The following is a 57,671-nucleotide window of genomic DNA, read 5'->3' as shown; positions in this document are numbered from 1 at the left end:
TGACAACCTTGAGCCGAGTGCTATTACCAAATTGCCCTATCTGACAGCGGTCTGCCAAGAAACCTTGCGGATTTACCCCATCGCAATCACTGCCTCCCCTCGCATTGTGCGATCGCCTATTGAAATTATGGGCTACAAGCTGCCAGTGGGAACGGTCATCTTCCCCAGTATTTACTTAGCGCACCATCGCCAAGAAGTCTACCCACAATCAAAGCAATTCAAACCAGAACGCTTTTTGGAGCGGCAATTTTCCCCGTACGAGTATTTGCCCTTTGGTGGCGGTAGTCATCGCTGTATTGGCATGGCATTTGCTCTGTATGAAATGAAACTGGTATTGGCGACGATTCTATCGCGCTTTCAGGTATCCCAGGCTAACAAGGGTCCCGTGCGTCCCGTGCGCCGTGGTCTTACCTTAGTACCATCAGGAGGAATGCGAATGGTTGCAACGCCTTTGTCCAAGCGTGCAAATACGAGAGTGCTTGTTTAGGCTAGTAGGGTGGGCATTGCCCACCATCCATGGACAAGACTATCTCAATGTCTTAGGTACTCTCGTTCACGAGTATGAACAGAAGCATAAACCTATACCTGATATTTCTGGTGTAGAACTACTCAAAGCTTTGATAGCTGAGTTTGGTTTGCGACAAAAAGATTGAGTTCCCATATTCAAAACTGAATCTATAGTATCTGAAGTTATGAGCGGTCAACGCAATCTAACAGTAAACCACATTCGCCAATTGGCAGAGTTTTTTCACATTTCGCCTGCTGCATTTTTTGAGTCACGATGAGAGAGAAAATTTTACAAACAATTATCGCTGCATTACAACCCAAAGATTTTGTTTTAGCTTTATGGCAGGGAGGTTCAGCAGCGCATGGGTATACAGATGAGTGGTCTGATATCGATATTGTAGTGATTGTTGAGGACAATTTTGTTCAACAAACTTTTGATACCCTTGAAGCAGCTTTGCAAACAATCTCTGAGATTAGCTTCAAGTATAGAGTTCCTGAACCAACATGGCATGGTCACTCACAATGCTTTTATCAGTTAGCAGAAGTCAGCCCCTTTTTGGCAATTGATTTTGCCGTGATGAAGCGTAGTAGCCGTAATGATTTTTTAGAGGTGGAACGACACGGAAAGGCAGCGATCGCCTTCGATAAAGCAAATCTGGTTGTACCAACGAATTTAAATCGAGAAGAGCATTTTTCCAAAATGAAACAAAGATTTCAGCAGTTACAAATGCTCTATAAGTTTAAACAAATATTTGTCACAAAACAAATAAATCGTGGGCATTTGGCGCAGGCAATTGTCAACTATCAATCCCACACTCTGTCACCCTTGGTTGAACTTTTGGGAATGATATACCGTCCCTACCGATACGATTTTATGAATCTGAAATATTTTTACCGAGATTTTCCGCCTGAAGTTGTAGCGCGTGTGGAACAACTTTATTGTGTGACGGATTTGGCTGATTTGGCAAAGAAACAGCAACTTGCACAAGAAATGTTTGCTGAAACTTTGCCGCGTGTGGAACAGGCGCTTCAGTTATTCAAACTACCCGAAGATTGCTAATGCTATCCATAACCCTCTTCTGTCACTCTCCGAAAAGAAAATTTTTCATGTAGCTTTTCTATCCATTTGGAAGAGAGGGCTTAAACTCATTCATAATGTTCACCAAATGTAAAAATGCGATGATGTAGACGGAACCTGTATACAACAGAAATTGCCGAAAAAGTATCACAGGCTACAAAACTCCCGAACGCTCGCTTTTATGGAGAAACTTTTCTATCTACTGAATGTAGGGTAATTGCCAGTCCGGAAGGTAAAATCAGGGTTTGAAGCTATGATTACACGAGTTACCTGTTTCAGTATGAACAAAAAATGGGCGGTCAAGCGAATCACCATTAACCTGGCATCAAATGAAGCCAAGAACCTTGAAAAGTATTGTGAACAGACTGGCAGACCAGCAACGGATGTGATTCGAGAACTCATTCGAGCCTTGCCAGTGACGAAGTAAAAGTAGATTTGCGAACCATTTAACCTTGGTTTATTCTCAAGATATAAGCATTAGAACTTGGTTTAATTGGAGGGTTAAACTAAGGAGTCTTGGCAATTTTTGGTGATGATTGAGAGGGATGTAACAATTCAGTGATGGCGTGCTAAGCCCACGCTAAGCGAGCGCAGCACGCCGAAAACAAGATAACGTGATAACCATGATTGGGTTGCACGATCAAGACTGAGAGAATGTTTCTCAGGTTGGGCGACTATCCTTCTTATGTCGTCACTTTCGTCAGAAAATAATCTCTAACCCTTGTTTTTAAGTGTTTTCGCAACGATAGTATTTAAATGACAAATATCCAATCGTGATCGTCTAATCTATGATTATCGCTCTTTAATTACTATCGTCACAGTAAAATAATACGCCTTGTCAAAATCTGCAACACCTTCTACTTGAGCTATGACCATTCTAGATTTTGGCTTTTCAGACTCGGTCTGAAAAGTTAGGTCACGGGCAACCCTTGAATAAGTTTCCGAATCACATCCGTTGGTGCTTTCCCTGTCTGTTCACAATACTTTTCAAGGTTCTCAGCTTCATCTGATGTCAAGTTTAAGGTAATTTGCTTGAGCGCCCTTGTTTTACTAAAAGTTGCAAAGCTAGAAAATCTATGTACGCTGGTTTTATTCATTGATTGATAGGTATGTATTTGCAAACTTTACTAGATCAAGATTGCCAATTTATAACTATCTTTACCAGTGAAAATCGGGATTTTGAGATTGAACTTAAGCTTGATGCTCCAAGGATATTACTGAAAAAGTTATGTAGTATATTACTAGCATCATACTTAATGAATCAGCCATTACCTAGTACAACAAGCTTTCGGTTAGAGATATTATGTTAGTAATTCCCCATAGACTAACTAGATTATCTGTTGAGCAAGTGGAGTTGACTTCCAAAAGAAGAGTGGATTGCCTAATGTGGCTTTGAGCAGGGAATGTTTTGGTATAAACTTCCTTTAATTCCTCTAATACATGAGATTATTTGTTTGTTATAGCTATCAACTCATATATACAGCAACCTGCTTGATAATATTTTAAATTAAAAGTGATTACGCGAACGGTAGATTAATACATGACTTTACAGAATTGGAAACGCAAGCGTGGCGTTGCACTTACGACCAAGGGTTTGCAAAAAATTAAAGAAGCCAAGCGTAAGTCAGAAGCAAAGGAAAACTTTGGAAACAGGTACACTCTCGAAGAAATGAGCGCACGCTCTGGGTTATATTCAGCCACAATCTCGAAAGTACTGAATCGCGAAGGAGGAGTTGACAAACAGACTATTGAAAAGCTTTTTTCAGCTTTTTACTTAAAAGTAGAGAAAAATGACTATTCAAGCTCAAATAGTCATCTAGACTGGGGAGAAGCTATCTTTACATCAGTTTTTTATGGGCGTACAGAAGAACTTACTACCCTAAAGGAATGGATTCTCGATGAACAGTGCCGATTGGTGGCACTATTGGGGATAGGAGGCATTGGTAAAACGGCGCTGTCTGTCAAGCTTGCCCAACAGATTCAGGACAACTTTGAGTATGTTATCTGGCGATCGCTACGAGAAGCTCCTCCTGTTAAAACTATTCTTGCTAACCTAATCCAGGTTCTATCTAACGAACAGGAAATAGAAAGCAACTTACCAGAAAGCTTGAGTGATAGGATATCGCGACTACTATATTATTTGCAAAATCATCGTTGTCTAGTAATACTTGATAATGCAGAGTCACTTCTGCGCAGTGGTAGTCGAGCAGGACTTTATCGAGAAGGATATGAGGGGTATGCTGAGCTTTTTAGACGGGTAGGAGAAGCAACTCACCAAAGCAGCTTAGTGCTGACTAGTCGTGAAAAACCTAAAGAAGTGGCATTACTGGAAGGAAAAGCACTAGCTGTTCGCTCATTACCACTGAGTGGCTTGAAGGTCGTGGAAGGGCTGGAAATCTTGAAACTCAAGGGATTATCTGCAGCAGAGGATGAATGGAAAGTAATGATTGAACGCTATGCAGGCAATCCATTAGCCTTGAAGATAGTTGCCACAACAGTTCAAGATATCTTTGATGGTAATGTGACTGAATTTTTGCAACAAAATACAGCTGTTTTTGGAGATATTCGCGATATTTTAGAGCAGCAATTTGAGCGCTTGTCAGATTTAGAAAAAGACCTAATGTACTGGCTAGCGATTAATCGTGAGTCGATGACACTCTCAGAATTGCGAGAAGATATTATATCACCAGTACCACCAGCAAAATTACTGGAGGCTCTGGAATCTTTAGGAAGGCGATCGCTAATTGAAAAAAGTGGATCACTTTTTACGCTCCAGCCTGTGGTCATGGAGTATGTTACTAATAGCTTGATAGAAGACGTCTGTCAAGAGATTGCCACTCAAAATATTTATTTGTTCAAGTGTTATGCTCTGATGAAGGCAACTACGAAAGACTATATTAGGGACGCTCAAGTTCGCCTCATCCTCCAATCAGTTATAGATGGACTGTTGACTATATTTGGCAGCAAAAGACGCATTGAAAATCAGCTCGCTCAAATCTTAATCACATTACAAAAGACATCCCCGCTAGAACCAGGTTATACGGCAGGAAACATTCTCAATCTGCTTTTTAATCTGGAAACTGATCTGATGGGTTATGATTTTTCTTATTTGACCGTTTGGCAAGCAGACCTGCGTAGTGCCAATTTGCACAATGTAAATTTCAGCTACGCGAATCTAGCTAAGTGTGTTTTTGCTGAAACACTAGGCGGCATTCATTCAGTGGCATTTAGCCCTGATGGAACACTCTTGGCTACCGGGGATACTCTTGGTGAGATTCGCCTATACCAGGTTGCAGATGGAAAACAACTGCTTGCGATTAAAGGTCACATGGGTTTTATATGGCCAATTACTTTTAGCCCAAATGGTCATATGCTTGCCAGTGGCAGTGACGACCAAACGGTAAAGCTGTGGGATACTAATACGGGACAATGCCTCACAATTTTGCAGGGTCATAGTGGTGGCATATGGTCAGTCGCCTTCAATTCACAAAGTATTATGCTTGCCACTAGCAGCGAGGATCAAACTGTGAAGCTGTGGGATGCAAGGGATGGTAAGTGCCTGAAAACTTTGCAGGGACATACTAATCGGGTCACATCAGTTGTCTTTAGCCCGGATGGTCATATGCTTGCTAGTGGAAGTGATGACCAAACTGTAAAGCTGTGGGATGCAAGGGATGGTAAGTGCCTGAAAACTTTGCAGGTTGATAACACCGGGAGTAGAACAGTCGCCTTCAGCCCAGATGGTCAAATTCTGGTCAGTGGTTGTCATGACACAACAGTGAGGCTATGGGATGTCGCTACCGATCAGTGCCTGACTACTCTCCAAGGCCATACTGACTGTGTAAATTCAGTGTCCTTCAGTTCTGATGGTAAAACACTGGCCACTAGCAGTGATGACCAAACTGTGAAGCTATGGGATATCAATACTGGTTGTTGCTTTAAAACTATACAGGGTCATAGTAGCAGGGTAACGTCAGTTGCCTTTAGTCCAGAAGGAACGAAACTGGCAAGTGGCAGTGAAGACCAAACGGTAATGCTTTGGAATGTCAACACTGGTGAATGCCTCAAGACATTACAAGGTTATTGTAATGGGATCTGGTCGGTTACCTTCAGCCCAGACAGTCATATGCTTGCCAGTGGCAGTAATGACCAAAAGGTGAAGCTGTGGGATGCCTCGGATGGTAAGTGCCTCAAAACTTTGCAGGGACATACTAATCGGGTTACATCAGTTGCCTTTAGCCCAGACAGTCATATACTTGCCAGTGGAAGTGAGGATCAAACAGTGAGGCTGTGGGATGCTACTACTGGCCAATGCCTCAAAACTTTGCAGGGACATACTAATCGGGTCACATCAGTCGTCTTTAGCCCAGACGGTCAGATGCTTGCCAGTGGTTGTCATGACCAAACAGTAAGGCTGTGGGATATTAAAACGGGTCAATGCCTTAAGTCCTTGCAAGGGCACATGCATTGGGTATGGGCGATCGCCTTCAGCCCGGATGGTCATATGCTTGCCAGTGGCTGTCATGACAAAAAAATTAGGCTATGGGATGTCGCCACCGGTCAATCCCTCAAAACTTTGCACGGTCATACTGATTGGATATGGTCAGTTGCCTTCAGTCCCGATGGTCGAACGTTAGTGAGTGGTAGCACTGACCAAACAATAAGGCTGTGGGATGTCAGCACAGGTCAGCACATTGAAACTTTACAAGGACATACTAGCACCGTATACTCAGTTGCCTTTTTAGATGCTTGCACATTGGCAAGTGGCAGCGGCGATCAAAGCGTGAAACTTTGGGATATCAACACAAGCACCTGTGTAAGAACTTTATCAGGACATTCCAAGCTAGTTTGGTCAATAGCCTTTAGTCCCGACGCTCAAACCCTAGTCAGTGGTAGTCAAGATGATACGATGAAGCTTTGGAATATTAAGACAGGTACGTGCGTGAAAACTCTTAAAAACTCTAACCTTTACGATGGCATGAACATCACTGGAGTGACGGGTTTAACTGAGGCTCAAAAAATTAGTCTGCAAGATTTAGGGGCAGTTCAGTTAGTTGGCTCCCTAAGAAATCTTGAATAAAAGCGTAATGCCTGTTTCAATGTAAATTTCCAAAGTATAGAACGTATGAGTCAAGTCGTTACGCTGTTCAATCAAGCGGGGGGAGTAGGAAAAAGCACCCTTACTTTTAACCTGGGATATCATCTGACACAACGCAATAAAAAAGTTTTACTTGTCGATATGGACCCTCAAGGATCACTCATACCATTTCTGTATCAAGCTGCGCTTAGTTTATTATTTCACTTGCATTGCTTCTCACCAATAGCGAGTATTTCAGCTATAATCATTCAAGCGAGGAAAAGTTTGGGCTAAGAGTTTGCGAAAATGCCCTGACTTGGCGTTAGTAAATTATCTGGATCGTAACGCCGCTTTGCACTTACTAGATTTCCCCAAACCGGATGAAAATGCTGCTGCCAATCCTCTTTGGAGAAAGACAGGGCGTTTACAGGATATTGATAACCACCCAAATCACGATTTTGCTCAAAGAGTCTACGATTATCATTGAGCATTTTTGTAATTACAGAATCATCTGGTGGTACTGCTGTTCGCAATAGGGCAAACAGAAACACAACCTTCTGGTTCGGAACCCGGAAATTGGGTAGCCCGAAGCGTTCAGTTTTAACTGGATACAGCAGAATTGGGCCTTCACCTGTGTCAGCGAGGGTTAAGCTGGCAACGACTTCACCAACAAAACTGTTAACTGCACTACTTGGCACAAACAGGTTTAACCAAGGATGAGGATAAGACCAAACACCAATAGATTTGAGAAAGGCAACTGTAGGAGCTAAACGGTTGAGGAAGTCAAAGTAAGATTTATCCTCTATTTGTTCTGTACCGCGAGTATAATTTAACCCCGCAAGTAACAAACTGTTATTAGGTACAGAGGGAGGACTGTAAAAGCTAGCCGCTTCTAGCAGATAACGCCATCCACCAGCATTATTAGAAACTAACTGACCTTCTACATAATTGAAGCGCTCATCATCTATGATTTCGCGTTGGTCACGAGTAAAGGTAGCTAAATCGTCATAATACAACTGAAACACACGGGCATTGGTAGTGGCAGGAATTAGCTTAACTGTTGCCTGTACAATAATTCCACATTGACCTAGCCCTGCTAGTACTGCTGTAAATAGATTGCGATTATATAACGGTGAACAAGTTTCGAGGTTACCTTCTCCAGTTACTACCTTCAGTTCTAAAACATTATCCACTTGCACACCGTAGCGATGAGTTGCACCACCAATACCTCCTACTGACAAAGTACCGCCGATAGAAAGTTCTATGTAATCGGTAAGAACAGGCGGTGTTAATCCCTGCACAAGCGTTTGTTGCAATAACTGACTCCATAACACTCCAGCATCAACAATCGCTCGGTCTGTACCGATGAAATGAATCTTGTTGAGCGTACTTAAATCAATGACGATGCCTGCTTCTACTTGTGACTGACTGTAAGTAGAGTGCCCCTGACCGCGTGGGGCAACCTTGAGCTTGTGAGTCCGAGCGAATTGAATAACTTGAACAATATCCTCAATTGAGCCTGGTTTAAGTACTGCTATCGGTTGACGATGCACGATATTACCAAAGTCAATACTGGCATCAGCAAGTGTCGCATTATCAGTGTAAAGTACTCCATCTAAGGGAGGTAAGCTTTCAAAAATAGATGTGGCACTGGTAGATGTTACCCAGGAACGAGTAGTTAAATCAAACCCAATAACAATTGCACTGGTAATCAAACCTTGTAAAACTGAGCGACGTAAAGTGTTTTGTCCCATAATTTTTACTTGGTAGTATAATCGTTGCTTTCTCAAGTAAACACACTGATAGTTTTTAGCGTTTACTGAACTAAATTTGAATTTCTACTCAGTGAAAGGTGTGATTTTATGGCTGTGCCATAAAATCAAAAATATACAATCATTATATGAAAAATACGGTTAAATATGATTAAGCTATTACTGAGGAAAAATCGCCTTTACTTCTAAAAAACACATTTTCAAACCTTTATATAGCATGGCTTTTAGAGATTTAAGGAAAATGTGTTTCTTTCATAAGCTGCTTTTTGCCGCTATAGCAATCCGTGCTGGAGTCGTGAGAATAAAAAAACCACTCCTGAGCCAAGAGCGCCAAGAAAAATAAAAGAAAATCTTACAAATGATTTAGGACTGCTATAGTTGGGCGCTCATATCTTGCACCTGTCCATTGGAATGTCAATTCCAAGACTTACGTGCTAAATCTCTTAGGCGTTCAATGTTTAGTAGAATAAGGTACAGCACCAATTGTGGAAATATAGTAAGGAGATGCGATTTCTGCGGCTTGTCCCCAATCAGGCTTCTTTGTAGAGGCGATTCCCCAAGGGGCACCTGGAGGAGGCAATCACCGTAGAAGTTGCGCCCAATGCGCCAAAACATAAGAAATAAGGGACAATACCAACCAAGAGGATTAGCAGGCTTTACAGCACGGGGTAAGTAAGATACCCATAATCGGAGATACTAAGCATAAGGAAGAAATAGCAGTAAGAAGGCAAAGAAGGAACAAGGACGTGGCACAATGAGCTCCAAAATCGTTAACCCTAAGTGAGTGCGATCGCCCGTAAGGGGAGTGCGATCCGGGCAATAGCTCTTGTTTGGAACTCCTAAAACCCTGGCTGTGAGGGGCTTTTTTGATTGTGTAAGTATATTCGCTCTTGGAAGTTCAGCTTAGTCTTATACCCCATCTAAGATTCAGCCATCTATTGAGTTGAGTAACTCCTTGAGATATATATCAGGGAGTTTCATGCATAAGGAGCGGTATTGGTTGTCTGGAAGTTCCTGTAGGTGTGATATGGCTTGGGAGTATAGCGCTACTACAAGATTGAGACAGTGCTGAATCGAGCCGCTATTCTTGAAAATACGCTGTAGTTCACTTTTTTTCTCAGCAGAGGGAACAGTTCCTATAGCATTAATAATTTCACTCCATTGCCATGAGTCTTTTGGTAAATGCTGTAGTGCATGGTTAACAACAATAGTTTTCTTGTTTGTTGTGATATCGGAGAAATTATCTTTGCCCGAATTTTCAGCCGTTACCATGAGATCAACAATATGATCAGCTATTTGATAAGCAGTACCAAAATCCATAGCATAGGCATTTAGAGCATCAATTTGGGCTTGCGTAGCGCCACTCATTATTGCACCTGAGGTTATTGCACCTGCCAAAAGTGGTCCTGTCATCAGCCGCGCAATACGCAGAATTTCTTTTTCATCTACAATTGAATCTGGAGATAAATCGGCAAGCTTTTGCTCCAGGAATAAGCCTATAATTGTGTCGCGAGCCGATTGGTAGAAAATCTCCTTGAGTAGTAGGTTATCTGATGGAAGCAACCGAATTGGTTCCAGCTGAATAATACATGCGGACAAAAGTGCGGCAGCCTCTCCGTACTGGATTCTTGGTGTTGGAAGACCCGCACGCTCTTTTCCCGCATCTAAGATCACGCTATCATCTATAAGAACATAATTTGCAGTGATGATTTCATAAAGCATTGCTATGTTGTCAGCGTCTTCAGGTCTTCCACGGACAATCCCACTTCCCCAATACGCTAAAGTTGCTCGCAACCTACGCCTACTATAAAACAATGCGAGGTTAAGTGGCTGATAGAGAGGATTTTCTTGATCGTAGTAATTCGTTAATAGAAAATTTACACGTTCACGGCAAGATTCCATTGAGTCTAAATCTAGCATAATGTCAAAGGTAAAATAGCAAAATTCAAGTTAGGAAGCTCACAGGAACAGTTTACCTTTTTTAATCGCTGAAAACCTTATGAATCAAGAGTTTTATCTTTAAAAATCGGTAATTTTTTTCTGTTTTGACTCCTTAAGGCAGGCAGAATACAACGGACTGTTGCATCACTTTGACCATTTGATCAAAGGTATGTTGTTGCACCCCAACCAGACGTTTGAATTCCCGATTCGATAGCCGTTGGGTTTGCTCGTATTGCATAGGTGATTGGATTTAAGTAAAAGTTTATTTTTTTACCATAAAATAATTTTGCAAGAGGTCTAATAAAGTGTCAACCCAGCAAGAGAATAAATAAGCCCATTTCTACACTGAAAGTGTCCAGTTTGTCTATTAGTACACTGGACAAGTTCATAACTTAATTAGCTTTGAAGGCTATGATGGTGATTGTTCAGCATTCAACTGCTCGCTCAGAAGCTGTTCCAAATGTTGTAATAAAGTATCCACATCTTTTCCAACTTGTTCATAACAACTTGGTGGTGCAGGTTCTGGTTCAAAATAAATTAACTTGATTTGGTCTTTGCCAATTCCTATCATGAGAACTTCCACTTCTGGTTTATAATGCTTTACAATCCCTAAAACTTCTTGAAGTTTGTTCTCGACATTGGTATTTAGTTTTTCTATAGCCTCTTTCGGACAATAAACAAAATGTGGCGTTGGTTGCAAATCAATACCAATAGTACCCTTGCTGTCACGATTTTCTAACCACAAACCCCAAGATAGCGCTGCTAATTCTTGTTGATGTTCTTTGACAAATTTATCCAACTGGCGACGCCATTGATTGTTTGGTGATTCAGGTTGCCTAGTAGAAAATATCATACCAATTTCAGATTTTAAATTTTTGATTGAAGTGTGTATTTTATTATTAAAATAATAATCTCACGCAAAGACGCCAAGAAAAAGTTTGCGACGCCAGTCGCTGTGAGTTCGGGAAACCCTCCTGCATAGCGCTGGCTCGCCTTTGCTTTGAAATTCTATCTCAACCCCGACTGCACCCGCCACAGACTCGCATAAACTCCGTTTTTCTCCAACAGTTCTTGATGAGTCCCTGACTCGACAAATTGTCCGTATTCCATGACATAGATGCGATCGGCATTGCGGATGGTGGAAAGACGGTGGGCGATCGCAATTGTTGTGCGATTCACAGTGATACGTTCTAGGGAGCGCTGAATGGCTGCCTCTGTCTCATTATCCACCGCTGAGGTTGCTTCATCTAAAATCAAAATTGGTGGATTCTTTAAGATGGCGCGAGCAATAGCAATCCGCTGTCGCTGTCCACCAGATAATTTTTGTCCCCGTTCACCTACAATTGTCTCATATCCCTGAGGCAGTCGCTCAATAAATTCGTGTGCTTCAGCCACTTTAGCCGCCTTAATAATTTCATCATCTGAAGCATCAAAACTGCCATAGGCAATATTTTCTGCTACACTACCATGAAATAGGAATACATCCTGACTCACCAGACCAATGCAGCGGCGCAAATCCCGCAGATTCAACTGTTGTATATCAATCCCATCAAGGGTCATTGTTCCCGATTGCACTTCATACAATCGCAAGAGAAGTTTCACCAAAGTGCTTTTTCCAGAACCAGTAGAACCAACAATGGCAATTGTTTTACCCGCTGGAATATGCAAAGAAAGATTTTTTACGACTGGCGATCTGTCTTGATAAGCAAAAGTGACATTTTTTAATTCTACTTCACCGCGTACTGTTGCTACAGGTAAATCTATCTCCCCCGTATGAATAGCAATAGGAGTATCCAACAAATCCATCACTCGATTCGTAGAAGCCATTGCCCGTTGATACTGATCAAAAGTATCGCCTAATCTGGTTAAGGGCCAGAGTAACCGCTGAATTAAAAAGACTAATACACTATATGTACCCACAGACATTTTGCCATTTACTGCTGCCATACCACCAAATAGCAGTAAGGCTGTAAACCCCACCAAAATTAACATCCGGATGAGGGGAATAAATGCTGCCGAAAGTTTAATGGCTCGAGTGTTACTGCGACGATATCCCTCACTTTCTTGTGCTAAACGTGAGATTTCGTAATCTTCGGAGGTGAAGCTTTTAATAGTCGTAATACCACTCAAATTGTTTGACAGACGCGAGTTGAGAAGACCGACTTTTTCTCTGACATCAGCGTAGCGAGGTGCTAGTAAATCTTGAAAAGCAAACGAACCCCAAAGAATAAACGGTATCGGCAACATTGCCATCCAGGCAACACTGGGAGCCAAAATAAAGAAAGCACCACCTATGATCACTACCGTTGTGGCAACTTGGAGAATGTCGTTTGCTCCCGCATCTAAAAAACGTTCCAGTTGGTTGATGTCATCGCTGAGGATGGACATCAAACCCCCTGTACTGCGTTCTTCAAAATAGGCGAGTTCCAACTCCTGCAAATGTTTATAAGCATCCAGACGCAAATCATGCTGAATATCTTGTGCCAAATTACGCCAAAGCCTTGCGTAAGCATATTCAAAAACCGATTCTAATATCCAGATGATGGCAGTCAGGAACGAAAGAATTAAAAATTGCCCAAAAATATCTTTCACTCCCAACTGAGCAATGATAGAATCTTGCTGCTTTACCACCACATCCACCGCAATGCCAATTAACCCTGGTGGAGCCAAGTCAAAAAGCTTATTGAGGATAGAACAGATCGTCGCTTGCCAGATTTGTTTGCGATACTGGTGTCCGTAGTCAAAAAGCCGCAGGAGGGGATGAGTTGAGGGCGATATCCTGGGAGCATCACCTGCTACGCGTGTCTGTCTTCTCGATGCTCGATGAGATTTAAATACCTTAGCCACAGTTGTTTGTAGATGCGTGGATTAGAAATATTACCACGAGCGCCAGTAGTAAAGTATCTCTATTAAGAAGAGTTATCTAAAAATGAACAGGAGATAAAAAGTTGAAAAATCAGCAATTGGGGAATTGGCAAACTGTAGTAGCAGCAATTGTAGCGGCAGTCCTTGTTATCCTCAGCCTCAATTCCTTTATCATTATAAATCCAGGGCAAGCAGGAGTACTTAGTATCTTGGGTAAAGCCAGAGATGGAGCTTTAATAGAAGGTATCCACCTAATACCACCCTTCATATCAGTAGTTGATGTATACGATTTGACAGTACAAAAATTTGAAGTTCCGGCGGAGAGTTCAACTAAGGATTTGCAAACCTTAACTGCAAGATTTGCTATTAACTTTCGCATCGACCCGGTACAAGTTGTTGATATAAGAAGAAAACAAGGAACTCTAGCAAATATTGTCAATAAAATTATTGCACCCCAAACCCAGGAATCATTTAAAATCGCAGCGGCTAAAAGAACAGTTGAGGAAGCGATTACCAGAAGAAGTGACTTGAAGGAAGACTTTGATATGGCATTGGGGCAACGCCTAGATAAATATGGAATAATTGTACTAGATACCAGCGTGATTGACTTAACATTTTCTCCAGAATTTGCGAGAGCCGTTGAGGAAAAACAAATCGCTGAGCAAAGGGCACAAAGAGCCGTCTATGTAGCACAAGAAGCTGAACAAGAGGCTCAAGCAGAGATAAATCGCGCCAAGGGAAAAGCGGAAGCTCAAAGACTTTTAGCGGAGACTTTGAAAGCGCAAGGTGGACAATTGGTTCTGCAAAAGGAAGCAATTGAAGCCTGGAAGACTGGCGGTGCTCAAATGCCAAAAGTCCTCGTTATGAGTGGTGATACAAAAACTGGTGTACCATTTCTCTTTAATGTAGGTAATATGCAAGATTAATCCCGAATTGAAATTTTATGTAGGGCGATCGCCCTACTCAAACGAAGAGGAAACATTAAGGAATAATAAAAGTATTTATGTCAAGCAATCATCAGAGCAATCTCACCATTCAAGAAGCGAAAAAAATTCTTAATAAATTCAACTGTATAGACATTCCGCCCAAACTCAAGCCCTCAGAAAAGACTTTAATTCGTCAGGCTTTAGTTTCGCTTGCCAATATTTCAGACTATCAAATTTTAGGTATTTGTGCTGATACACCAGAGGAAGGAATACTAGCAATGAAAACATATTCCCATGCTTTCGGCTATGAACCCCCAAGCGATTTACCTATGATTGAAGGTCCAGTTTACATCAAATTAAACGGCAAAAATGGTGTGTGCTATCTCGATTCTTACTTTGGTCATCATCGGGGTGTATTAGTTTCTTGCCAATCTTACTCTCAAGGGGGAATTAACGAAATGTACGGGCATCTACCCCTTGATTTATTTGTTTAAATAGTAGGTAGGGCATACGCCCTACTTCAGTCATGACACACTCCAAAATTGCTACCGATGATACACCCTGACAAACGCAGATAAAATAGATAATTATCTGCGTTTATCTGCGTCCATCTGCGGTTAAAATGTAAAATCTAAATTTTATGAGTCTTATCACCCTACAATCGGTTAAAAAAGATTTTGGCATCAAAGAAATATTAAAAGATGCCAGCTTGAGCTTGGATGCAACTGATAAAGTTGGCTTAATTGGCACTAACGGTTCTGGTAAGTCAACATTATTAAAAATGATGGCGGGACTAGAACCGATTGATGGTGGTCAAATTTTAGCAAACTCAGGAGCTACAATTGTATACTTGCCTCAGCAGCCAGATTTAGACGAAAATCACACAGTTTTAGAGCAAGTTTTCGCTGATGCTGGCGAACAGATGGCGTTGGTACGTGAGTATGAGGAAGTTTCTGATAAGTTAGCTCATGCACCAGAAGATAAGCAACTCATGACGCGTCTTTCTTCCCTGATGCAGCGCATGGACTCAATTGGTGCTTGGGAGGTGGAAACGAATGCCAAAATCATCCTTTCTCAGTTAGGAATTACAGACTTTAATGCTGTGATTGGGACTTTATCCGGTGGTTATCGCAAGCGCATTGCTTTAGCCACAGCTTTGCTGTCAGAACCAGATTTGTTGCTGATGGATGAGCCGACAAACCATCTAGATGCTAATTCCGTTGAGTGGTTGCAAAGTTATTTGAATCGCTATCGCGGTGCAATCTTGCTGATCACTCACGATCGCTACTTTTTGGATAAGGTGACTAATCGCATTATCGAAATTGACCGAGGAGACATTTACACTTACGCGGGTAACTATTCATATTACTTGGAAAAGAAAGCTCTATCTGAAGAATCTGCTATTAGCAGTCAACGTAAACATCAAGGTGTACTACGGCGCGAGTTAGAATGGCTAAAACGAGGACCAAAAGCCCGCAGTACCAAACAAAAAGCTAGAATTGATCGCATTCGCGATATGCAAGAAACTGAGTTTAAACAAGCTCAGGGTAAAGTTGATATTTCTACACCCAGTCGTCGCATTGGCAAAAAAGTTATTGAACTCAATAACATATCCAAGGCTTATGACGGACGCACCTTAATTAAAGAGTTTACCTACGAATTTAGCCCAGATGACCGCATTGGGATCATCGGCGGTAATGGTGCGGGTAAATCCACTTTATTAGATATGATCACTGGGCGTGCTCAGCCAGATTCGGGGAGTGTAGAAATTGGAACTACCATTCATATTGGTTATTTTAACCAGCATTCAGAGGAATTACAATCGGCATTGAACGAAGAGCAGCGCGTGATTGACTACATCAAAGAAGAAGGGGAATTTGTCAAAATTGCCGATGGAACTAGAATTACCGCATCCCAAATGTTGGAGCGTTTTCTGTTTCCTGCTAACCAACAGTATGCTCCAATTTCTAAACTGTCTGGTGGTGAAAAACGGCGTTTGTTTTTGTTGCGCGTTCTCATGAGTACGCCGAATGTCTTAATATTAGATGAACCAACCAATGATTTGGATGTACAGACATTGGCAGTGCTAGAGGATTATTTAGAAGATTTTTCAGGTTGTGTCATTGTCGTTTCTCACGATCGCTACTTTTTAGACCGTACTGTAGATACAATTTTTGCCTTTGAAGAAGGTGGGAATATTAAACAATATCCCGGCAATTATTCAGTGTATCTAGATTACAAGCAAGCAGAGGAAGCACAACAGCAGCAAATTAATAATACTAAAGAAAAGCCGAAAAATACTGTAGAGGCTTTGCAAGAAACATCTCCACCTCAGACTTCAGAAAATAAAAAGCGGCGGAGTTTATCTAATTGGCAAAAGCGAGAATTTGAGCAGTTGGAAGGGAAAATTGCCCAAATGGAAGCCGAAAAAGCAGAAGCAGAGAAAGCAATGGCAAATGTTCCTCCTGGTAACTACACCCAAGTACAAAAACTCTACGAACAAGTGGAAACACTCAAGGAAGCAATAGATGTGGCGACTGAACGTTGGTTAGAATTGGCTGAGATTGAATCTTAGTCTATCGGGCTGGCTAACACGATGACCTTGACTTGCAAACAACTTTTACAAAATCATGCTCAAGCTTGGCACGAAGCTACCGTACATCCCTTCCTTGAACAGTGCAAATTAGGCACCATTCAGCCCCAGCAATTTAACACATGGCTGGTGCAAGATTATCTGTTCGTTGTCGATTTTACACGGATGGTGGGACGGGCTTTGGCAAGCGCGCCTCCACACCATTTTGATGTCATTTTGGGGGGACTGACAGCACTCAAAGATGAACTCAATTGGTTTAAGGAAAAAGCAGCCCAACGACAGCTTAATTTAGATACAGCAAAACAACCAACCTGCATAGAATATTGTGAATATATGCAGAGCCTTGCTACAATGCCTTATCCAGTGCAAGCAAGTACATTTTGGGCAATTGAATTTGCCTACAATCAAGGTTGGCAGTTGCCTGGAGTCATGCCTAAACCATACACCGAATTTGCAGACAGATGGGGAAATCGCGGTTTTACTGAATATGTGAAATTTTTGGAACAGCAAGCTGATCAGGTGTTGCAAACGGCATCAGTAACTGTTCAACAGCAAGCTGAAGAGGCTTTTTTAAGGGTAGCAAAATTCGAGAAAGATTTTTGGCAAATGGCTTTTCATGCAGCACAGTAGAAAGAAAGCTGAATTTACTATTGTTACGGTTCATACCTAATAATTGCCTGTCGCGACAATAGAGAATCTGCGCAATCAACATTCCCTGTCCAGTTTTTACAGGGTTTTCTCACTTTTGAAAGACCTTCGACAATGCGAACACGAAAGCCATATTCTGTTGGGTAAACCTTATATAAAAGCGGTTTAGTACGCTTAGCAATGAGTGCAGCTGCTAGGGCTGGCGTTGTACAAATCATTGCTTTCTTATCTGGAGGTATATAGTAATCTATAAAAAAATCACGATCCGCAGAATCATTAGTCCAGCCTCTTCCTACCACAGTTGTAGCCCAAAATAGACATCTCAAATCAGGTCTTATATCAGAACCTAACCGCCTTTGTACATCAACTCTAGGGATAGCACGAGGATTATTTGCCTGTGCTTTGCTTTGAATTTCTAATTTTTCAAGTACAAAATCAATCTCTACAAATTTTACTCTGACAATCTTAGCAAACAAGCAGGTCAAGAACAGTGAAAGAATCCCAAACAATATTGTTATTGTTACTACACTACCTTTAATTTTGTACGGTATAATTGTCTTTTTCATGCTTGCTTTGGTGACAAAGGCTGTAACTGCCTAACTTTACAAATGGTACTTACTATTACCCGGATGAAATTGTTACATGATTGGCAGTGTAGTTTTTCTGTAGCAGATATTACTAATATAATACTGGTAATAGCAAAGCTTTTCAGCAGTTACACAAAAGAATTAGCGATAAAGATTTTAAAAATTAATACCATCACCGCAATCTGATGATTATGCTAAATACTTCTACTCAAAATCTCCGTAGCAGGGCTATTCAGTTTTTAGAACAAAGTCCTCAACAACGTCTAGAAATTCTCAAGCAACTTGGCATAGCCCGCTATGAGTTCTTAACCAAAATGTGTCTTAAGGAAGCAAACATAGCATGCATCATGCGGTTTCTCCAAAATCCTAGTCAGCTAAAATTCCCTAATTTAATGGGAGCAGATTTATCTGGGTTGATTTTAGATGAAGTTAACTTCATCCGTGGTAATTTATTAGGTGCAAACCTACAAGGAAGCAGTTTAGTAAATGCAGACCTTATCTTTGCCAATTTTACTAACGCAGACTTGAGAAATGCAAATTTGAATGGTGCTACTCTCAATGAGACTATATGGTTAAATACTCTTGTAGAAGAGTGCGACTTTGGAGAAGGGATTGGGTTGACAAAGAGTCAGCGTCAAGATTTACGAATTCGGGGTGGTAGGTTTAATCTTTTAGGTGAGAATTAAATTAAATAACCACAGAGCCGCAGAGAACGCAGAGAAAAATAGAGGTTTTTGTTGTATATAGATGGAATTAATAAATTAATGAATAATTCGGTTAAACTGCCCCAAAAATTGATGCTGCTTGGTTCGGGAGAACTCGGCAAAGAATTTGTTATTGCTGCTAAACGTCTTGGTAACTATGTGATTGCTGTTGACCGCTATGCGAATGCTCCGGCGATGCAAGTTGCTGACTACTCGGAAGTGATTTCGATGCTGAGTGCTGATGATTTGGAAGCGGTTGTGAGCAAATATCAACCTGATTTTATCATACCAGAAATTGAAGCAATTAGAACAGAAAAACTTTTGGAATTTGAGCAGCGAGGAATGACAGTTATCCCGACGGCGGCGGCGACTAACTATACAATGAACCGGGATAGAATTAGGGAACTGGCACATAAAGAGTTGGGTATCCGCACTGCTAAATATGGTTATGCGATAACCTTAGAAGAGTTGATTGCTGTTTCTGATGAAGTTGGGTTTCCTAATGTCGTGAAACCTGTGATGTCATCTTCTGGGAAAGGGCAATCTGTAGTGAAAGAAAAGAGTGAAGTTGAGAAGGCTTGGAATTATGCGATCGCCAATTCCAGAGGTGACAGTCAAAAGGTGATTGTCGAAGAATTTATCAATTTTGAAATCGAGATTACTTTACTGACAATTAAGCAGTGGAATGCACCAACAATTTTCTGTACTCCCATTGGTCATCGCCAAGAAAGAGGAGATTATCAAGAATCTTGGCAACCAGCAGAAATGGCGGAAAAAATGATAGTGGAAGCGCAGGAAATATCTAAAAAAGTCACTGATGCTTTGGGAGGAGCCGGAATTTTTGGCGTGGAATTTTTTATTACCAAAGACGAAGTTATTTTTTCCGAACTTTCCCCCAGACCTCATGATACGGGAATGGTGACATTAATTTCGCAAAATCTCAACGAATTTGAACTGCACTTAAGAGCGATTTTAGGCTTGCCAATTCCTCATATAGAACAGTTGGGTTTTTCTGCCAGTGCTGTCATTTTAGCCACGGAAAAATCAGATTCCATTGCTTATACAGGTGTAGCCGAAGCACTATCAGAAAAAGATGTGGACATTAGGCTATTTGGTAAACCTAATGCCCATCCTTATCGGCGCATGGGAGTCGCTTTGGCTAAAGGAAGTGATATTCAACAAGCGAGGCAAAAGGCTACGAGAGCAGCAAGTAAAATTAAATTAGAATACCAACCCTAATTTATTAGAAAGGTGCGAGTCTGCTGTAGAGGAGCAACGCTTACGTTCTCACTAATCTTGGAATTAGTTTTCAGATAATCATTTGCTTATCAGCCTTGCGAGGAGGGGGGTTCCCCGTCTTGCTCTCTGGACTTGGTCCAGTGTCTCCTCCCCTTGATGCGTCTGTTGGTGCGTCTGACTTAAAGAGTTTAAGTTTCTGCCCAAACTTTTCCACGCCATTGAGTTCTTGAACAGCAAGATCCTCATTTGCTTCACCTTCTATTGCTACTGTTGCAAAACCGGAGCCAGGAAAAATGTCAATTTTTCCGACTGTGCCAAATTTTGTAAAAAGCTCTCTTAAATTTGCCTCAGTTATCTCAGAAGGAAGATTACCAACCAATAAAGTCATATTTTTCTCCAAAGAAAGTTACACAAAAAGATAATCCAAAGTGGAACCAATACGTAGGATTTACGCATTGACAAAAGTTTGATTATATAGAACGAAGCTCTATCAAAAAAGCTGGAGGTCAGTTTAGCTAAGAGAGCTTTGCCTCTACACTCTTAATTAGATGTAAGCAAAATTAACTTATGCATTTAGGGGAGAAAAATGGGAAAAATGCAATCATGTTGCCTGAAGCTATTGAGATTTAATCCCACTACAGAAACGGCTCGCCTCCTGCACAGAATATCCGCTAACGCTCTGCTTGTGCTGTGCATTTGTTCTGAGATAATCCTTAACCCAATCACAAGCGTAGCTCACTAGTTTATCTGTATCTAGAACACGATTCAAATTCCACAGAATCACTGTCTTGTCGTCACTTGTCGAAGCAATTGTCTTACTGTCGGGACTGAACGCCACTCTCCAAACCGTGCCATTGTGGCCGTTGAGGGTAGTCAGCAAAGTGCCATCTCGTTTCCAGAGTTTGACTGTTTTGTCGTCACTTGCTGAAGCAATCATTTTGCCGTCAGGACTGAACGCTACTCCCCAAACCACGCCATTGTGACCTTTGAGGGTAGTCAGCAAAGTGCCATCACGTTTCCAGAGTTTCACTGTCTTGTCTTGACTCCCCGTAGCAATTGTCTGACCATCAGGGCTGAAGGCTACTCCCCAAACTCCGCCATTGTGACCTTTAACGGTGGTCAGCAAAGTGCCATCTTGCTTCCAAAGCTTGAGCGTCTTATCCCGAGTTACCGAAGCAATTATCTGACCAAACCCCTGCGGGGACGCTACGCGAACAGGACTAAACGCTACTCCCCAAACTTCATTATCATGTCTCAAGGTAGTTAGCAAAGTGCCATCTCGCTTGTGGAGTTGTACCGTGTAGTCGTCACTTGCTGAAGCAATGATACTACCTTGAGGGCTAAATGCAACTGCGTTAACCTGACGACTATGTCCATTAAGGGTAGTCAACAAAGTGCCCCTTCGGGGTATCTCCTGCGGAGACGCTACGCGAACGCCAGTCGCCTGGGTCGGGATACCCTCCTGCAGCGCTGACTCACCATCTCGTTTCCAGAGTTTGATTGTCTTGTCCCGACTCGCCGAGGCAATTGTCTGACCATCAGGACTGAATGTTACTGCCCAAACCCCGGCATTATGTCCCTTTAGAGTCGTCACCAAAGTGCCGTTGGGCTTCCAGAGTTTCACCGTGTTGTCGTCACCTGCTGTGGCAATTATCTCACCCTGGGGGCTGAACGCGACTCCCCAAACTGCACGACTATGACCATTAAGGGTAGTCAGCAAGATGTTATCCCGCTTCCAGAGTTTGACTGTTTTGTCGCTACTTGCTGAAGCAATTGTCTTACCATCGGGGCTAAACGCTACTCCCCAAACAATATCGCTATGTCCAGAAAGGGTAGTCAGCAAAGTGCGATCATGCCACCTCCAGAGTTTTATTGTCCTGTCCCACCCAGCCAAGGCGATTGTATCACCCTCACGACTGAACGCTAATCCGTAAACCTTACCGTTAGGGTTATTGAGGGTGGTCAGCAAGGTGCCATCACGCTTCCACAGTTTGAGTGTCTTGTCCCAAGAAGCTGTAGCAAGCATCTGACCATCAGGACTAAAAGCTACAGCACTCACTACATCGCTATGTCCCTTTAGAGTAGTAAGCAAGGTGCCATCTTGCTTCCAAAGTTTGATGGTCTTGTCTCTACTTGCTGTAGCAATCAGTTGACCAAACCCCTGCGGGGACGCTACGCCAACAGGGCTAAAAGTGACTGCACTGACTACATCGCTATGTCCCTTTAGAGTAGTAAGCAAGGTGCCATCGCTAGCTCTCCAGAGTTTGACTGTTTTGTCACTACTTGCTGTGGCTATGATGTTACCTTGAGGACTGAACGCAACTGTGTTAACTACATCACTATGTCCCTTTAGAGTAGTAAGCAAAGTACCATCAAGCTTCCAGAGTTTGACTGTCTGATCCCCACTTGCTGTGGCTATCATATTACCTTGAGGGCTGAACGCGACTCCGTAAACTGCACCACTATGTCCCTTTAGAGTAGTAAGCAAAGTACCGTCAAGCTTCCAGAGTTTCACCATGTTGTCATCACTCGCTGTGGCAATCAGCTGACCATTGGGGCTGAAGGTGACTGCGTTAACTTTTTCGCTATGCCCTATGAGCCGATTATGTTCAACTACCGTATAAATTGCCTGCCTTAGTACTGATTCAAGCCGAACCTGGATATTTGCATCTACCCTACCTACTGTTTTTAGTTTCTCCTGAGCTGTGATTGCTTCTATGAGCGCATCCAATCTGTTATTCGAGGCAAGCAGTGCTTCAGAAGATTTGGTCACAGCTTGAATCTCGCTGATGCTTGCTTTATGCGATTGCCACCAAGCTACCCCAGCCAGCATCAAAGCTCCCACTAAGCCACCTGTGAGTCCTAAAATAGTAAGTTGGCGTCTACGCTTCTGCTTATTTATCTCGTTATCCCGCAATGCCAAAGAAAGCTCAATGAAATGTTTCTCACCAGAACTCAGTTCATCTATGCGTTTGCTCTGCCAATATTCTGCATCCGAGAGTGGCTTTGCGCGCAATAAAGCACCTTCATCTTTGCCACTACTTTCCCATTGACGAATTGCCGATCGCAACTGCTCTTGCCAATAGCGAAATTCACCATCAACTTGTATCCACTGCTCTAGGCGTCCCCAGCTTCTAATCAGCGCCTCATGCACAATTTCCACTGTTTCTTCACTCGATGACTCGTTGCGGTTAGTCACCACAAGACGTGCATCAGCTAAGCGCATCACCAAATCCCAGTTTTCTGACTTCACCTCATCACGAGTCGCCAACCTCCGGGTAGCCTCCACTCCTTCCCCTAAACGCACTAACTGCATAAACACTCGCTGCGCCCGACTTCGGTCTACCTCAGAAAGCTGGGCATACACTGCTTCGGCGTGCATAGCCAAAGCCTCCTCAACGCCGCCAATCTCCTCGTAGCCTTCATGAGTTAGCCATCCATCTGTCTGTTTTGACCAAAGTTGTGTTAAAGCAAACTCCAGCAACGGTAAACGTCCTGACTGATCATCACCTGCATGAATCAGTTTATTTGTCAACCCATTCTCTAATCTCACCTGCATTTGTGTTGCAGGCTGTTCAATAGCTGCTCGCAATTCCTCACGGCTCATTGGTCCGAGATTCAGGACTGCTCCTTGCAATGCATCGCTAAAGGGGCGGTAAGAAAGGGCATGTCCGTAAAAGTCCGCTCGCAGAGTCAGGACTAGGGTAAATGCCGGAGCTAACCTGACTGCATTCAGTAATGCATCTAAGACACCTTGGCGTTCTTCTTCTGGGCAAAGAGTGTAGAGCTCTTCAAATTGGTCAGCTATTAAGACCAGAGGAGTTTTGGGGTTTTGCTGGACAAAGCTTTCGATAATTTTGTATAAGGCTTTATTATCTTGTCGCAGTGCGATTTCCAGTTCTAATTCAATCAGGCGGCGAGCATTTAATTTTGAATTTTGATTTTGATTTATTTGATTTATATCTTTATTTAGGTTGTCTCCTTGCCGAGATGGAAGGGATAAACCTTCGCCAATGCTAGAAGTTAACGCAGCAGCCAACGCCTCAAACGGATTATTACCCGGACGAAACGAGACAATCTGCCACTTAAGATTTGGATCTTGGCGCAACTGAGGAACCAACCCAGCAAACACCACACTCGACTTACCACTTCCACTGGAACCGACCACCGCTACCAACGGCTTTCTTTTGGTCGCCGTCACCAAGTCCTGTGTGAACTGCTCCCGCCCAAAAAATAGGTCAGCATCTTCCTCACCAAAGGCAAATAACCCACGATACGGACATGGCGGTACTCCCCCTAACTTTAGCCAACTCGGCGGTTCCACTGCCGGATTTTGACAAATGACAGGCAACCAAGAAGCACCCGGAAAGTCATCTTCCAAACCTTGTAACTTTCTGCGTGCTTGCTGTACTGCTAAATATAAAGAACGTCGTTCAACTGCAAAAGCCTCTAAAAAATGCTTAAAAAATTCCTGTGCCACCAGATTCGGCACTGGCTCACGCATCACAATCACTGTCGGAATATTTAATTTTTCCAGCGCACTCGCCAATCCCAGTCCATCACAGGAATTGAAAATTGCTAGTTGTAAACCATTATCAATTGCTGCTTTAAGAGCTTCTTCTAACTGTCCAATTGTTAAACTATTGTTGGTCTTATGATCATTAATATAAATTCTGCCTGTTTCACCCTCGGTTTGACTATGACCCGCAAAAAAGAACATGTCCCAGCCGGGGTTTTGCCAAAGAAGAGTGTTAAATTCCTGACGAGAAGGATTGACAAGAAAAACTATTTCTGCATCTAATAAACTATCAAGAAATCTGATTTCTCTCTCCAAATCAATCCCTTGGCTATTACCCAGAACCGCTAAGATTCTCACTTTCTTTCTAGGTAATTTTGGCTGTAAGGGTTCCCGGCGCTTATACTCGGGTTGAGAAAGCGCCATTTCGGCTAAAGGATAATCATTGAAGAAGTCCCAACGATGCCAAGGTAATCGCCGTAGCAAGTCATTGTTGGTTTCAACAATGACTCGAATTTCTTCGGCTGGATTTAGTTGCGATCGCAGTTGTCGTTCTATATTAAGAAACTCAAAAGATTTGAGCCAATTATTGATATCTTCTTGTAGTTTTTGGCACACCTCATCAAAACCGACAACAGAGACATTAGTTATGCCGCCTTCGTCAATTTCCAGATCATCATCATCATCTTCCATCAATAGAGAACGCAAATGTTGGCGAGCACAAACATTTTTGTAATTTAACTGCCAATTTTGACAGAGTTCAACTAAAGATGGTGCTGCAGGTAAGCTACCAATAAATTGCTGTGGAAAAGAGTTTCCTGATGACCATAACCTAGCAGTAACATTTGGAAATCCGTTGTTCAAATCCCCACTTCCTAGGCTGATAACAACTGATTTACTCATAGAGAAGACACTTTTTTATTTTGGCAAGCATGGTCTCTTCTACAAATTCAGTTTATTCTTTTTCGTATCTTTACATTAAAAATAAGATTTGTAAAAGAACTGGTTTATTTTCGGAATCACAACCCAGCCTACTGTCTTTGAGAAGAATATCTTTAATAGCCTATCACTCCTGTTGAAAGACACCCTCATAAAGACACACTCTGACAAGAATAGAATTCGTTAAGGTAAATCGTTGCCACTCTGCACGAGCTTATGCAGTTCTCCCGTAACCGTATTGTATTTTCTTCAATCGGTATCGAAAACGACATAATGAAAACTTACGCATTGTCAAAAAATGATTATGTGAATTGAGTCAAATCTTGACTTTTAACTATTGTTCAGATGCATGACTTCATCTCCATTAGAATCTTTCTCTTAAGAATATGTATAAAAAGTGAGGAAGTGGAGAGGGTTTTGTAAATTTTTTGAACAAAAACCCGTGAAGTTTGCAGTTTAGTTAATCCACATAATCCTCTATTTGTACAGTGCGTAAGTCCTAAGAAGTTTGACTATGACCAGCCAAAAACAGAGTATCCCAGCGTATCGGCTTCCAAAGCAGCGTCTTGAATTCATGACGCTTTTGCTTGACAATATAAACGATGTCTGCATACTTTCAGCTATTGAAAAAGTTGGTTTCTATCGCCAAATCAGCTTCTTATGACTTTTTTTTCGGTTATTTTGGCGATGATACTTTCCAAGGTTTATACTGAGGTCTCAACACAGGCATTTCTGTAATAAGAGCCTCTATTCTTTAGTATCTGGGTGCATCGCGCTCTTGTTAAATCTGTTGTAGAATATTTTGATATTTTGCGAAAAGAGGTCATCATTTATAAAGTAAAAATTAATTTTGGGTGATGCGTTTTTGATTGACGCATGCTAAAGCCTTAAGATGAAGTTTAATCAATTAACTTTAAGACATTTATCATCTGACCACTCTTTGAATCAGACACCTAAAACGCTTATGAATAGGTTGATAGTTTTAAGCTTGGGTCAGGGAAATCTACACGAAGGCTTTCCTGTTGTAACAGCATATATCGGGGAAGCAGAAAATCCCTATCAAACGAAATTTACTGCTAGCTTACCGTCTGCACCAGAGATTCCAAAACTTTACCGCAATTGGCAGTCACTTTATTCGGCTTTTTTTCATCGTCCATGTTTACGTGTTGGTGTAGAAGAAACTGAAGAAAGTGACGATACTTTTGAAATAGAAGACGCTTACGTCACTAATGTTTCTGAAGTAGATCTTAAGGATTTATGCGAGCAACTTTACGACTCGATAAATTTGTGGCTGAATTCCGCAGAATTTCGCAAAATTGAGCAGCAATTACGTACACATTTAAAACCATCTGAAGAAATTCGCTTCATTATTGAAACCAACGACAATTTGTTGCGGCGATTACCTTGGCATTTGTGGAGTTTTTTTGATGATTATCCCTATGCAGAAGTTGGCTTAAGTGCGTCTGAGTATAAACAACCACAGAAATTGCCTCAACTAAAAAAAAGTAAAATTAGAATACTAGCAATATTGGGAAATAGTCAAGAAATTGATATTAGCCAAGATAGGATTTTTTTAGAACAATTATCAACTGATGCAGAAATTCAGTTTTTAGTAGAGCCGAAGCTAGACAATCTTAATGACCAGCTTTGGCAACAAAGTTGGGATATTCTCTTTTTTGCCGGTCATAGCTGCACTCAAGAAAAAGGTAGGCTGCAACTCAATCAAAAAGACACAATTACCCTTGACCAACTAAAGTATGGTCTCAAGCAAGCTATCAGCCGTGGATTACGTTTGGCAATTTTCAACTCTTGTGATGGCTTAGGGTTGGCGCAGCAGCTCCAGGAGTTGCACATTGGGCAAGTCATTGTCATGCGTGAGCCAGTGCCAAACGTCGTCGCTCAAGAATTTTTAAAGCATTTTCTCGCCGAATTTTCTCGGGGGCAGTCTTTATACACAGCATTACGTTCTGCACGAGAAAGACTGCAAGGATTGGAGGGAGAATACCCTTGTGCCACTTGGTTACCAGTGATTTGCCAAAATCCTGGGGAGTTGCCGATGGTCTGGCATACACAGCGACAAACTGAACCTGTATACAAGGTAGGCTCTTTAGTGGCGGGTTCCGTAACCAAGCAACCCACTGCTCGTTACTTTGGAAACCATACTCTTTCGAGAACAGCAAAGCAAAACCAATTAGTTAGACGTCGCTTAGGCGTCGCCGCCACGCGTCGTCTCCCAATACTGCTAGCAAGTGTACTGGTAGCTGCTAGTCTCATGGGAGTGCGCCATTTAGGGATGCTACAACCTTGGGAACTGCATTCTTATGATCATTTAATGCAACTGCGAGCAGCAGATGAAAAGCCAGATCCGCGTTTATTAATCGTCACTATTAATGAAGCGGATATTCAGTATCAAATTCAGAAGAAGATGAATATGCGTTGGTCGCTATCAGACCAAGCACTGAGTCAACTGTTGCAAAAGTTGGAGAAGTACCAACCAGCAACTATTGGTTTAGATATTTATCGTGATTTCCCTGTTGATCCCAATTATCCAGACTTAGGCGAACTCTTGCAGCAGGACAAGCGAATATTTACAGTGTGCAAAGTTTCTGCTCCTAATGATGGCGCACCGGATGGTGTTCCTCCCTCTCCGGAAGTCTCAAAAGAACGTCTCGCTTTTAGTGATTTTGTAGCTGACGCAGACCGTATTCTTCGTCGCCAACCTGTGCAATTAACTCCCCCTGTGCAATCTCCTTGTGCAGCAGAATATGCTTTCAGCTTTCAGCTAGCACAGCAATACCTGAAAAATAGTGGTATAAAATGGGACATTAATCAAGAGAAAAACTTGCAAATTGGCAACACTGTTTTTAAGCGCTTACAATCCCATACAAGCGGCTATCAAGGAGTGGATGCCTCAGGATATCAAATTCTGCTCAATTATCGTTCTGTGCCCTCTCTTGCCAATATTGCCCAAACAGTCTCTCTTAAAGAAATTCTCAATGACGAGATTGTTCCTGAGTTATTACAGAAGTCGGTGAAAAACCGAATCGTCCTCATTGGCGTCACCGCTTCTAGTTCTCCTGATGATTGGGAAACTCCATACACTGCAAAAGCACCGGATAAAGAAAAGCAAATTTCAGGCGTATTTCTACAAGCGCAGATGGTGAGTCATATTGTGAGTGCTGTTTTGGATGGTAGACCTTTGATGTGGTGGTGGTCTGGATGGGTGGAAGCACTGTGGATATGGGGTTGGGCATTGCTGGGAGGTATTCTATCTTGGCGAATTTTACAGCCACTTCATATAGGATTAGCTATTGTAACAGCACTATTGATACTTTTTACCATCTGCTTTGGTATATTTACACAAGCAGGGTGGATTCCACTCGTTCCCTCAACATTGGCATTGGTGTCTTGTGCGGTTGTGTTGAAGATGCTACCAAATCACCATGCAAGCAACAGCAAAAAACGTTGGAAGTCTCAAATATGAGCAAAAATAAGTTGCCTCCAAGGCACCATCAACTAGCATATGCTATCCCTTTGCTAGTTATTGGGCTTGTGAGTGAGCCAATAAAAGTGCAGGCAAATCCAGTACAATCATTGGGCAATAGAGTCACTCACACATCAAACCTTCTTGCCCAGAAATTTCCTGATAATGGTGAGCCTAGAGGACGCCGCCGAGGAGGGACAAGCCGTCGTGATGGATGTCCAGAACTGAAAACACCTATTACTGCTTTAGTACCTGGTGAGGAAAATAACAACAAATCTTTCTTCGCATCCACAGTGGCTGAGTATCCAACCTTTTGGGTTTATGTTCCTGAATTACCGACAAACTCACGTTTTGGAGAGTTTGTGTTGCAGGATGAACAGGGTAATGATGTATACCGAACTTCTCTGACATTGCCAGGAAAGGCTGGTATTATAGGCATTAGCCTACCCTCAAGTTCACAATATGCTCTCAAGCAAAACTCAAAATATCACTGGTTCTTCCGAGTTTATTGTGGTAATCCACAAAACAAACCGGACTATTTTTTTGTGGACGCATGGCTGCAACGGGTGGCACTAACTCCCCAGCTTGAGCAACAGTTAAAGACTGCAAAATCAAGGGAGTACACCGTCTATGGTGCGAATAATCTTTGGTACGATGCTGTAACAAATTTAGCTAACCTACGCAGCACCAATCCAAATGAGCGCGTGTTGGCGGAAGACTGGACTAACTTGTTTAAAGCTGTTGGCTTGGAAGAACTAGCCCAAGCACCGATTGTGCAACGTTACAATCCCCAAAAGTAACGCAGATTATGTCAAGAACAATCAAGCGGGAGATTGTAGAAGTCCAGGGGTGGGTAGTGGATGGCGATCGCTATACCTTAGTCGCTACTGCACTCACCGTGACTCCTCATAGTTCCTGATTGACTGTATTTAGATTGAGTCTCCTAGGTCATCCTCCTGCTTCTTGCAACTCCTGAATTCTTCTGTTGGTCAAAGCCAATTCCCGACTAACACAAACGGTGCCCAAAAATATGGATTTTTCTGCTGAGCAAAAACAGCGAGTTGGGCATGCTGGAGTGCTTCGGCTTTATTGACTCCAGCTTTTAACTCTTGATAAAACTTACTCATCAAATTGGCGGTAGACTCATCGTCTACAGACCACAATGTTGCCAGTGTACTGCGTGCGCCCGCCCGCACAGCAACTCCAGCTAGTCCTAAAGCTGCTCGCTTGTCTCCAACAGCAGTTTTGCAAGCACTCAGAACAAGTAATTCTATATTGTTAGACTTACCCGTGTCGCTGACTCGCAGTAATTTATCAAATTCCTTCACCTTCAGGAGCTCATCCCAGGTGACAATAAAGGTTTTTTCTGGATCGGAACTAAACTCGCCGTGAGTTGCTAGATGAACTACTGAAAAGGAAGCAGATCCCAATTGGTTTTGCAGGTTGGTTTCGGTAAACTGCTGATTTAACAGTTCTTGACTCCTAGGTACCTCAGACTTGATTTCTTGCAATTCCCGTGGCACGTTATTTAGTGAAGGAAACTTGCGGTTTTCGATAGAGCGTTCTGCCGCTACTCCAGCAGTTAAGGTGTTTAAGCGTACCTTTTGCAACGGTTTGGGATCAAGGAGTTGCAAACCAGGGGCGACGGCGATCGCATACTTTTCCACCAAATATTTTTGCTGTTGTTTGTCATACAAAACTGACATTGGTAGATTCCGCAACTCCCCATCTAAGACAAACACTAAGGTTTTGATGCCACTTTCGCTAAGCTGTGCTTCAGCAGGTCGGATTAACCAATCATATATCTGTTGGGACAACTGCTTCACCTGAGAAGTCCGCGTTACATCCCGTAAATATTCTCTGAGGTCTTCTACAACACTTTTTACTTTATCTTCGGCAATCACAGTTTTGTAGTGGCGCAAGTCCTGGTTAGGCAACTTGAGAATAACATCTAGACGGTCTGGTAAAATAATCGGATACAGAACTGCTGCTTGTTGGTCTTGTTTATCAATCACTGGGTCAAGTTCCTGCTTAGCAGTTAAACAGGCTGAGCGAAAAAAATTGTCCAGTTCTGCTAATTGCAGCGATTCCATCACAAAACGAGCTTGCTGTATATTCTTTTGGCTTTCTGGCTTTTGGTCTGGGTATTGGACATTGGAATTTCCTTTTGCTGTTCTGTGTTCTTCATTCTCTGTTTGCAAAAGCAATGCCACTAACTCCCGATACACAGGTTCCACAGTTTCCCGAAAGGAAAACTGAATATCTGGATTAATCGCAACTAAATCGCTACGTAAAGTCTGGAGAGTCTTGAAGGCTTCAGAATAGTAGGGGACAGCCCGTTTCATATCTCGCTGTAGCTTGTGTATACGTCCTAGTTGCCATTGCCATTGATAAACGATGTCTGATGCATGAATACTTTGGGCTAGAAACAAAGCTTTCTGTGTCAGCTTTTGGGCATCAGTCAACTGCTGATTAATTTCATACAGATTCCCAAGAGTTCCAAGGGCATAAGATTCTGCTCGCTTGTCTTGCAAGCTTTCCGCCTGCTTGACTGCACTTGCCAGTATCTGGGCTGAGGTTTGGAGGGAAGGGGATGAGGGAGTGAGGGAGTGAGGGAGTGAGGGGGATGAGGGGGATGAGGGGGATGAGGGGGATGAGGGGGATGAGGGGGATGAGGGGGATGAGGGGGATGAGGGGGATGAGGGGGATGTTGCTTTTAGTACTCCTTCATTCGCCTTATCAATGCTAGCCAGCTTCATCAAACTTTGGGCAAAGTTAATTTTGGCGTCAACTGCCATCCGACTTGGGGGCAAGTTATTGATTTCAGAGTGGATTTGGGAAGATAAGAAGAATGCATCCGCAAGTCGCTTTGTCTCAATAAGTAGGCTCAGTTGATTGAGATATGCTTGAATACGTGTGGTTCGGTCAACAGATGCGCTTACAGCTTGCTGGTAGTAATGTAGCGCAGTTTTCGTGTCATGCTGGAGGCGGGCTGTATTTCCCAGGTTGAAGAGAGCCTCACTGACGACTTGATTCGATGAGGTGGCTTTTGCTAGTGCTAAACTTTGCTCTAAAACCTGCTGCGATTCCTTTAAATCACCAACCACTTGCCGAATGTTACCAAGACTCAGCAGTCCTGCGGCTTTCGTCGCTGAATCTGGTTCATTTTTAAGAGTTTGCGAAATCTCAGTTAAAATCTTATTTGCCTGACGGTATCGCCCCAAAGCTTGCATCGCTTGAGCCGAGTTAATGCGGTTACGAGTTAATGCAGCACTATCTTTAGAATGCTGATAAATCTCAGCAGCTTGTTGCCAAGTAGTCACTGCTGCGTCTGCTTGTCCCTGTGCCAATTGTAACTGTCCTCGCACATCAAGGGCTTGTGCCAAAATTTTAGAACGCTCTTGAGAGTTATTTAAACTTTTCAATAAATTGAGACTTTGAGCGATCGCTTTTTCTGCTTCAGTCCATAAACCCAGTTGCTCAAAAGCTAAGGAGAGATTGCTCAAAGTCATAGCTTCCCGTAAACTATCCTGATGAGTTCTAAAATCAGCAGCAGCCTGTTGCAACGCTTTGACTGCAAGAGTGAACTGTCCAGCCTCATAGAGTTTTTTACCCTGTTGCACAAGGTCTTGGGTCTTACCTTGGCTGATTGCTAAGTTTTGTGCAGTAGAATTGATAGCCGAAGCTTTTGTCAACACGGGTGATATGATCACGCACAGAAACGCAGCCATGACCGCTAGTAAGGGTTGAGCTATCCAACCCCTACGGGAGTAGTTGGATTGAAAAATGGATTTTAGAATACGGAAAAATACAGGCTTTTTTCTCGCCACCCTCTTTCCCCTTTACTACAGTTCAAAGTCTTCTTTCACCTTTAGATGCTCCCCTAAACTTACCTCAACACTGAAACGTTTTCCTGATTCCCCTTTAAAAGGTTTGAGTTGAATGTAGTTATCTTGACTTCTGGAAGTGACTTCCTGAAGAGTTTTTCCTGCTTTAGACAGCAAAGTCAAATTCAAATAAGGCGGCAAATATCTTTCTCCACCTGTAGGATGTAACTGGATCAAAATACCCAATTTATCCTCGGTTTCCTCTGTGATATTAACCAGCAGCGCCACAGTTTGATGACCCAGTTGCACTCCCAAGTCAATGAGTTTGGCTTTTTTGGGACCTTTGTGTGTAATTCTGGTACTTAAAGCCAGATTGGCTTCCGGATTAATCAGCGTGTCAATCGTCTGCCAGCCTTCTTCAAAAACTCCCTCTAACCATTGACTCAACTTGGTTTTGGTATTATGCAAATATGTTTGAAGTGATACGGCGGCAGACTGGGTTGAGGCTACAGGTAAAGGGATAGCTGAGGGTTCTAAGAAATGGTGGTAGAACAACAAGTGATTGAGTTCTGCATCAAATAAAGACAGTGGTAGCTGATAAGAACCATCCTCCAGAATTTGTAAATTGAATTCGTTTCGATAATTCACCAGTTGGTCGTAACGTAGAAACCCTCTGAGAATAACTTGTTCTTCCTCTTCTAACACCTCAACGACAACATAGAAATGAGCTGCCAATTCTGGTTTATCAATGGCGTCTGTTGGGATATTTACTATTTCATCAAGTATGTGTTCTGTAGCAATTGGACAAATCTTAAACTCACCTACCTTGAGATGACAACCAGTTTCCATAACATCCGTATCTCGATGGATGGGTTGATCGCTTATGCGTGTACTTAACCATTTTTCACAGCCAAGTCTTGCCAATGTATTTAGATAGGTTTGCCACTGTTGTGCTTCACTCATCACCAGTTGGCTACAACCTCTTGCTTGATGGAAGTCTTCTGGTTCTAGCCAAATCACTTCTGGAAGCGAGAGTCTTATGTCTGATGAATTAACCGAGGAAGGGCGCATTATTGTACTCCTTATATGTATGGGTTTTTTGTCTAAGATTCCTTTAGCCTCGCTTCAACAGGAGGGTTTGGGGATGTATGTGTTTGTCGTGTGTCTGTGATTCTAAATATTTGCGAAGTTGTTGAGCATATGCACTATCCATTGAACGGCTTTTTCCAGCTCTGATTTCTTCTGCTGCTTCCTGAAAGATTTCGTCATCAGCAAAAGCTTCTGTATATTCAGCTAATGTTTTAAGATAGTCTGGTTCCGGGGGCATTTTGGTCAAACCCTTTTCAACAGCTTTCTTAAGAACCTTGTCAAGAATTTGTTGGACTGTTGAAGCGCGTATCTTGCTGAGTAAATCGCCAGGATTCAATATCCGTCTCGCTTGATCCCAACTTGTCATTCCCAACTTAGGAGCAATATCCTTAAGAGATAAATTGTCGCAGTAGTAGAGCTGCAAACCAGGAATAAATTGTTGAGCAAAGTATGCATATTTTTTGCTTTTTGTCAAGGCAGCAATGCGATCGCGTATTTCTTGTTCTATCGCACTAGTCAAAGCTAAGCTAACTTGCTCATGTAAGAAATCTAACATCTCCTGCTGTTCTACATCAATCTCCGCCAGGTTCTCACCGGGTAAATCTGCTCTAAGGCTATAACCTCCACTATCAGGATCTTGGATTTCCAAAGATTCTCTATAACTCCAGATATCATAGTGTCTGAGCTGGGTGACGACCTGTTTGAGTTCATTCATCAACTCCACAGTAGAGTTGATAATGACATCTCTTTTTCGCAAGCCGTTGAGCATTTCTTGCAGTTGAGGGCTTGATGGATCTGGACATTTTCTTCCTCCCTTGGAATTTTGTTGAAGTCTGTCACGGCGATAGACAGCATGAAACACTTCTACAAGGTGGCGATCGCGCTTTGATAAACCTTCGAGTTGTTTTGGTCTAACTCTGTTGAGAAGCGCCCAGTCGCTAAGATGCTTAAATCCAAATTCTGATAAAAAATCTTTCAGTTCGGGATTTTGTTTCGTTTGCAAGTATGCCCAATTGTCTAAGCTCATGCTAGAGTCAGAATCGGCATTAAATGTTTGCAAAATTTTGACAGAAAAGAATTTGTAAGCGGTTGTCTTAGTTTCACCATTGTTATCTACAATCAGTTGAGTTTTGCCATCCCGGTCTATGGTCACGAGAGTTTGCCCATCGTCATTGAGGACATAACGCAGCAAATCCTGGTAGGTAAACTGCTTTTCACCACTGAATAAGTTGTCAATTTTTTGACAAGCTCTCAGGATGGGTTCAGAAACATAGCACCGCAAACAAAGCCCCGCATGAGCGCGACTTGTGGCATCAACAGCAGAATTTTTAGCGAGAAAAGATGATAACAGAACAACTTGCGTGTCTTTAGGAGCAAGATGGCGAATTTGTTTGTTTAAGAACTCCTGTGCCAGAGTCACGGAACTGTATTCGTATCCTACTCTTTGACTGGCACTGATTCGGCAAATTTTCCAGTATCTCGGTGATACATCCATAGTGACTGCCTCGCCCCAGAATAACCAATCTCATATAGTTGCATTAAATATCTAAATGCCAGCGTTTTCAACTTATGCAGTCCTTCGAGTCTGCTTCTTTGAAGTGGTCAGCCACAAGCGACACGAGTGGTGTGATCTGCGTTCTTCCTAAGTTGTCGCGCCAAAACAAGTGCATACTGCTAAGGGCTAGACTACTTGCTAGTACTGGATTTTTTCATTTTGTAAAGTGCGTGCCCGTAGAGCATACTTTGAATGAGCGAATGCGTGAATTGCATATGATGCTCCCTTTTTTCTCTAAAAAGTGCATAACTTAATTTCACTCACATCTACTTCAAGATAGAGTAACGCTGGTAGATGAGTTAACAAAAACTAAGTGCATAACTTAATTTCACTCACATCTACTTCAAGATAGAGCAACGCTGGTAGATGAGTTAACAAAAACTAAGTGCATAACTTAATTTCACTCACATCTACTTCAAGATAGAGCAACGCTGGTAGACGAGTTAACAAAAACCAGCAGCAACCAAACCTTTTCCTTTTCAACATCTCACAATTACCTAATACTTGAAACCAAGTGTTTCCAGTCGAAAATTAGGAAAATATATGGGATTTCATCGTATTAATCATCTTTATTAAGGGTGAAATATCGCTATGAGAAAAAACATTCATAAAACAGTAGCAGTTTTTGCTGTTATAGCAGCTTTAACTAGTGGTTGTCGTTCTAGCGAAGAGTACAAAAAACTCACACAAGCTGGAAATCAATATGCTCATGCTGTTAATGAGCTACTGACAGCTGCTAGTGAGATTAGAATCGAAGCGACTTCCGAAAAACTATTGCAAGATGACAGAATACTCAATCAAAATGAAAATGACTATAGAACAATTTCTAAAGATGATGAGGAAAAATTAACGATTATCAACGATATTCGTAGTCACAATCAACTTCTACAAAATTACTTTTCTAAACTACAAGACTTAGCAACATCTGATGCACCTGATAAGGCTAAGACAGAGATTGATGGTATTGCAGGCAATCTCAACAGTGTTAGTAAGAAACTTCAGGGTAGTGATTTGATTACAAATAAAAGTTTACTTCAAGGTGTCACAAATCTTGTTATTAATTCTCAAATCCGTGGTGCGCTGAGAGAAGAGTTGGAGAAACGGCATGAAGTCATTCTTAAAGAACTAACAATTCAACAAGAGGTATTAAATACCTTAAGTGATTCAATGAAAAAGGATGTGAAATCAATACAATCGGCGCAAGAGATACGGCTTGTTATTCGACCTCTCATTCAGCCAAAGCCAATCAAAAATGAGGATGAATGGGTTCAAAGCCGCAAGAAGATTCTCCTTATGGATAGAAAGATAGAAGAAATCAAAAATGCAAGCAATGCCTTAGGAGAGTTTAAAGAAATTTACCAAGCTTCCGTAGAAGGAAAGTTAACTTTAGCACGTCTCAATAATCATTTGCAAGATATTGATTCGTTTCTCGCACTCGTACAAAACACCAAATAGTCATTATTAAGGAGAATTAGCATCATGGAAAAAGTAATGAGTCAAAATGAATCTTTCAATGAAATAAATAAACAACTACTTGATAAAATGAGAGAGCAGGAAGAAAAACTCCGTTCCTCAAAAATTCAGCTTGCTTTTGAAAAGGAACCAGATATAGCTAAAAGAAGAGCTTTTCTAGAAGAACGAAACCTTTATAGAGCCAAGTGGATGGAGTTAGAAACAAAAATATTGAAGAACCATGCCAAAAATTTAAAATCTCTTGCTCCTGATCTTGAAAATGCTATTGAAAAGTTAGAGGTTGAGCTTCAAAACGTTAAAAACACAGTTGCTATTCTCTCAACCATTAATAGAGTTACCAGTATAGTGGCTCGCATTGTCCCGCGTCTTTAAAATTGTTTGCTTGAGTCAAATTTTACCTTGAAAGCACTCTGCAAAGAATTAGTGCGATCGCAGCCAGTACTTTCTGGAGATTTTAGAGCAAATGTTGCATAAACCGCAAAAAGTATCATTTTTTATCTTCCCCTTACTGTTATAAGCAAGGGGATTTTATTTTTGCTAGATGTTGTGGCAAGGGAGGTTAGGGAGTTTTCTACAACCCCAAATCCACGGCAATGCGGTGGGCGCAAGCAAACCCGGAAAACGCCACCGCATTCAACCCCTGACCTGGAAATGTACTATCTCCCACACAATAAAGCCCTGGAATTGCCGTTCTGTTAAACGGCATCCCCAACAACCCCCGCAATTTGTGACGGGGAATTGGTCCGTAAGTACCATCTTCACGACCTAAAAAGCGGCGATGGGTTCGTGGTGTTCCCACCTCCAGATAATCCAACCCTGCATTTAAACCAGGAAAAATCTTTTCCAATCGGTCAACAATTCGCCTAGCCGCCTCTTGTTTCTTTTCCTCGTACTCCCGCCCAGAGAGTCCTTGCCAATCATCGATCCACTCAGGTGTGAAGGCGTGAATAATATGGTACCCGCTAGGCGCTAAATCTGGATCAAGCAACGTCGGGATAGACACGAATAAAGTCCCTTCTGGGGCTGTCATCTTCTCCCAATCTTCTAGCACAATGTGATGGCATTCCGTTCCTTGGGGCAAAACTTCTGCCTTCACTCCCATGTGCAAACTCAGAAAACTGGGCGACTTGTGATAGCGTAGCTGCCACTTTTTCTCAGCAAAAGGAATTTTTTGTTGACTAAGTAATTTCCCAAATGTATCCCAGCGTGTAGCATTGGAAACAATGCGTTTGGCACGGTAGATTTGACCATTAGCCAGTTGTACACCTACGGAGCTCCTATTTTCTAGGATAATTTTCGTCACCCGAGCTTGGTACTTGATCTGACCACCTGCTTTGACAAGCCCCTCTACCAATTTTTGGGCTATTTGTCCCACACCACCTTTAGGATAGTTGACTCCTCCATAGTGCCTGTCGGAAAATACCATTCCAGCATTAATCATTGGCGTCATGTCAGCTGGTACCACCGACCAGCAATAACACTCCATATCAATAAATTTCAACAACTGGGGGTCTTGAATATAGCGCCGCGCCACATCTCCGGCATTTTGGGGCAGATACTTCACTAAACCAAGACACGCTAAAGGATGCTGAAAAAATACACGCATTAAATATCGGGGTTCTTCAAGCGAGAGCAAGTCCATGCTGTTGAGACAATGAAATACTCTCCAACACTCGTCATAAAAGCGACGAATCCCTTGGCTTTGATTGGGGAAATAGGCAGTTAGATTTTGCAAAAATTTTTCATATACTCGCTCAACTTTTAGGTCTAAGCCGTTGGGCAGATGATAATGAATCTGCACTGGATCGGGAATCACATCTAAGCTTACGTTGACGGCTTGCAAAGCACGAGTGAGTAAGTTGGTGGTACCGTTCTGACCAAAGCCAAAAATCATCGACGCCCCAACATCGAAGCGATAGCCTTGCCGTTCAAAGTAACCTGCGCTGCCCCCTGGAATCAGATAACGTTCCAAGACAAGTACTTTAGCACCTTTTGCGGCTAACTGAGTCGCTGTTACCAAGCCGCCAATACCAGATCCAATGACGATGACATCAGTATCCTGCATTTTGTTTTTTGTCCAAAATCCAATTATCTAATAAGCTGTTGTGCCGTGCCGTTTGCACAATTTGGGCGGACAGGATAGCCCCGAAGTTCCGAGCCTTCACCCGGTGGGAGCTAACGCGCTTTGCGCTAAGGCGCACGCTACGCGAACGGAGGAAACCGACCCTCGGACTTCTCTCCACCCCACAAGAATGTGATTAAAAGATGATGTGCAAATTGTAGGATTTTCAGCTTACTAATGACTCCTAACTAACACATTTTAAAACCCTTATAGAGCAGGGCTTTTAGCCAAACAAGAATGCAGGTGTTTGTTTTATTTGTTGCGAGGAGGCTTGATACTTTTGAATGCGTGACTTTTGACTTCCCCCTCGTGGGGCGCTCATTACAAAAAAGAGGGACAAGCCCGCTACCGCTGGCCAATCCCGTCTGCCGATCCTTAAAGAGAGGAGAACACTGAATTACAATATAACCTTGCTTGAGAATAAATGTCAAATACTAATGCAAGATATTTTCAATAATTTTTCAAGAAAATTTCAAGAAAATTTGAGGGTGCCAATTTTGGCTGTCACTTCCTTGAGGAGAATTTGCAATTCACGCAATATAAATTCAAAGGTGAACTACCCCACATCCCTTTGGGGAAGTGAAAAATTCAAAATGATTTTTTGAATTTGAGCATGATTGTCGGTCAGCCGCATCCAAGAAAAAGTATTATTATGTTTCAGTTGTTATACGATATGGAAAAGCCTATTTCCGGCTATGACGCTACAATTGCGTGTTTATGTCCCACCCCATCCCCTAATTAAGCATTGGTTGGCAGTTGCCCGTGATGCTGCAACACCTTCTGTCTTATTCCGCAGTGCGATGACTGAGTTGGGACGGTGGTTGACTTATGAAGCAGCTAGAGAGTGGTTGCCAACTCAAGAGACAACAGTGCAAACCCCCTTGGATTACAGCAGCGCAACTTTAATAGATCCAACAGTTCCAGTGGCGGTGGTGCCGATTTTACGGGCTGGGCTGGGATTACTAGAAGGAGCGCAAACAGTTTTACCTCTGGCGTCAATTTACCATTTTGGCTTGGTGCGAGATGAAAAAACACTGCAACCCTCTTGTTACCTCAACAAATTGCCAGAAAAATTTCAACCACAAACGCGAGTGTTAGTCACCGATCCGATGTTAGCAACGGGAGGGTCGATTATGAATGCAATGGCACAATTGACACAACGGGGTGTTGACCCAGCCATGACGCGGATTGTATGTGTGGTAGCATCTCCGCCAGCTTTACAAAAACTGAATGATGCTTATCCGGGTTTAATAGTTTACACTGCGACCATTGACGAAACGGTCAATAGTCAGGGATTTATTGTACCGGGATTAGGAGATGCGGGCGATCGCATCTTTGGGACATAAGTTAGTATGCAGCTAAGACAGCATTGGTGTGCAAAAACAACCCAAGAGGTGCAGCGTTTCTTCAAGGCGGTAAAGATATGAGTCAAAAAGATGGTTTCGCGAGCGGTTTTTTCGCCGGAGCAATTTTCGGTAGTGTCGTTGGTGGTATAGTTGGTGCGCTTGTGGCGACGAAACGCGATTCAGAACAAGCACTAGAGGAAGAACCTCAAATGAGTACCAACTCAGTAGAAGCTAAAAAAGCCGCAAAAAGGCGTCAGATGAAAGCTTCGGATCAGGAGAACATGGAAATGGAAACGGCGCGGCGATCGCTTGAAGATAAAATTGCCCAACTGAATGCCACAATTGATGAAGTGCGGCAACAACTAGGGAATGTGAATGGCAATTCGGAGCAAGCCATTCAGGAGCGTTCCCCGCGCAGTGAGGAGTTACGCTAACAGATATACCTTGGGACTGGTGGCAAATGCCAACGATAAACGCGAGAGTGGCAATCATGAACAGATGCAGAACCTGCATCCGCCATGACAGAGGCTAATTTAAAATTAATGATAAGACCGCATTTGACACTTAACAGGAAATCAACCAATCCATGAGTCTACTGATTACCACACTGAGTACTTTCATACAGATTTATAGCACTCTACTGATTATTAGAGTCCTCCTGACATGGTTCCCGAGTATCAACTGGTACAACCAACCATTTGCTGCTTTGAGCCAGATTACCGATCCCTATCTCAATCTGTTCCGTTCCATCATTCCCCCGTTGGGTGGTATTGATTTTTCCCCAATCTTGGCGTTTCTGTTACTCAACTTCTTGAGTTATTTGCTCGCCTCGCTAAGTACTATTCCATTAGTTGGTTAAGTCTAGACCAAAGATATAGCAACCTTTGTAGAGACGCTTGTGGAAAACGTCTCTACAAATTTATTTTGTCCAACTACTTACGAACTTGAGCGCCAAATCCCGCCGCCTTGAACTGCTTCAACTTCAAGGGTAACGGCTGATTTGCAGGCACAGAAATCCTTAATTCAAAATCACTGTCACCTGGTGGAATTTCGTCAATAGAACCAAGACGGGTACGGTTTTGCATCACTGAGTCATTGTTAGCATCATAAATGCGCCCAAAAATATCTGCATCGTAGACCGTTTTGTTAGTGCCATTTTGAGCTTTACCTGTAACAATAAAGCAGTTGGCTGCCATCGAACTACCACCACTCGTAACGGCTCCTTGCGCGAGTTCTTGTGGGCATTCATGATAGGAAAGGTTAGATAGTTTAATCTGTGTCAGCGCTACAGCGCTTGGAGTCAACAGCCACGATAGAACCCCAATAACACAGGAAATGAAAATAACCTTAAGTAGTCCAGAGTACTGAGTACTGAGTTCTAAGAAGTTCCTAATAGCTAAAGGCAGGAGATTCAACAACGATAGTAGGCTATTTTTCTTTTCCATATCTCAAATAACAAAAAATAACGAGATTTGTAACAATAGAAGCGCTGCGGCTAACTCAGTACAGGTTAAAAGCTTCTGAGCACTATTTTCAACCTCAGAGTAACGCGAAATTCACTCTCAAGGTATTGGCAAGTTCCTTTTAACTTTTGTAATAATTATTAAATATTAAACCCTAAATTGCTACGTCACTTATGAGTCCAGATGAGATTAAAGTAGCCTTGCAAACAGCGTTTTATCGTTGTGATGTCGCAAGCTGCCCTCTCTCTGATACGCAGAAAGAGATATTACTGCAAGTCTTAGAGCAAATGAAGGGATCTCATTCTACTGTGTCTGATATCGCCAACCCTTTAGACGAACTGACAAAAGAGGAATTGCAAGCATTTTTTGAGTTCGTTAAAGCACAAGAAGAAGAAAACCGCTCGTGGAAAGCACAGTTACTGAACGACTGGCTGCAAGAAAATGATTCTGGAGCAGTACAATTTATTCGCGATCGCTATGGATTGCAGTGGCTGAATCGGATTGAGCCATATCATTTTGAGAAGTATTCTGCTCAGGATGTCCTCAAGCTAAAGGTAGGCGATCGCATTGAAGTTTGCAATGCTCTTTGGGAATGGGTACAAGATAATGGTCCTTGTCCCCCGGAATGGTATTCCTGCATCGTCATAAAGGTTGATGAAATCAGCGATGGTGATAACTCCTCTACCAACTGCATCATCCGCTTCAACAACGGTTCTGAGTTTGAAATTCAAGGTATGTACGAATGGAATCGCTTTAATTGGCGAAGACTGCAGGGGTGAGGAGTGAGGGATAAATCAATTCAAAATTCATCTCTGTACGGCATAAGTCTGATGAGGAACAGACTCCTCTTCCTCCTCATCAGACTTAATACTCTAACTTGTTAAACCGAGGTGCTTTCGCACGGCTTGGCGCATGACATCAACGGGAACAGTGTCCCGTTGCAACCAGATTTTTAACGCTGCTGCGCCTTGTTGAACGAGCATTTCCAGTCCATCAATCGCAATGACACCCACTTGCTGCGCCTGTTGGAGAAATTTTGTTGGGTTAGGGGTGTAGATCAAATCGTAGGCGATCGCTTGCGCTGGCAAATTCGCCATTTCCTCTGCACTCAAAGGTGATTCCTCTACCTTAGGATACATCCCAATAGGAGTTGTATTTACTATCAAGTTTGCTTGTGGAATTAATTTTGGTAGTTCATCCCATTGATGGATGTGCAAATTTTTCGATTCGAGTGAATTGTCCCAACTTTTGTGAAATTCTTCTAACTTTTGGGCGTTGCGTCCAATGACCAAAATCTTGGCACAACCCAATTGGGCACAACCTGCAACAACTGCCCTGGCTGCACCACCATTGCCTAAAATCACCGCTACCGTCTGGCTCCAATCTCGGTTATAGGTTGTTCGTAAAGGGGCGAGAAATCCTTCAACGTCAGTATTTGTGCCAATCCATTTATTATCTTTGCGACTAACAGTATTGACTGCTCCCACGGCTTTGGCAATGGGTGAAATTTCTGATAGCAAAGGTAGAATCGCCTCTTTGTGGGGGATTGTGGCGTTAAAGCCAACAACACCGACAGCGCCAAAGCCTTGAATAGCAACTTCTAAATTCTGTGGTTCTACCGTCCAAGGGACATAGACGTAATTTAATCCTAAATGAGCGATCGCAGCATTATGCATCACTGGTGATAGGGAATGTTCCACCGGATACCCAATCACTCCAAGCAGTTTGGTTTTACCTGTAATCATTCGTTTGTCATGAGTCATGAGGAGCCACTGCGCCCTTGGGGGTTCCCCCCGAGTCCCGCAAGTGGCGTTCATTAGTCATTATTCACTGATACGAACGACAAATGACTCTCATGAGTCCGTTACAATTATTAAAAGGTACTTAACATTTCTTCGGACCATGCAGGGAACAATAGCCCCCTCTACAACCCCAATTCCAGGTAAATATTGGCAGTGGCGAGGGCATAGGATTTATTACGTACAAGCGGGAGAAAAGCACACGCAACGTCCTCCCTTGTTACTGGTACATGGGTTTGGTGCATCCACAGACCACTGGCGCAAGAATCTCAGCGGACTGTGTAACGATTTTGAAGTCTTCGCTATTGACCTTTTAGGATTTGGGCGTTCCGCAAAACCAAAATTGGAATACAGTGGCGACTTGTGGCGCGACCAACTTTACGACTTTATCACGGAAGTAATTGGTCAAAAGGCAGTCTTAGCAGGCAATTCCTTAGGAGGATATGCCAGTTTGTGTGTTGCAGGACAACGTCCTGATGCAGCTGCGGGTTTAGTATTGCTTAACAGTGCTGGTCCTTTTAGCGAAAACCAGCCTTCTCCGGAACCGGAAGCTTTGCAAACTGAAATTGAGCCTCCTGCGGTGAAGCCGAACGAACAGTTGCAAAAACTCCTGGGTGATATTGTCAAGTGGATTTTTCAACAACCTTTAGCCCAGTTTGTCCTATTCCAATACATAAAACAACCTTGGGTCATTCGCCAAACTTTGGAGAAGGTTTATCTTGACAAAAGCGCGATTACAGACCAATTAGTAGAAGAAATTTATCGCCCTGCTTGCGACTCAGGTGCTTTGGATGTGTTTACGTCTGTGTTTAGCACTCCTCAAGGGGAAAAAGTTGATGTGCTACTCAAGCAGTTAACTTGTCCTTTGTTGCTGTTGTGGGGAGAAGCTGACCCTTGGGTGAATGCTAGAGAACGTTCAAACAAGTTTCGGCAACACTATCCTGAACTGACAGAACACTTCTTACGGGCTGGTCATTGTCCCCATGATGAAGTACCAGATGAGGTAAATCGTCTGTTACGTGATTGGGTTTTGTCCACAGTTATGAGTTAGGACTTATAGCGGTTTTCATCTGTATGAAGTACACCCGATGTAAAGGCGCAAGGCATTGCGCCCTTACAGATGTACCTCATTGAATCGCAAATGGTTATATATCAAGCTTGGTAAGTAAGAGGCTTGATATTCTATTATGTCCGCTCAATTACCAACAAATCCTGGAAAACCCCACCCCCGTAAAGCTACGCTTCACGTCCCCTCCCCGCTTGCGGGGAGGGGTTAGGGGTGGGGTTCTGTAATTATGGGTAATTTGCCGGACATGATATTACTCCTTTTGGGCTTCTAACTTGCTCTGCAAGATGCTGGGGTTAGCCAAGGACTATGAGGCGTGGTGGTAGGCGGATTAGCTGTAAGAACCACTTCTCCGTTTTTATTTATCACCCACCCAGTCGCTTCTACTATCCGTTCTGGTGTAGCTGTAGATGGTTTGGTTGTAACAGATGCAGTAGAGCGTTTTTCTGTGCTTGGTTTAAGCGATATCCAATCAACCAGCACCGCATCACTGTTAAGGAGTTCACTTATGGGGTTAGGAGGTAATCCGCCACGTCCTGTCATCACAAAGGAACTAGCTCTTTGCCTGCTACCAGGATTGCAGCTTGTGTCAATTTGCTGTGAGGCATCAACTAGATTTGTGGGCAGTTGCACTAATCCCCGATTGAGGTCAACATTGGGTGTGTTGATAGTAACCTGACCGTTTAAAGTAGGACTTGTCTGGGAAATTGCCGTTATGTCATTCGTCGGAATTTGACGCGGGTCTGTAGGGTTCAACCTCTCAAGGTCTTGCCGACTTAGTGGAGCGATGCCAAAAATACCAGTAGCGTTGATTATGACATTCCCACCTTTGCCATTGAACGCATTAGCGGTAATGTCGCTATTTTCACCCCTGACAGTAACAATAAAACCCTTTGGAACATTGATGGTGATGTTGCCACCATTGCCACCAGCATTCTCAGTACCTGCAGTAGCAGAAATGCGGCTACCATCACGTAGCAACAGTAATTTAGCAACGTTTAGTTGAAGGTCGCCGCCATTACCAGAGGTAGTGGTTGCACGGATCGCACTGTCACGCTCAAGCTTAATGGTATCAGCCACAATCGTCAAATTACCACCATCACCATTACCAGTACTGAGAACTTCCAATCCCCCTCCATTGTCAAGAATTAGGGTTTTTGCTCGCACCTTCAAGTCTCCAGCAGTGACTTTGTCAAGGGTGTTGGTCTGCGCACCTCCCCTTTTGATCGTAAATTGATCTGCGACAGTAATGTTGATTTCTCCAGCCTTACCTGTGCTACTTCTCCCCGTATTGCTACCGACCGTTGAGTTTTCCACTAGAAAAGAATTTGCACGAATGTTGATTTTTCCAGCGTCACCTTGACTAAAAGTGCCTGTATTTATACCTGCCCTGTTCGTTAATTCCAAAGAAAGAGCAACATTAATGTTGATTTCTCCAGCCTTACCTGTGCTATTTCGCCGCGTCCGGCTTACAACACCTCCATCTTCAAACCGAAAAGAATTTGCATTAATGCTGATTTTACCAGCGTCACCCGTGCCAAAGGTGTCGGTAGTTATATCTGTATCCTTGATTGCAACAGAGTCTGCGACATTAAGGTTAATTTCTCCGGCTTGACCTGATGCCTCCATCACAGCGCTAGAGACACGCGAGTCTTCAATTCGCAAAGAATTTGCATTCATGCTGATTTTACCCGCGTTACCCGTGCCAAAGGTGTCAGTAACTATACCTGCACCGACAATCATCAATGGACCTTTGACAGTAATGTTAATGTCTCCAGCTTTACCTGTGCTATTTTTTGTCGTTATGCTAGCGAGCGCTGAGCCTTCAATCGCCAAAGAATTTGTACGAATGTTGATATTTCCCCCCTCACCCCTGTCCCATGTCTGAATGCTCGCACTAGACTTATTCTGAAATTTGATGTTGTTGGCATCCAGTTTAATTTGTCCGGCGTTCCCCGAACTGAAGGTGTTAGTGCTGATGTTGGACTGATTGAAAACTATAGAGTCGCCAACAATGCTAATTTCTCCGCCATTTTTATCACCAAGCGTATCAGCTAATAGAATTGATTGCTCTGTGAAATTGATATTCCTACCTGCAACTGCAATAGAACCACTGCCATCTCCTGTGGTATTCACGAATGCTTTACGAGAAAACTGGATGTCTCTAAAACTGGGAGTGCCTTCATAACCCAGCTTCCAACCTTCTTGTACTGGGACGAGATTCACAACCCCATTGCTACCTACACTGCCGATTTCAACACGTCCTGCTTCTGAGGTGAGTACGCCACCTTCAACAGAGACATTACCTCCTACAAGTGCTAAGGTTTTTCCCGGTTCCACTCGCAATCCCGTAAAACTTGTGTTAATTCTGCCACGGGGTCCTGGCTTGGTTAGGTCCTGATAGTCAATTTCGTGTCCTGGTCCTTGTACCTGAATCGTTCCCGGATTGCTCCCCATACCCAATCCCACAGGCGCGGTGATCGTCAACAGGGGTTTATCTTGTGATGATGGCACCGCACCGAAAAAGCTACCATCAGGAAACTTGAAACTGCTTGCAGTCGTTGCCAAAAACGAGCCGCCAATATTTAAACTGGCATTCGGTCCAAAGATAATTCCGTTGGGATTCATCAGAAACAGGTTCGCTGTACCATTGGCTTGAATCAAACCATCAATATTAGAAATAGACTTACCCGTCACCCGACTAATAATGTTTTGAATGTCAACAGCATTATTAAAGTAAGCCGTACTCCCAGTGGGTACAGAAAACTGCTCAAAACTGTGGAACAGATTGCTTCCTGCTTGGGTTCCACCAGTGATATTGAAAATGTTACTCTCTCTTGTGACACTGGAATTATTAGGTAGAGTGCCATCGGGGGTAATTTGAGCAATTGCACAATTTGCACTCCAAACGCTGATACTCCCTATCGCAATACCTAAGAACCAACCACAACGAATACGACCTAAACCCGACATTGCACCCCCTAGCTGCATAGCAGTTGCATTTCTTGTTTAGTTAAGCATATTTACTTAACCCAAACCCTATATAAAACGCGAAAACCTGGTCAACGGTGACCAGGTTTTTTAAAAGGTTCGTAGTGATCAAACTGCTTTTATCGTTAAAAAATGTAAACGGTCAATGACTAGGGTGGACAAAAACACTAACAAACTCAGCATACGTTTGTTTTTCCGCTTTGGGATTTGGCTTCGCCTCGCAACCAGGGCGCTGTGCCACTTATCATCATACTTATGCCGACGTTTGCTCGGGCTACTGACGGGAGACACCGGGTCATTTGCCCTTTTCAGTTTGGTTGTGCCTTGTTTGGTGTCCTATCTATAAGTTATCACCCCAATATGGAATTGCAAGCGGTTGTTAACCTAAGTTAATAAGTTGTAGAACTTCTCAATAAGGAGTAAATCCATTCAAAATTCAAAATTATTTTTTGAACGCCGTACAGAGATGAATTTTGAATTTTTCTACACCTCTGTCTAAATCACCAATTCCACATAACTGAGCCATCGTCCAAATGGTCGGTGACAATACGCCCAATGGCATCAATTTCTTGAAGATCGTCTGTAGAAAGTTGAACAGAAGCAGCTTGGGCGTTTGCGATCGCTTGTTCGGGATGACGCGCCCCGGCTATTGCACTCGTCTGTGGTTGGGCGATGAGCCATGCTAGCGCTAACTGAGCAAGGGTACAATGATGGCGATCGGCAATGGGGCGCAGTTTTTCTAAAGCTTGTTGGGCACGTTCAAAGTTTTCTCCCTGAAACAGCTTATTTTTGGCGCGGTTGTCTTCTGGGTCAAATTTGTGACCAGCTCCAAATTTCCCTGTCAACAATCCCTGAGCTAAAGGTGAATAAGCAATGATGGTAATCTGGTTTTCAATACAATAAGGCATTGCATCGTTTTCTACAGACCGCCAGAACAAAGAATAGGGAGGTTGTAAGCTATCAATACGTCCGTACTGAGATGCTTCTTCCAATTGAACACGGGAAAAATTGGAAACACCAATAGCCCGAATTTTCCCTTGCTCTTTCAGGTGGTTAAGAGCGCTCATGGTTTCTTCAATAGGGACAAGTTCAGAATTGAACTCGCCAGAGGGCCAATGAATTTGGTAAAGGTCTATGTGGTCAGTTTTGAGGTTTTTGAGGGAGCGTTCACAAGCCTCAATCACTTGGTCGTACTTGAGATGGTTGGCAAAAACTTTCGTCGCGTACTCCACTTGATGGCGAACATCAGATAAAGCTTCAGCAACAATGCGCTCCGAGTGCCCGTCACCATAGACTTCAGCGGTGTCAATTGTCGTAATACCAGCTTCAAATGCGGCTCGTATTGCTTTAATCGAGTCAGTGTCCTCAACCCCCACCCACGCTTTTTTACCAGCTTGCCAAGTCCCCATAAGGATAGGCGTGATTTGTACGTCCGATGTCCCCAAGTGTCGCTTTTCCATGCTTAAATCCCGAAAGTAATGCCTTTTTAATATTACGCAACTAATCTCAACGCACTACAGTAACTGGTGTTCCAATGTTCACTTGAGAGAATAATTCCTCAATATCCTTGTTGTACATGCGAATACAACCGTGTGAGGCTGCTTTGCCTACTGACTGAGGATTAGGGGTGCCATGAAAGCCAATCCAATTTTTACCGTTTGTCCAAAATCCAATCCAATACCGACCAAGAGGATTTTCAGGGTCTCCTCCTGGAATGGCTATACCTTTTTTCAAAGGGTGTATCCAAGTAGGATTTACTAACATTTCACGGACTCGAAAATTGCCAGTTGGGGTTTCCCAATCTCGGCGACCTACGGCAATTGGATAACTTTTAATTTGGGTTTTTCCTCGATAGAGGGTTACTTCACGGCGGCTAAGACTTATCTTTAGGTACATCGGTTGAGGAACTAAATCATCGATATAATAATTTGTCGGTACAGTAACTGAATTGTTTAAGGAATTATTATCATCCAAAGTTTTCTCAGCAGCTAACGATATTTGAGGACTTGAATAGAAACCAAATGCACAAATTAAAAGAGCTAGCCTGACTGATTGCTGGAGTTTCATATGAGTTTCATAAATAATCTGCAATCAATTATTTAGTATCCAAATACATTAGCATTTTGTTAAACATCTATCTTGAGACTAATTATTATAAAAATTACTCCTAATAGGCAGTAAAAGCTTACCACGAGTTATCAGGAGTAATTTCGGTAGTCTCTCTAAGAAAATTGTCAAAGTTTGTTGCCGTAAAAATCGAACCGATTGACAACGCATTTCATATTTCTCGCTGCTATTGTTGTTAGCAGCCAGCATTTGCAATTAAGCAACCAGAGGCACTACAGTTAACAAGCTTGGCAGCCTGTGTAAATCTAGGAAATTCCCTTAGAATCTACCACAGCGCTCTGACGCCTCCACCATTTCCACCAGTATTTTGTCCCCCTGTTGTGCCGGTTCCACCAGTATTTTGCTGGGTTCGAGTGCGAACACCATTTTGATTTTGCTGTGTTTCGGTAGTGTTGTTGTATTGATAATATTGCTGCGTTCTGGTGGTGCCATCATTTTGATATTGCTGCGTTCTGGTGGTGCCATCATTTTGATATTGCTGCGTTCTGGTGGTACCATCATTTTGATATTGCTGCGTTCTGGTGGTACTATTATTTTCATTAGTACCATCATTTTGATATTCTTGCGTTCCGGTGGTGGTATCATTTTGATTCTGATATTGCCGCGTTCCGTCGGTACTAGTGCCACCATTTTGCACTGTTCCGCTGGTCGAATCACCCGAGGATTGCCCTCTTTGGGAGGCTTGGGAGTATAAGGTGCCTTCTGGGGCTTCACTAATTACCGTGCTTCTGGAGCTGGAATTGGTTAGTGCAAATGCTGGGAGACTGAGTAAAGCACTGGCACTAGCAACTCCGACGAGGCTAGCAAGCGTTTGGAAGAATTTTTTACTGTTGTTTCTGTTCATTTGTATCTCCTGAAGTTGAAGCTGAAAGACTTTTAATGTGCTAAGTTATTTGCTGAAATTTGGACAAAATATTGTGGCACTTCTGAACTGGAATGAATTCACTATGTCAGTCAGAAGTATTTAACTTGATGTTGATATTTCTCTTTAAAAGTTAACTCTGTTAATTTTCTTGCTCCTCTGCCTAAAGCATAGTCTCATATTCAACAAGCTTGTACTTGAGAATACATTTTTTTTGAAATCAGCCTTGTTTTTACTAACTTAAAGCAGTTGATTTTAAGAAAAAATATGCTAAGAATTTCGGTATTCAATAGGTTATAGCAATCCGGTTTTATTTTTGTGAAAGTGCCTGCGCTTTGCGCTTAAAAATCTAAGTATCTCAGGGTGGGCAATGCCTACCGTATCTGAGTTATATCTGGGTTTTGGTGAGCATTGCCCACCCTACGTGTATTTCAAAAATCCTTGGAGGAGCCCTATATATTTAAAAATACGATTAAAAGCGTAAAATTTAGATATATTGTTAATTTTTGATTGTTACAGCGCTTATTCTTATGATTAGACTACAAATCTTCGGGTGTTCCTTGCCCATAAAAGCTTATCTAACGGATATTTAAGATATTCGTGAGGCAAGGAACACGTTAGAGAAAACCGTTGTAAGTAGTAATAGCATGGTTGGCAAAAACTCTCGTGGCATACTCCACTTGATGGCGAACATCAGATAAAGCTTCAGCAACAATTCGCCTTGAGTGCCCGTCACCATAAACTCCAGCGGTGTCGATTGTCGTGATACCAGCTTCAAATGCTGCTCGTATTACTAATCGAGTCAGTGTCCTCAACTCCCACCCATGCTTTTTTACCAGCTTGTCATGTCCCCATGAGAATAGGCGTGATTCTCACATCCGATCTACCCAGCCTTCGCTTTTCCATAATTATTCCTTAACTGTTCCTTAATTCATTTCCTCAGGCAGTGACCTAGTGTATCGGTCTTGGTTTCAAATTAAATCAGAGTTACAGTAGATGCTTATGCAAGAACTGACTATGACGAATCATGCACTCAAAGAATGGGCTGTTGCTATCAATGCCTTGGAAACAGGTAAAACAATTATGCTCCTCCGCAAAGGTGGTATCCACGAACGGAATGGACGCTTCCAAGTAGCCCACGAGCAGATATTGCTTTACCCAACGTTTGAACATCAACAGCCTTTCTTGCTCAAACCCGAGTATGCCAATCTCGTCGTTCCGGTGACATCTGGTTGGCATCCAGAAACAGTCCGGATCACCAGTTGGGCTGAAATTACGGATATTTTCCCAGTTAGTGATGAGTCAATAGTCAATGCTTTACTTCCGTTCCATATCTGGAATGAGTACTTTATTAGCGATCGCCTCAAATGGAAACCGCGTCAGCCACTGTATATTCTCCTGCTGCGGACTTACAAACTCCCCCAAGAGCAGGAAATTCCCTATCGCACCGAATATGGCGGGTGTAAGTCATGGATTGATTTGGCTCAACCGATTTCACGGCAAGGAGCACAACCAGTTTTGTCTGATTCAAGATACACCCAATTAGTCGCCCAAATTCGCAACATCGTTACCGATAAGCTATATGCCTCATCCATATAAGGTATAACTATCTAAAAAAGTACTCAAACATACATACATTTTTGTGAACCACAGATACCATTGGCTAAACGTAGAAGCTTGCTGCGTTTATTTCTGTACCCTTTCGTTTGTAAGGTGTCTACATCTTACGTTTGCGTTGAATTCTGTTACGTGTGTTGAGGTTAACAGTTGTGAAGGATAAAAAAAGTACCCCACAAGGGTGATGTACCTCTTGACATCGGTCTGCGATTATGCATTTAAAAGCGAAATAAAATACATGAGGAGTTTGCCATGTATCGACGAATGTGCTGGTTATCAAAGTCTGGCGACAACGGGGAAAAAGTTTTGCACTTGCAGACTGCACCTAATGAACCTTGGCGTCCTTACACAGCTTTTGGGCAATATGCAGTTCCAGATTACGAAATACCAGGCGGTTCCAAGGGCTGGGCAACTTACCAAAAACTGTTAAAAGCAGGCTGGACTTTGATACATACTGCAAGAGCAAACGAGTTCTCTCCATCAGCGACTTCAGTTCAGTCATGAGAAAGATAGAAGATAGAAAATAGAAAACTTTCTTCACTCTTGAGTTTTCACTTTTCACTCTTTATAAACCTCTGGGGGAACCTTCTCCACGTGGATCGGCTGCACCTTCTAATGTTCCATCAGGTGCGACGACAATCGCGTTAATATTACCCCAAGGCTCAGTTTGCTTAATTTTATGTCCCCGACGCTGCAAGTCTGCAAGGGTGAGAGCATCCAAACCAAGAGGTTCCACTCTTAACTCATCTGGTAACCACTGATGATGTATGCGGGGTGCAGAAACAGCCGCGCCAGCATCCATATTGTATTCCAGTACATTCAAGATCACTTGCAACACTTGGGTGATAATGGTACCACCACCAGGCGCACCCACAGCCATCCGCAGGCGACCATTTTCCGTGACAATTGTGGGAGTCATGCTAGATAAGGGAGTTTTGCGTGGTGCGATCGCGTTCGCTTGATTCCCTACAAGTCCAAATGCATTTGGGACTCCGGGTGCTGCTGCAAAGTCATCCATCTCATCATTAAGTAGAATACCAGTTCTTGGCACCACAACGCCAGAACCAAAACCGTAGTTTACCGTGAAAGTTAAACTCACAGCATTGCGCTGTTCATCGACAACCGTAAGATGACTCGTTTCGGGCGATTCATATCGAGTGGTGCGCAACCCCACCCCTAACCCCTCCCCGCACGCGGAGAGGGGAAGAAATAGTCGCGATCTGGGTTTGCACAGACTCTGTTGGGGGGTGAGGTGCTGCAATAATTGAGGGTAATGAAGCGAATTTGATGTAAACTGCTGTAATATCTGCTTATCTGCTGGCTTAACCTCAGTTGAAGGTGTAGCCCTTTGCATATTGATTTGTTGACGCCGTTTTTGAGCGTAGGCAAGGCTGATAAGTGGTGCTACAGGGACTTTGACAAAATCTGGATCGCCTAAAAGTTGCGAACGATCAGCGTAAGCAATTTTCATAGCTTCCACCATCAAGTGCAAGGCGTCTGGGTGGTGCCATCCTAAAGATTTTAAATCGGTGTTACCGATAATATTTAAAATCTCTAATAGGTGAACGCCTCCTGATGAAGGTGGTGGCATTGAGCAAATTTTAGCATTGCGGAAATTGCCACATATTGGAGTGCGCCATACTGGTTTGTAAGATTTTAGATCGTCACGAGTGATTAAACCACCCTTTTTTGTCATGTCGGAGGCGATCGCCCGGGCAATATTTCCGGTGTAGAAACTTTGGGGGTTTTTAGCAATTTCTGCCAAAGTTCGTCCTAAATCACTCTGTACCAACCTTTCCCCAGGACCAAAAAATTCACCGTTGCGAGTAAAAATTGCTCGTGCTGCTGGATTATCCAGAATCACCTGCTTGCGATTCTCGTAGAATTTTATAGAACGCCAAGTCTGCTGTTGAGAGACGATGAAACCATCTTTAGCCAGAGCGATCGCAGGTTGCACCACTTCTTGCCAACGCAGCTTACCATAACGACGATGGACTTCATACAATCCAGCCACTGTCCCTGGTGTCGCTGCAGCCAAATAACCGTTTACACTTGCATTTGGACGCACTTTGCCTTGTGCATCCAAATACATATTTTTTGTAGCTTTTAGCGGTGCGCGTTCCCGAAAGTCCAACGCCTGGATTTCGCCAGTTTTCGGCTGATGCAATAGCAAAAACCCACCGCCACCAATTCCCGCTGAAAAAGGTTCTACCACAGAAATTGCAAAGGTGGTTGCTACTGCTGCATCAACTGCATTGCCACCCTTGCGTAACATCGTCATCCCTGCTTCACTTGCCAAGGGATGCGCTGAGACTACCATCGCCTTTTTCGTACGTAGGGGTGAGACAACAAAGGCGAATGCTGCTTTGTGGCTGCTAAACAGCAATAGAGAGAAACACAGATAAAGTAAAGACCCTGAAAACCGCGTGTATCGGTCAAAAACACGCATTTTATATCTCCAAATTATTTTTAATCTTGAGACTCTTCAGAGATAGGTTCCGATTCGGTTTCCGGCTCAGTTTTGACATTGGCTTTCGGCTTCACGGGTTTCGGTCCACGCGCTAAAGCAGGATTAACCGGTTGCCTAGATTCATCCCCAAAGGATCCTCTTTTGCCTTTACCCTTTGAGCGCTCATCACTTTGCTTTGAGCTTTTGCGATTGGATTCAATACGAGGCACAGAATCCGAATTTTCTAAATCGTTGTCAGTACCTGCTTTGGGCTGACGATCAGATTTCTTGATTGGGGGTTCTACCATTGTTAATTTTTTTGATTTTATTTGTATAGTACATCACTTTCGTAATAACTGTTCTGGGCCCAAGGAAGCGCTTACAAGACTGGACTCATCACCTCGCCCGTAAATACGGCTTTCTTACCGAAAATTGGATCAGAGGGCAAATTTAGACAGGATCGATCTAAAGGATCATCTTAGCTTTTTTTTGAGGGCTAAACCCATATCTAGAGTACCAAATGCCATTAAAACTTTTTTGTTCAATGCCGTTGTATGCGACCATCTTCCATATGAACAATGCGATCAGCAATATCTAGGATACGGTTATCGTGGGTCACAAGTAGCACAGAGCAGCCCTCTTCTTTTGCAAGGCGCTGGATAATATCAACAACATCTCGACCGGTTTTGCTGTCCAGCGATGCAGTGGGTTCGTCTGCAAGTAATAATCTAGGTTGAGCAACCAAAGCACGAGCGATCGCCACCCGTTGCTGTTGTCCTCCTGAAAGATTTGCGGGGTAGCAGTCCACCTTATCACTCAATCCCACTGCTTGCAGTGTTGCGACAGCTCGTTGTCGATACTGCTGTTTAGGAATTTCCTGGTGCAGTTTCAGGGACATACGGACATTACCATAAGCAGTTAGGCATTTCAGTAAGTTGTGGTGTTGGAAGATAAAACCAATTTTGTTGCGGACTTTAGTGAGTTGTCCTTTACTGATACCCCGTAGTTCTTTACCAAGGACTTTTAGATTACCCTCCTGCACAGAACGCAATCCTCCAATTAAGGACAATAATGTTGTTTTACCACTACCAGACGGACCAGTGAGGATAACAATTTCTCCTGGGTAAATATCCAAATTCACATCACTCAGCACGGGTTTACGCAATATCCCTTGACCGAAAGCGTGGTTAACATTGCAGACTGCTACGGTAGGTTCCATAAGTTGGACTAAATTATTGGACTAGGAATTAAGTTTGTACTCGGACTGACACCAGGACGCAGATTATGCCAATTCAGTTCTATTCCTCATATAGCTACATCCAAGTCAGATAGTCAATTTGAAGGGTAGGTGATAAAAGTGCAATGTTTGCTACCGAAAGTTAAACAATCCTTCCTTTGGTGGAGGATTATATCATTTCTTTAGATAGAACCGTTTGTAAAATACAGAAGTTATTTTGATAATACTTTAAAAGTCAGTTTTAAAACTAACACCAGGGTTTGTATTCAGTCGTAATTCTACTTAAAAAAACTTTGAAATTCTTTGCATCTACATTTTTCAATTTACTATAACAATTCCATTAAGACATATGACCGATAATAACAAAAGTCACGATGAAGTTCCGCGAGAAAATTATACCGATAGTAACGGAAATACTCACAGCAAGGTAACGCCAACCAGTGAAGCGGTTAATAATGGTAGAGTGAATTCTCAGTCGTACCAAAGTGGTTATCTCCACGGTCGAGAATCTGAGCGCAACTATCAGCAGGAGGAACTAGCACAACGAGATAATGACAACACGACTCGTGGATTGTTGTTAGGCTTTTTTATTGCCATAGTAGCAGCGTTGGCTGGCAGTGCCATTTGGTACATGAATCAACACGATCAAGGTGTAGATAATACCGTTACACCAACAGAGGTTCCTGCACCGACTAACAGCGCATCTCCCAGTCCATCTCCTGTAGCTACTCAAAGTCCTCAACCCCAAACAACAATCATTGAAAGAACTAGGGAAGTTCCAGTTCCAATCCTAGTTCCTCAACCAAAGGCGTTATCAACACCCACTCCTACGACACCTAACATCAAGATCACTGTTCCGCCCCAAGCGCCTGCAGCTAAACCAACTTCTTCTGCAAAACCAACCACGCCCACGCCATCGGCAAGCTTAAACAGTGGTATTTCTAGTGAACAGACAGGTACTAATACCACCACCTCCACGACTGTTCCTACAACATCACCAAGCGATAGCAGTACAGCGACTCCTTCTGGAGAGGGACAAAATCAATCTGATGTCACGCCCAGTAGCGGTTCTTCTGCTGGTGGAAACAATACTCAAAATAGTTTGTCTCAGTAAAACCTCGTAGATTCATTCTCTCATTAGGGACTAGTAACGTTTGAGGAATCAGGCTCCAGCGAAGCGTTATACCGTTTCACAAAAATCCTGATGCTGATTATCCCTCGACTTGTTGAAGTCGGGGAATTGTCAATTAAAACACATCTGCAGGATCGGCGGAACGAAGTTTTCCTGTGGCGATCGCACCTGATACGGCACACATAACTAGAGTCAGAATAAATACCTGAATGGCAACACTCACCTTCATGGTTAAAGGAATTCTTGTGAGTGTAACCAGCAATTGATAGATCCCCACTGAAGCGATAAAGCCGGGGACAAACCCCATGACACCAAGAATGATCGCTTCCTGAAGTACCACCATAAGCAGCGAGCGATCTGAATAACCCATTGCTTTGAGTGTGGCATACTCAGATAGGTGGTCGCTGATATCAGCGTAAAGGACTTGATAAAGGATGATGACACCGACGACAAAACCTACAATAGTACCGAACTTCAGGATGACTCCCTCGGGCTGTGATGCATGGAATTGCTGTTCTCGTTGAATCAATTCCTCACGAGTCAGCACAGCAACATCTTTGGGAAGGCGATCGCGCAATTTTGCTTGCACTGTTTCTTTGTTTGCTCCTTTTTCTAGAGTCAAGACTCCTATCCTGACTTG

At 42.8% G+C, this 57,671-nt stretch carries 47 protein-coding genes and 2 pseudogenes (2 of these 49 running past the window's edge); 24 read left to right on the top strand and 25 right to left on the bottom strand.

What is annotated here, in order from left to right; all coding sequences use genetic code 11:
- The 4 genes from AACT52_RS37150 to AACT52_RS37135 form a co-directional block, all read left to right on the top strand.
- Window positions 1–487: the 3' end of a cytochrome P450 gene (locus AACT52_RS37150; protein WP_073628587.1), read on the top strand. The gene continues 893 nt to the left of window position 1, outside the view; only the last 487 of its 1,380 coding nucleotides appear in the window; its start codon lies off the left edge, out of view; it ends in the stop codon at window positions 485–487.
- 16 nt (window positions 488–503) lie between these two features.
- On the top strand, window positions 504–653 hold the full coding sequence (locus tag AACT52_RS37145) for a hypothetical protein (protein WP_198940848.1): 150 nt from the start codon (window positions 504–506) through the stop codon (window positions 651–653).
- 128 nt (window positions 654–781) lie between these two features.
- A complete protein-coding gene (locus tag AACT52_RS37140) occupies window positions 782–1,567 on the top strand; it encodes a nucleotidyltransferase domain-containing protein (RefSeq protein WP_073628585.1) in 786 nt (261 codons plus the stop codon).
- 298 nt (window positions 1,568–1,865) lie between these two features.
- On the top strand, window positions 1,866–2,012 hold the full coding sequence (locus AACT52_RS37135; protein WP_073628583.1) for a ribbon-helix-helix protein, CopG family: 147 nt from the start codon (window positions 1,866–1,868) through the stop codon (window positions 2,010–2,012).
- 484 nt (window positions 2,013–2,496) lie between these two features.
- Here the strand turns inward: AACT52_RS37135 and AACT52_RS37130 are convergent, their stop codons facing one another.
- Window positions 2,497–2,682, bottom strand: coding sequence for a CopG family transcriptional regulator (locus AACT52_RS37130; RefSeq protein ID WP_073628581.1), 186 nt, complete (start codon window positions 2,680–2,682; stop codon window positions 2,497–2,499).
- Between the two features lie 443 nt (window positions 2,683–3,125).
- Between AACT52_RS37130 and AACT52_RS37125 the strand changes: the two genes are divergently transcribed.
- Window positions 3,126–6,665, top strand: a complete 3,540-nt coding sequence (locus AACT52_RS37125) for an NB-ARC domain-containing protein (protein WP_073628579.1) — start codon at window positions 3,126–3,128, stop codon at window positions 6,663–6,665.
- A gap of 45 nt (window positions 6,666–6,710) precedes the next feature.
- Window positions 6,711–6,857: pseudogene (locus tag AACT52_RS37120) on the top strand (ParA family protein); the annotation flags it as partial.
- A gap of 95 nt (window positions 6,858–6,952) precedes the next feature.
- Here the strand turns inward: AACT52_RS37120 and AACT52_RS37115 are convergent.
- The 5 genes from AACT52_RS37115 to AACT52_RS37095 all read right to left on the bottom strand — a co-directional run bounded on the left by AACT52_RS37115 (window position 6,953) and on the right by AACT52_RS37095 (window position 13,222).
- A complete protein-coding gene (locus AACT52_RS37115; RefSeq protein WP_073628577.1) occupies window positions 6,953–8,416 on the bottom strand; it encodes an FAD-binding protein in 1,464 nt (487 codons plus the stop codon).
- Between the two features lie 945 nt (window positions 8,417–9,361).
- Window positions 9,362–10,354, bottom strand: coding sequence for a polyprenyl synthetase family protein (locus tag AACT52_RS37110; RefSeq protein WP_073628575.1), 993 nt, complete (start codon window positions 10,352–10,354; stop codon window positions 9,362–9,364).
- A gap of 133 nt (window positions 10,355–10,487) precedes the next feature.
- Complete coding sequence (locus tag AACT52_RS37105) at window positions 10,488–10,613, bottom strand: hypothetical protein (RefSeq protein WP_272937069.1); 126 nt, start codon at window positions 10,611–10,613, stop codon at window positions 10,488–10,490.
- 171 nt (window positions 10,614–10,784) lie between these two features.
- On the bottom strand, window positions 10,785–11,228 hold the full coding sequence (gene ccmS / locus AACT52_RS37100; protein WP_073628573.1) for a beta-carboxysome assembly chaperone CcmS: 444 nt from the start codon (window positions 11,226–11,228) through the stop codon (window positions 10,785–10,787).
- A gap of 155 nt (window positions 11,229–11,383) precedes the next feature.
- Window positions 11,384–13,222, bottom strand: coding sequence for an ABC transporter ATP-binding protein (locus AACT52_RS37095; RefSeq protein ID WP_073628571.1), 1,839 nt, complete (start codon window positions 13,220–13,222; stop codon window positions 11,384–11,386).
- Window positions 13,223–13,323: 101 nt separating this feature from the next.
- On the opposite strand from AACT52_RS37095, the gene AACT52_RS37090 reads away from it, so the two are divergent.
- From AACT52_RS37090 to AACT52_RS37075, 4 genes are all read left to right on the top strand, one after another.
- Complete coding sequence (locus AACT52_RS37090) at window positions 13,324–14,166, top strand: prohibitin family protein (RefSeq protein ID WP_073628569.1); 843 nt, start codon at window positions 13,324–13,326, stop codon at window positions 14,164–14,166.
- A 77-nt stretch (window positions 14,167–14,243) separates the two neighbouring features.
- A complete protein-coding gene (locus tag AACT52_RS37085) occupies window positions 14,244–14,660 on the top strand; it encodes a DUF1824 family protein (protein WP_073628567.1) in 417 nt (138 codons plus the stop codon).
- Between the two features lie 146 nt (window positions 14,661–14,806).
- Window positions 14,807–16,741 carry an ABC-F family ATP-binding cassette domain-containing protein gene (locus AACT52_RS37080; protein ID WP_073628565.1) on the top strand — a complete coding sequence of 645 codons (1,935 nt, stop codon included), beginning with the start codon at window positions 14,807–14,809 and terminating at the stop codon, window positions 16,739–16,741.
- 21 nt (window positions 16,742–16,762) lie between these two features.
- Complete coding sequence (locus AACT52_RS37075) at window positions 16,763–17,389, top strand: TenA family transcriptional regulator (protein WP_073628563.1); 627 nt, start codon at window positions 16,763–16,765, stop codon at window positions 17,387–17,389.
- Between the two features lie 23 nt (window positions 17,390–17,412).
- On the opposite strand, the gene AACT52_RS37070 is transcribed toward AACT52_RS37075, so the two are convergent.
- Window positions 17,413–17,973, bottom strand: coding sequence for a hypothetical protein (locus AACT52_RS37070; RefSeq protein WP_073628561.1), 561 nt, complete (start codon window positions 17,971–17,973; stop codon window positions 17,413–17,415).
- A 212-nt stretch (window positions 17,974–18,185) separates the two neighbouring features.
- On the opposite strand from AACT52_RS37070, the gene AACT52_RS37065 reads away from it, so the two are divergent.
- Together AACT52_RS37065 and purT are read left to right on the top strand one after the other, a co-directional pair.
- On the top strand, window positions 18,186–18,680 hold the full coding sequence (locus AACT52_RS37065) for a pentapeptide repeat-containing protein (protein ID WP_198940847.1): 495 nt from the start codon (window positions 18,186–18,188) through the stop codon (window positions 18,678–18,680).
- A gap of 78 nt (window positions 18,681–18,758) precedes the next feature.
- Window positions 18,759–19,937, top strand: a complete 1,179-nt coding sequence (purT, locus tag AACT52_RS37060) for a formate-dependent phosphoribosylglycinamide formyltransferase (RefSeq protein ID WP_073628557.1) — start codon at window positions 18,759–18,761, stop codon at window positions 19,935–19,937.
- Between the two features lie 70 nt (window positions 19,938–20,007).
- On the opposite strand, the gene AACT52_RS37055 is transcribed toward purT, so the two are convergent.
- Window positions 20,008–20,325 (bottom strand): RNA recognition motif domain-containing protein, encoded by a 318-nt coding sequence (locus tag AACT52_RS37055; RefSeq protein ID WP_073628555.1) that lies wholly within the window; start codon window positions 20,323–20,325, stop codon window positions 20,008–20,010.
- 228 nt (window positions 20,326–20,553) lie between these two features.
- Window positions 20,554–25,356: an nSTAND1 domain-containing NTPase gene (locus AACT52_RS37050; RefSeq protein WP_083630085.1), complete on the bottom strand. Its 4,803-nt coding sequence runs from the start codon at window positions 25,354–25,356 to the stop codon at window positions 20,554–20,556.
- Window positions 25,357–26,356: 1,000 nt separating this feature from the next.
- On the opposite strand from AACT52_RS37050, the gene AACT52_RS37045 reads away from it, so the two are divergent.
- Together AACT52_RS37045 and AACT52_RS37040 are read left to right on the top strand one after the other, a co-directional pair.
- Window positions 26,357–28,876: a CHASE2 domain-containing protein gene (locus AACT52_RS37045; protein WP_073628553.1), complete on the top strand. Its 2,520-nt coding sequence runs from the start codon at window positions 26,357–26,359 to the stop codon at window positions 28,874–28,876.
- A complete protein-coding gene (locus tag AACT52_RS37040; protein WP_073628551.1) occupies window positions 28,873–29,676 on the top strand; it encodes a DUF928 domain-containing protein in 804 nt (267 codons plus the stop codon). The genes AACT52_RS37045 and AACT52_RS37040 overlap by 4 nt, the downstream gene beginning before the upstream one ends.
- Before the next feature lie 189 nt (window positions 29,677–29,865).
- On the opposite strand, the gene AACT52_RS37035 is transcribed toward AACT52_RS37040, so the two are convergent.
- From AACT52_RS37035 to AACT52_RS37025, 3 genes are read right to left on the bottom strand one after another with little or no spacing between them, the layout of a single operon-like run.
- Complete coding sequence (locus AACT52_RS37035) at window positions 29,866–32,706, bottom strand: CHAT domain-containing protein (protein ID WP_073628549.1); 2,841 nt, start codon at window positions 32,704–32,706, stop codon at window positions 29,866–29,868.
- A 15-nt stretch (window positions 32,707–32,721) separates the two neighbouring features.
- Entirely contained in the window at window positions 32,722–33,774 is a 1,053-nt protein-coding gene (locus AACT52_RS37030) for a DUF1822 family protein (protein ID WP_073628547.1), read from the bottom strand.
- A 43-nt stretch (window positions 33,775–33,817) separates the two neighbouring features.
- Complete coding sequence (locus AACT52_RS37025) at window positions 33,818–35,287, bottom strand: hypothetical protein (RefSeq protein WP_073628545.1); 1,470 nt, start codon at window positions 35,285–35,287, stop codon at window positions 33,818–33,820.
- A 651-nt stretch (window positions 35,288–35,938) separates the two neighbouring features.
- Here AACT52_RS37025 and AACT52_RS37020 point away from each other — a divergent pair.
- On the top strand, window positions 35,939–36,802 hold the full coding sequence (locus AACT52_RS37020) for a hypothetical protein (RefSeq protein ID WP_073628543.1): 864 nt from the start codon (window positions 35,939–35,941) through the stop codon (window positions 36,800–36,802).
- A gap of 24 nt (window positions 36,803–36,826) precedes the next feature.
- Complete coding sequence (locus AACT52_RS37015) at window positions 36,827–37,192, top strand: hypothetical protein (RefSeq protein ID WP_073628541.1); 366 nt, start codon at window positions 36,827–36,829, stop codon at window positions 37,190–37,192.
- On the opposite strand, the gene AACT52_RS41650 is transcribed toward AACT52_RS37015, so the two are convergent.
- The gene (locus AACT52_RS41650) at window positions 37,189–37,311 is read right to left on the bottom strand and encodes a hypothetical protein (protein ID WP_445263941.1); all 123 of its coding nucleotides are present in this window, start codon (window positions 37,309–37,311) and stop codon (window positions 37,189–37,191) included. The genes AACT52_RS37015 and AACT52_RS41650 overlap by 4 nt on opposite strands.
- An 80-nt stretch (window positions 37,312–37,391) precedes the next feature.
- The gene (gene crtH / locus AACT52_RS37010) at window positions 37,392–38,885 is read right to left on the bottom strand and encodes a carotenoid isomerase (RefSeq protein WP_073628539.1); all 1,494 of its coding nucleotides are present in this window, start codon (window positions 38,883–38,885) and stop codon (window positions 37,392–37,394) included.
- A 752-nt stretch (window positions 38,886–39,637) separates the two neighbouring features.
- Here crtH and upp point away from each other — a divergent pair.
- From upp to AACT52_RS36995, 3 genes are all read left to right on the top strand, one after another.
- Window positions 39,638–40,288, top strand: a complete 651-nt coding sequence (gene upp / locus AACT52_RS37005; protein ID WP_073628537.1) for a uracil phosphoribosyltransferase — start codon at window positions 39,638–39,640, stop codon at window positions 40,286–40,288.
- A gap of 77 nt (window positions 40,289–40,365) precedes the next feature.
- Window positions 40,366–40,722, top strand: coding sequence for a hypothetical protein (locus tag AACT52_RS37000; RefSeq protein ID WP_073628641.1), 357 nt, complete (start codon window positions 40,366–40,368; stop codon window positions 40,720–40,722).
- 152 nt (window positions 40,723–40,874) lie between these two features.
- Window positions 40,875–41,147 (top strand): YggT family protein, encoded by a 273-nt coding sequence (locus AACT52_RS36995; RefSeq protein ID WP_073628535.1) that lies wholly within the window; start codon window positions 40,875–40,877, stop codon window positions 41,145–41,147.
- Window positions 41,148–41,220: 73 nt separating this feature from the next.
- Here AACT52_RS36995 and AACT52_RS36990 read toward each other — a convergent pair whose 3' ends face one another.
- The gene (locus AACT52_RS36990; RefSeq protein ID WP_233153823.1) at window positions 41,221–41,733 is read right to left on the bottom strand and encodes a biotin carboxylase; all 513 of its coding nucleotides are present in this window, start codon (window positions 41,731–41,733) and stop codon (window positions 41,221–41,223) included.
- A 191-nt stretch (window positions 41,734–41,924) separates the two neighbouring features.
- Between AACT52_RS36990 and AACT52_RS36985 the strand changes: the two genes are divergently transcribed.
- Window positions 41,925–42,530 (top strand): hypothetical protein, encoded by a 606-nt coding sequence (locus AACT52_RS36985; protein WP_073628533.1) that lies wholly within the window; start codon window positions 41,925–41,927, stop codon window positions 42,528–42,530.
- 93 nt (window positions 42,531–42,623) lie between these two features.
- Here AACT52_RS36985 and AACT52_RS36980 read toward each other — a convergent pair whose 3' ends face one another.
- On the bottom strand, window positions 42,624–43,496 hold the full coding sequence (locus tag AACT52_RS36980; protein WP_083630091.1) for a shikimate dehydrogenase: 873 nt from the start codon (window positions 43,494–43,496) through the stop codon (window positions 42,624–42,626).
- A 157-nt stretch (window positions 43,497–43,653) separates the two neighbouring features.
- On the opposite strand from AACT52_RS36980, the gene AACT52_RS36975 reads away from it, so the two are divergent.
- Window positions 43,654–44,601 (top strand): alpha/beta fold hydrolase, encoded by a 948-nt coding sequence (locus AACT52_RS36975; protein WP_073628531.1) that lies wholly within the window; start codon window positions 43,654–43,656, stop codon window positions 44,599–44,601.
- A 285-nt stretch (window positions 44,602–44,886) separates the two neighbouring features.
- Here AACT52_RS36975 and AACT52_RS36970 read toward each other — a convergent pair whose 3' ends face one another.
- The 5 genes and pseudogenes from AACT52_RS36970 to AACT52_RS36950 all read right to left on the bottom strand — a co-directional run.
- On the bottom strand, window positions 44,887–47,607 hold the full coding sequence (locus tag AACT52_RS36970) for a two-partner secretion domain-containing protein (protein WP_073628529.1): 2,721 nt from the start codon (window positions 47,605–47,607) through the stop codon (window positions 44,887–44,889).
- 500 nt (window positions 47,608–48,107) lie between these two features.
- Window positions 48,108–49,067, bottom strand: coding sequence for an aldo/keto reductase (locus tag AACT52_RS36965; RefSeq protein WP_073628527.1), 960 nt, complete (start codon window positions 49,065–49,067; stop codon window positions 48,108–48,110).
- Between the two features lie 46 nt (window positions 49,068–49,113).
- Window positions 49,114–49,674 carry a L,D-transpeptidase gene (locus AACT52_RS36960; protein ID WP_083630083.1) on the bottom strand — a complete coding sequence of 187 codons (561 nt, stop codon included), beginning with the start codon at window positions 49,672–49,674 and terminating at the stop codon, window positions 49,114–49,116.
- A gap of 325 nt (window positions 49,675–49,999) precedes the next feature.
- Window positions 50,000–50,578 carry a hypothetical protein gene (locus AACT52_RS36955; RefSeq protein ID WP_073628525.1) on the bottom strand — a complete coding sequence of 193 codons (579 nt, stop codon included), beginning with the start codon at window positions 50,576–50,578 and terminating at the stop codon, window positions 50,000–50,002.
- A gap of 665 nt (window positions 50,579–51,243) precedes the next feature.
- Window positions 51,244–51,502 (bottom strand): annotated as a pseudogene (locus tag AACT52_RS36950) (aldo/keto reductase); the annotation flags it as partial.
- A 96-nt stretch (window positions 51,503–51,598) separates the two neighbouring features.
- Between AACT52_RS36950 and AACT52_RS36945 the strand changes: the two are divergent.
- Both AACT52_RS36945 and AACT52_RS36940 read left to right on the top strand, forming a co-directional pair.
- Window positions 51,599–52,195 carry a DUF1802 family protein gene (locus AACT52_RS36945; RefSeq protein ID WP_198940846.1) on the top strand — a complete coding sequence of 199 codons (597 nt, stop codon included), beginning with the start codon at window positions 51,599–51,601 and terminating at the stop codon, window positions 52,193–52,195.
- Between the two features lie 270 nt (window positions 52,196–52,465).
- Window positions 52,466–52,717 carry a hypothetical protein gene (locus AACT52_RS36940; RefSeq protein ID WP_073628521.1) on the top strand — a complete coding sequence of 84 codons (252 nt, stop codon included), beginning with the start codon at window positions 52,466–52,468 and terminating at the stop codon, window positions 52,715–52,717.
- Window positions 52,718–52,778: 61 nt separating this feature from the next.
- Here the strand turns inward: AACT52_RS36940 and ggt are convergent, their stop codons facing one another.
- The 3 genes from ggt to AACT52_RS36925 all read right to left on the bottom strand — a co-directional run bounded on the left by ggt (window position 52,779) and on the right by AACT52_RS36925 (window position 55,881).
- A complete protein-coding gene (gene ggt / locus AACT52_RS36935) occupies window positions 52,779–54,662 on the bottom strand; it encodes a gamma-glutamyltransferase (RefSeq protein ID WP_073628519.1) in 1,884 nt (627 codons plus the stop codon).
- A gap of 20 nt (window positions 54,663–54,682) precedes the next feature.
- A complete protein-coding gene (locus AACT52_RS36930; RefSeq protein ID WP_073628517.1) occupies window positions 54,683–54,970 on the bottom strand; it encodes a hypothetical protein in 288 nt (95 codons plus the stop codon).
- A gap of 233 nt (window positions 54,971–55,203) precedes the next feature.
- Window positions 55,204–55,881 (bottom strand): ATP-binding cassette domain-containing protein, encoded by a 678-nt coding sequence (locus AACT52_RS36925; RefSeq protein ID WP_073628515.1) that lies wholly within the window; start codon window positions 55,879–55,881, stop codon window positions 55,204–55,206.
- A 367-nt stretch (window positions 55,882–56,248) separates the two neighbouring features.
- Between AACT52_RS36925 and AACT52_RS36920 the strand changes: the two genes are divergently transcribed.
- Window positions 56,249–57,013 (top strand): hypothetical protein, encoded by a 765-nt coding sequence (locus AACT52_RS36920; RefSeq protein WP_073628513.1) that lies wholly within the window; start codon window positions 56,249–56,251, stop codon window positions 57,011–57,013.
- A 133-nt stretch (window positions 57,014–57,146) separates the two neighbouring features.
- Here AACT52_RS36920 and devC read toward each other — a convergent pair whose 3' ends face one another.
- Window positions 57,147–57,671 carry the 3' portion of an ABC transporter permease DevC gene (gene devC / locus AACT52_RS36915; protein ID WP_073628511.1) on the bottom strand. It continues 720 nt past the right edge of the window, so 525 of the gene's 1,245 nt are visible here — the last part of the coding sequence; its start codon lies off the right edge, out of view — the gene reads right to left on this strand; the stop codon is at window positions 57,147–57,149.

This window comes from Scytonema sp. HK-05 (genome assembly GCF_963872035.1).
Taxonomy (GTDB): Bacteria; Cyanobacteriota; Cyanobacteriia; order Cyanobacteriales; family Nostocaceae; genus Kalymmatonema.
The sequence above is the reverse complement of the archived record's forward strand: the minus strand, read 5'-3'. Positions and strand labels throughout refer to the sequence as shown.

Bases quoted from the DNA above. Each gene is read 5' to 3' on its own strand.
- AACT52_RS37140 (WP_073628585.1), top strand. From the start codon at position 782: ATGAGAGAGAAAATTTTACAAACAATTATCGCTGCATTACAACCCAAA.
- AACT52_RS37135 (WP_073628583.1), top strand. From the start codon at position 1,866: ATGAACAAAAAATGGGCGGTCAAGCGAATCACCATTAACCTGGCATCA.
- AACT52_RS37130 (WP_073628581.1), bottom strand. From the start codon at position 2,682: ATGAATAAAACCAGCGTACATAGATTTTCTAGCTTTGCAACTTTTAGT.
- AACT52_RS37125 (WP_073628579.1), top strand. From the start codon at position 3,126: ATGACTTTACAGAATTGGAAACGCAAGCGTGGCGTTGCACTTACGACC.
- AACT52_RS37115 (WP_073628577.1), bottom strand. From the start codon at position 8,416: ATGGGACAAAACACTTTACGTCGCTCAGTTTTACAAGGTTTGATTACC.
- AACT52_RS37110 (WP_073628575.1), bottom strand. From the start codon at position 10,354: ATGCTAGATTTAGACTCAATGGAATCTTGCCGTGAACGTGTAAATTTT.
- AACT52_RS37105 (WP_272937069.1), bottom strand. From the start codon at position 10,613: ATGCAATACGAGCAAACCCAACGGCTATCGAATCGGGAATTCAAACGT.
- ccmS (WP_073628573.1), bottom strand. From the start codon at position 11,228: ATGATATTTTCTACTAGGCAACCTGAATCACCAAACAATCAATGGCGT.
- AACT52_RS37085 (WP_073628567.1), top strand. From the start codon at position 14,244: ATGTCAAGCAATCATCAGAGCAATCTCACCATTCAAGAAGCGAAAAAA.
- AACT52_RS37080 (WP_073628565.1), top strand. From the start codon at position 14,807: ATGAGTCTTATCACCCTACAATCGGTTAAAAAAGATTTTGGCATCAAA.
- AACT52_RS37075 (WP_073628563.1), top strand. From the start codon at position 16,763: ATGACCTTGACTTGCAAACAACTTTTACAAAATCATGCTCAAGCTTGG.
- AACT52_RS37070 (WP_073628561.1), bottom strand. From the start codon at position 17,973: ATGAAAAAGACAATTATACCGTACAAAATTAAAGGTAGTGTAGTAACA.
- AACT52_RS37065 (WP_198940847.1), top strand. From the start codon at position 18,186: ATGCTAAATACTTCTACTCAAAATCTCCGTAGCAGGGCTATTCAGTTT.
- purT (WP_073628557.1), top strand. From the start codon at position 18,759: ATGAATAATTCGGTTAAACTGCCCCAAAAATTGATGCTGCTTGGTTCG.
- AACT52_RS37055 (WP_073628555.1), bottom strand. From the start codon at position 20,325: ATGACTTTATTGGTTGGTAATCTTCCTTCTGAGATAACTGAGGCAAAT.
- AACT52_RS37050 (WP_083630085.1), bottom strand. From the start codon at position 25,356: ATGAGTAAATCAGTTGTTATCAGCCTAGGAAGTGGGGATTTGAACAAC.
- AACT52_RS37045 (WP_073628553.1), top strand. From the start codon at position 26,357: ATGAATAGGTTGATAGTTTTAAGCTTGGGTCAGGGAAATCTACACGAA.
- AACT52_RS37040 (WP_073628551.1), top strand. From the start codon at position 28,873: ATGAGCAAAAATAAGTTGCCTCCAAGGCACCATCAACTAGCATATGCT.
- AACT52_RS37030 (WP_073628547.1), bottom strand. From the start codon at position 33,774: ATGCGCCCTTCCTCGGTTAATTCATCAGACATAAGACTCTCGCTTCCA.
- AACT52_RS37025 (WP_073628545.1), bottom strand. From the start codon at position 35,287: ATGGATGTATCACCGAGATACTGGAAAATTTGCCGAATCAGTGCCAGT.
- AACT52_RS37020 (WP_073628543.1), top strand. From the start codon at position 35,939: ATGAGAAAAAACATTCATAAAACAGTAGCAGTTTTTGCTGTTATAGCA.
- AACT52_RS37015 (WP_073628541.1), top strand. From the start codon at position 36,827: ATGGAAAAAGTAATGAGTCAAAATGAATCTTTCAATGAAATAAATAAA.
- AACT52_RS41650 (WP_445263941.1), bottom strand. From the start codon at position 37,311: ATGATACTTTTTGCGGTTTATGCAACATTTGCTCTAAAATCTCCAGAA.
- crtH (WP_073628539.1), bottom strand. From the start codon at position 38,885: ATGCAGGATACTGATGTCATCGTCATTGGATCTGGTATTGGCGGCTTG.
- upp (WP_073628537.1), top strand. From the start codon at position 39,638: ATGACGCTACAATTGCGTGTTTATGTCCCACCCCATCCCCTAATTAAG.
- AACT52_RS37000 (WP_073628641.1), top strand. From the start codon at position 40,366: ATGAGTCAAAAAGATGGTTTCGCGAGCGGTTTTTTCGCCGGAGCAATT.
- AACT52_RS36995 (WP_073628535.1), top strand. From the start codon at position 40,875: ATGAGTCTACTGATTACCACACTGAGTACTTTCATACAGATTTATAGC.
- AACT52_RS36990 (WP_233153823.1), bottom strand. From the start codon at position 41,733: ATGGAAAAGAAAAATAGCCTACTATCGTTGTTGAATCTCCTGCCTTTA.
- AACT52_RS36985 (WP_073628533.1), top strand. From the start codon at position 41,925: ATGAGTCCAGATGAGATTAAAGTAGCCTTGCAAACAGCGTTTTATCGT.
- AACT52_RS36980 (WP_083630091.1), bottom strand. From the start codon at position 43,496: ATGATTACAGGTAAAACCAAACTGCTTGGAGTGATTGGGTATCCGGTG.
- AACT52_RS36975 (WP_073628531.1), top strand. From the start codon at position 43,654: ATGCAGGGAACAATAGCCCCCTCTACAACCCCAATTCCAGGTAAATAT.
- AACT52_RS36970 (WP_073628529.1), bottom strand. From the start codon at position 47,607: ATGCAGCTAGGGGGTGCAATGTCGGGTTTAGGTCGTATTCGTTGTGGT.
- AACT52_RS36965 (WP_073628527.1), bottom strand. From the start codon at position 49,067: ATGGAAAAGCGACACTTGGGGACATCGGACGTACAAATCACGCCTATC.
- AACT52_RS36960 (WP_083630083.1), bottom strand. From the start codon at position 49,674: ATGAAACTCCAGCAATCAGTCAGGCTAGCTCTTTTAATTTGTGCATTT.
- AACT52_RS36955 (WP_073628525.1), bottom strand. From the start codon at position 50,578: ATGAACAGAAACAACAGTAAAAAATTCTTCCAAACGCTTGCTAGCCTC.
- AACT52_RS36945 (WP_198940846.1), top strand. From the start codon at position 51,599: ATGCAAGAACTGACTATGACGAATCATGCACTCAAAGAATGGGCTGTT.
- AACT52_RS36940 (WP_073628521.1), top strand. From the start codon at position 52,466: ATGTATCGACGAATGTGCTGGTTATCAAAGTCTGGCGACAACGGGGAA.
- ggt (WP_073628519.1), bottom strand. From the start codon at position 54,662: ATGCGTGTTTTTGACCGATACACGCGGTTTTCAGGGTCTTTACTTTAT.
- AACT52_RS36930 (WP_073628517.1), bottom strand. From the start codon at position 54,970: ATGGTAGAACCCCCAATCAAGAAATCTGATCGTCAGCCCAAAGCAGGT.
- AACT52_RS36925 (WP_073628515.1), bottom strand. From the start codon at position 55,881: ATGGAACCTACCGTAGCAGTCTGCAATGTTAACCACGCTTTCGGTCAA.
- AACT52_RS36920 (WP_073628513.1), top strand. From the start codon at position 56,249: ATGACCGATAATAACAAAAGTCACGATGAAGTTCCGCGAGAAAATTAT.